This window comes from Marinomonas profundimaris, assembly GCF_000508165.1.
In the GTDB taxonomy this organism is placed as follows: domain Bacteria; phylum Pseudomonadota; class Gammaproteobacteria; order Pseudomonadales; family Marinomonadaceae; genus Marinomonas; species Marinomonas profundimaris.
This window is the reverse complement of record NZ_AYOZ01000008.1, coordinates 1-57,671: the sequence shown is the minus strand read 5'-3', so window position 1 is coordinate 57,671 and position 57,671 is coordinate 1. Positions and strand designations below refer to the sequence as shown.

General features: G+C 44.1%; 51 protein-coding genes, 2 tRNA genes and 1 other RNA gene (1 of these 54 running past the window's edge). 48 read left to right on the top strand and 6 right to left on the bottom strand.

Going from position 1 to position 57,671, the window contains the following annotated elements; all coding sequences use genetic code 11:
• The 15 genes from tsaE to D104_RS24905 form a co-directional block, all read left to right on the top strand.
• Nucleotides 1-255 carry the 3' portion of a tRNA (adenosine(37)-N6)-threonylcarbamoyltransferase complex ATPase subunit type 1 TsaE gene (tsaE, locus tag D104_RS24970; RefSeq protein ID WP_024023380.1) on the top strand. The gene continues 216 nt to the left of window position 1, outside the view, so 255 of the gene's 471 nt are visible here — the last part of the coding sequence; its start codon lies beyond the left edge, outside the window; it ends in the stop codon at nt 253-255.
• Between the two features lie 86 nt (nt 256-341).
• The gene (locus D104_RS24965; protein WP_024023379.1) at nt 342-1,670 is read left to right on the top strand and encodes an N-acetylmuramoyl-L-alanine amidase; all 1,329 of its coding nucleotides are present in this window, start codon (nt 342-344) and stop codon (nt 1,668-1,670) included.
• A gap of 52 nt (nt 1,671-1,722) precedes the next feature.
• Nucleotides 1,723-3,636, top strand: a complete 1,914-nt coding sequence (gene mutL / locus D104_RS24960; RefSeq protein WP_024023378.1) for a DNA mismatch repair endonuclease MutL — start codon at nt 1,723-1,725, stop codon at nt 3,634-3,636.
• 1 nt (nt 3,637) lies between these two features.
• Nucleotides 3,638-4,573, top strand: a complete 936-nt coding sequence (gene miaA, locus D104_RS24955; protein WP_024023377.1) for a tRNA (adenosine(37)-N6)-dimethylallyltransferase MiaA — start codon at nt 3,638-3,640, stop codon at nt 4,571-4,573.
• An 89-nt stretch (nt 4,574-4,662) separates the two neighbouring features.
• Nucleotides 4,663-4,908 (top strand): RNA chaperone Hfq, encoded by a 246-nt coding sequence (gene hfq, locus D104_RS24950; RefSeq protein WP_031214619.1) that lies wholly within the window; start codon nt 4,663-4,665, stop codon nt 4,906-4,908.
• Nucleotides 4,909-4,943: 35 nt separating this feature from the next.
• On the top strand, nt 4,944-6,233 hold the full coding sequence (gene hflX, locus D104_RS24945) for a ribosome rescue GTPase HflX (RefSeq protein ID WP_024023375.1): 1,290 nt from the start codon (nt 4,944-4,946) through the stop codon (nt 6,231-6,233).
• 40 nt (nt 6,234-6,273) lie between these two features.
• Nucleotides 6,274-7,518: an FtsH protease activity modulator HflK gene (hflK, locus tag D104_RS24940; RefSeq protein WP_024023374.1), complete on the top strand. Its 1,245-nt coding sequence runs from the start codon at nt 6,274-6,276 to the stop codon at nt 7,516-7,518.
• On the top strand, nt 7,518-8,399 hold the full coding sequence (hflC, locus tag D104_RS24935) for a protease modulator HflC (protein WP_024023373.1): 882 nt from the start codon (nt 7,518-7,520) through the stop codon (nt 8,397-8,399). Before hflK ends, hflC begins: the two co-directional genes overlap by 1 nt.
• Nucleotides 8,400-8,514: 115 nt before the next feature.
• Nucleotides 8,515-8,712, top strand: a complete 198-nt coding sequence (locus D104_RS24930; RefSeq protein WP_024023372.1) for a DUF2065 domain-containing protein — start codon at nt 8,515-8,517, stop codon at nt 8,710-8,712.
• Between the two features lie 12 nt (nt 8,713-8,724).
• A complete protein-coding gene (locus D104_RS24925; protein WP_024023371.1) occupies nt 8,725-9,894 on the top strand; it encodes an ATP phosphoribosyltransferase regulatory subunit in 1,170 nt (389 codons plus the stop codon).
• 44 nt (nt 9,895-9,938) lie between these two features.
• The gene (locus D104_RS24920) at nt 9,939-11,237 is read left to right on the top strand and encodes an adenylosuccinate synthase (protein WP_031214617.1); all 1,299 of its coding nucleotides are present in this window, start codon (nt 9,939-9,941) and stop codon (nt 11,235-11,237) included.
• Nucleotides 11,238-11,440: 203 nt separating this feature from the next.
• The gene (locus D104_RS24915) at nt 11,441-12,139 is read left to right on the top strand and encodes a response regulator transcription factor (protein ID WP_024023369.1); all 699 of its coding nucleotides are present in this window, start codon (nt 11,441-11,443) and stop codon (nt 12,137-12,139) included.
• 6 nt (nt 12,140-12,145) lie between these two features.
• On the top strand, nt 12,146-13,453 hold the full coding sequence (locus D104_RS24910) for a HAMP domain-containing sensor histidine kinase (protein ID WP_024023368.1): 1,308 nt from the start codon (nt 12,146-12,148) through the stop codon (nt 13,451-13,453).
• A gap of 76 nt (nt 13,454-13,529) precedes the next feature.
• Nucleotides 13,530-13,878, top strand: an RNA gene (rnpB, locus tag D104_RS36965) — RNase P RNA component class A.
• Nucleotides 13,879-13,933: 55 nt separating this feature from the next.
• Nucleotides 13,934-15,229 carry a tyrosine-type recombinase/integrase gene (locus tag D104_RS24905; protein ID WP_024023367.1) on the top strand — a complete coding sequence of 432 codons (1,296 nt, stop codon included), beginning with the start codon at nt 13,934-13,936 and terminating at the stop codon, nt 15,227-15,229.
• A 34-nt stretch (nt 15,230-15,263) separates the two neighbouring features.
• Here D104_RS24905 and D104_RS24900 read toward each other — a convergent pair whose 3' ends face one another.
• The 3 genes from D104_RS24900 to D104_RS24895 form a co-directional block, all read right to left on the bottom strand.
• The gene (locus D104_RS24900) at nt 15,264-16,598 is read right to left on the bottom strand and encodes a hypothetical protein (RefSeq protein ID WP_024023366.1); all 1,335 of its coding nucleotides are present in this window, start codon (nt 16,596-16,598) and stop codon (nt 15,264-15,266) included.
• Nucleotides 16,599-16,938: 340 nt separating this feature from the next.
• Nucleotides 16,939-17,418 (bottom strand): RNase H family protein, encoded by a 480-nt coding sequence (locus tag D104_RS36960; protein ID WP_024023365.1) that lies wholly within the window; start codon nt 17,416-17,418, stop codon nt 16,939-16,941.
• A gap of 1,030 nt (nt 17,419-18,448) precedes the next feature.
• Complete coding sequence (locus D104_RS24895) at nt 18,449-19,021, bottom strand: recombinase family protein (protein ID WP_024023364.1); 573 nt, start codon at nt 19,019-19,021, stop codon at nt 18,449-18,451.
• A 1,738-nt stretch (nt 19,022-20,759) separates the two neighbouring features.
• On the opposite strand from D104_RS24895, the gene D104_RS24890 reads away from it, so the two are divergent.
• From D104_RS24890 to mutT, 20 genes are all read left to right on the top strand, one after another.
• A complete protein-coding gene (locus D104_RS24890) occupies nt 20,760-21,497 on the top strand; it encodes a hypothetical protein (RefSeq protein ID WP_024023362.1) in 738 nt (245 codons plus the stop codon).
• Between the two features lie 1,003 nt (nt 21,498-22,500).
• Complete coding sequence (mraZ, locus tag D104_RS24885) at nt 22,501-22,956, top strand: division/cell wall cluster transcriptional repressor MraZ (RefSeq protein WP_031214612.1); 456 nt, start codon at nt 22,501-22,503, stop codon at nt 22,954-22,956.
• A complete protein-coding gene (gene rsmH / locus D104_RS24880; RefSeq protein ID WP_024023360.1) occupies nt 22,953-23,891 on the top strand; it encodes a 16S rRNA (cytosine(1402)-N(4))-methyltransferase RsmH in 939 nt (312 codons plus the stop codon). The genes mraZ and rsmH overlap by 4 nt, the downstream gene beginning before the upstream one ends.
• On the top strand, nt 23,884-24,162 hold the full coding sequence (gene ftsL, locus D104_RS24875; RefSeq protein WP_024023359.1) for a cell division protein FtsL: 279 nt from the start codon (nt 23,884-23,886) through the stop codon (nt 24,160-24,162). Before rsmH ends, ftsL begins: the two co-directional genes overlap by 8 nt.
• Nucleotides 24,159-25,922 carry a peptidoglycan D,D-transpeptidase FtsI family protein gene (locus D104_RS24870; RefSeq protein WP_024023358.1) on the top strand — a complete coding sequence of 588 codons (1,764 nt, stop codon included), beginning with the start codon at nt 24,159-24,161 and terminating at the stop codon, nt 25,920-25,922. Before ftsL ends, D104_RS24870 begins: the two co-directional genes overlap by 4 nt.
• The gene (locus D104_RS24865; RefSeq protein ID WP_024023357.1) at nt 25,923-27,389 is read left to right on the top strand and encodes a UDP-N-acetylmuramoyl-L-alanyl-D-glutamate--2,6-diaminopimelate ligase; all 1,467 of its coding nucleotides are present in this window, start codon (nt 25,923-25,925) and stop codon (nt 27,387-27,389) included.
• The gene (locus D104_RS24860; protein ID WP_024023356.1) at nt 27,379-28,725 is read left to right on the top strand and encodes a UDP-N-acetylmuramoyl-tripeptide--D-alanyl-D-alanine ligase; all 1,347 of its coding nucleotides are present in this window, start codon (nt 27,379-27,381) and stop codon (nt 28,723-28,725) included. Before D104_RS24865 ends, D104_RS24860 begins: the two co-directional genes overlap by 11 nt.
• A gap of 14 nt (nt 28,726-28,739) precedes the next feature.
• Nucleotides 28,740-29,822 (top strand): phospho-N-acetylmuramoyl-pentapeptide-transferase, encoded by a 1,083-nt coding sequence (gene mraY, locus D104_RS24855; protein WP_024023355.1) that lies wholly within the window; start codon nt 28,740-28,742, stop codon nt 29,820-29,822.
• A 9-nt stretch (nt 29,823-29,831) separates the two neighbouring features.
• A complete protein-coding gene (murD, locus tag D104_RS24850) occupies nt 29,832-31,181 on the top strand; it encodes a UDP-N-acetylmuramoyl-L-alanine--D-glutamate ligase (protein WP_024023354.1) in 1,350 nt (449 codons plus the stop codon).
• Nucleotides 31,178-32,371, top strand: a complete 1,194-nt coding sequence (ftsW, locus tag D104_RS24845) for a putative lipid II flippase FtsW (RefSeq protein WP_024023353.1) — start codon at nt 31,178-31,180, stop codon at nt 32,369-32,371. Before murD ends, ftsW begins: the two co-directional genes overlap by 4 nt.
• Nucleotides 32,368-33,441 carry an undecaprenyldiphospho-muramoylpentapeptide beta-N-acetylglucosaminyltransferase gene (murG, locus tag D104_RS24840; protein WP_024023352.1) on the top strand — a complete coding sequence of 358 codons (1,074 nt, stop codon included), beginning with the start codon at nt 32,368-32,370 and terminating at the stop codon, nt 33,439-33,441. Before ftsW ends, murG begins: the two co-directional genes overlap by 4 nt.
• Nucleotides 33,438-34,859, top strand: a complete 1,422-nt coding sequence (gene murC, locus D104_RS24835; RefSeq protein WP_024023351.1) for a UDP-N-acetylmuramate--L-alanine ligase — start codon at nt 33,438-33,440, stop codon at nt 34,857-34,859. Before murG ends, murC begins: the two co-directional genes overlap by 4 nt.
• Before the next feature lies 1 nt (nt 34,860).
• The gene (locus D104_RS24830; RefSeq protein ID WP_024023350.1) at nt 34,861-35,805 is read left to right on the top strand and encodes a D-alanine--D-alanine ligase; all 945 of its coding nucleotides are present in this window, start codon (nt 34,861-34,863) and stop codon (nt 35,803-35,805) included.
• 18 nt (nt 35,806-35,823) lie between these two features.
• A complete protein-coding gene (locus tag D104_RS24825) occupies nt 35,824-36,498 on the top strand; it encodes a cell division protein FtsQ/DivIB (RefSeq protein WP_235075904.1) in 675 nt (224 codons plus the stop codon).
• 76 nt (nt 36,499-36,574) lie between these two features.
• The gene (gene ftsA / locus D104_RS24820) at nt 36,575-37,846 is read left to right on the top strand and encodes a cell division protein FtsA (protein WP_024023348.1); all 1,272 of its coding nucleotides are present in this window, start codon (nt 36,575-36,577) and stop codon (nt 37,844-37,846) included.
• A gap of 39 nt (nt 37,847-37,885) precedes the next feature.
• Nucleotides 37,886-39,115 (top strand): cell division protein FtsZ, encoded by a 1,230-nt coding sequence (gene ftsZ, locus D104_RS24815; protein WP_024023347.1) that lies wholly within the window; start codon nt 37,886-37,888, stop codon nt 39,113-39,115.
• Nucleotides 39,116-39,221: 106 nt separating this feature from the next.
• On the top strand, nt 39,222-40,139 hold the full coding sequence (gene lpxC, locus D104_RS24810; protein WP_024023346.1) for a UDP-3-O-acyl-N-acetylglucosamine deacetylase: 918 nt from the start codon (nt 39,222-39,224) through the stop codon (nt 40,137-40,139).
• Nucleotides 40,140-40,282: 143 nt separating this feature from the next.
• A complete protein-coding gene (gene secA, locus D104_RS24805) occupies nt 40,283-42,991 on the top strand; it encodes a preprotein translocase subunit SecA (protein ID WP_024023345.1) in 2,709 nt (902 codons plus the stop codon).
• A 15-nt stretch (nt 42,992-43,006) separates the two neighbouring features.
• Nucleotides 43,007-44,227: a bifunctional glutamate N-acetyltransferase/amino-acid acetyltransferase ArgJ gene (gene argJ, locus D104_RS24800; RefSeq protein ID WP_024023344.1), complete on the top strand. Its 1,221-nt coding sequence runs from the start codon at nt 43,007-43,009 to the stop codon at nt 44,225-44,227.
• The gene (gene mutT / locus D104_RS24795; RefSeq protein ID WP_024023343.1) at nt 44,227-44,613 is read left to right on the top strand and encodes an 8-oxo-dGTP diphosphatase MutT; all 387 of its coding nucleotides are present in this window, start codon (nt 44,227-44,229) and stop codon (nt 44,611-44,613) included. The genes argJ and mutT overlap by 1 nt, the downstream gene beginning before the upstream one ends.
• 52 nt (nt 44,614-44,665) lie before the next feature.
• Here the strand turns inward: mutT and D104_RS24790 are convergent, their stop codons facing one another.
• Nucleotides 44,666-45,463 carry a response regulator gene (locus D104_RS24790; protein ID WP_024023342.1) on the bottom strand — a complete coding sequence of 266 codons (798 nt, stop codon included), beginning with the start codon at nt 45,461-45,463 and terminating at the stop codon, nt 44,666-44,668.
• A gap of 138 nt (nt 45,464-45,601) precedes the next feature.
• Here D104_RS24790 and ppiC point away from each other — a divergent pair, with 138 nt between their 5' ends.
• From ppiC to D104_RS24770, 4 genes are all read left to right on the top strand, one after another.
• The gene (gene ppiC, locus D104_RS24785) at nt 45,602-45,880 is read left to right on the top strand and encodes a peptidylprolyl isomerase PpiC (protein ID WP_024023341.1); all 279 of its coding nucleotides are present in this window, start codon (nt 45,602-45,604) and stop codon (nt 45,878-45,880) included.
• A gap of 22 nt (nt 45,881-45,902) precedes the next feature.
• Entirely contained in the window at nt 45,903-46,331 is a 429-nt protein-coding gene (locus tag D104_RS24780; RefSeq protein ID WP_024023340.1) for a TIGR01244 family sulfur transferase, read from the top strand.
• Between the two features lie 65 nt (nt 46,332-46,396).
• On the top strand, nt 46,397-47,008 hold the full coding sequence (locus D104_RS24775) for a helix-turn-helix domain-containing protein (RefSeq protein ID WP_024023339.1): 612 nt from the start codon (nt 46,397-46,399) through the stop codon (nt 47,006-47,008).
• A 41-nt stretch (nt 47,009-47,049) separates the two neighbouring features.
• Nucleotides 47,050-48,396 (top strand): class II 3-deoxy-7-phosphoheptulonate synthase, encoded by a 1,347-nt coding sequence (locus D104_RS24770; RefSeq protein WP_024023338.1) that lies wholly within the window; start codon nt 47,050-47,052, stop codon nt 48,394-48,396.
• A 69-nt stretch (nt 48,397-48,465) separates the two neighbouring features.
• On the opposite strand, the gene D104_RS24765 is transcribed toward D104_RS24770, so the two are convergent.
• Together D104_RS24765 and D104_RS24760 are read right to left on the bottom strand one after the other, a co-directional pair.
• On the bottom strand, nt 48,466-49,167 hold the full coding sequence (locus tag D104_RS24765) for a GIY-YIG nuclease family protein (RefSeq protein ID WP_024023337.1): 702 nt from the start codon (nt 49,165-49,167) through the stop codon (nt 48,466-48,468).
• Nucleotides 49,168-49,261: 94 nt separating this feature from the next.
• Nucleotides 49,262-49,888 (bottom strand): O-methyltransferase, encoded by a 627-nt coding sequence (locus tag D104_RS24760; protein ID WP_031214610.1) that lies wholly within the window; start codon nt 49,886-49,888, stop codon nt 49,262-49,264.
• Between the two features lie 237 nt (nt 49,889-50,125).
• Here D104_RS24760 and thrS point away from each other — a divergent pair, with 237 nt between their 5' ends.
• From thrS to D104_RS24715, 9 genes are all read left to right on the top strand, one after another.
• Nucleotides 50,126-52,063 (top strand): threonine--tRNA ligase, encoded by a 1,938-nt coding sequence (gene thrS / locus D104_RS24755; RefSeq protein WP_024023335.1) that lies wholly within the window; start codon nt 50,126-50,128, stop codon nt 52,061-52,063.
• 8 nt (nt 52,064-52,071) lie between these two features.
• On the top strand, nt 52,072-52,605 hold the full coding sequence (gene infC / locus D104_RS24750) for a translation initiation factor IF-3 (RefSeq protein WP_024023334.1): 534 nt from the start codon (nt 52,072-52,074) through the stop codon (nt 52,603-52,605).
• Between the two features lie 91 nt (nt 52,606-52,696).
• Nucleotides 52,697-52,891, top strand: a complete 195-nt coding sequence (gene rpmI, locus D104_RS24745; RefSeq protein ID WP_012070284.1) for a 50S ribosomal protein L35 — start codon at nt 52,697-52,699, stop codon at nt 52,889-52,891.
• Nucleotides 52,892-52,938: 47 nt separating this feature from the next.
• A complete protein-coding gene (gene rplT / locus D104_RS24740) occupies nt 52,939-53,295 on the top strand; it encodes a 50S ribosomal protein L20 (RefSeq protein ID WP_024023333.1) in 357 nt (118 codons plus the stop codon).
• Between the two features lie 129 nt (nt 53,296-53,424).
• Nucleotides 53,425-54,420: a phenylalanine--tRNA ligase subunit alpha gene (gene pheS, locus D104_RS24735; protein WP_024023332.1), complete on the top strand. Its 996-nt coding sequence runs from the start codon at nt 53,425-53,427 to the stop codon at nt 54,418-54,420.
• Between the two features lie 22 nt (nt 54,421-54,442).
• The gene (gene pheT, locus D104_RS24730) at nt 54,443-56,827 is read left to right on the top strand and encodes a phenylalanine--tRNA ligase subunit beta (protein WP_024023331.1); all 2,385 of its coding nucleotides are present in this window, start codon (nt 54,443-54,445) and stop codon (nt 56,825-56,827) included.
• A 4-nt stretch (nt 56,828-56,831) separates the two neighbouring features.
• On the top strand, nt 56,832-57,128 hold the full coding sequence (locus D104_RS24725; RefSeq protein ID WP_024023330.1) for an integration host factor subunit alpha: 297 nt from the start codon (nt 56,832-56,834) through the stop codon (nt 57,126-57,128).
• Between the two features lie 279 nt (nt 57,129-57,407).
• Nucleotides 57,408-57,484: transfer RNA gene (locus D104_RS24720), tRNA-Pro, on the top strand.
• Between the two features lie 14 nt (nt 57,485-57,498).
• Nucleotides 57,499-57,574: transfer RNA gene (locus D104_RS24715), tRNA-Thr, on the top strand.
• Nucleotides 57,575-57,671: the final 97 nt, after the last annotated feature.

The window sequence follows — 57,671 nt, the reverse complement described above, 5'->3', positions numbered from 1 at the left end:
TTGGATGCGTATCATTTCGACTTGTATCGAGTGGGTGATGCAGAGGAGTTGGAGTTCATGGGGATTCGGGATTACTTCACTGACGGCGCCTTGTGCTTGATTGAGTGGGCTGAAATGGGTCGTGGTGCTTTGCCTGCAGCGGATTTGGTTATCTCATTGGCTTTGATTCGGCAGGGTCGAAATGTCGTTTTAGAGGCGCAAACAGTAAAGGGTGAAGAGGCGTTAACTATTTTGCGAAAAGTCATAACTTCTTGATGTATAGAAGTCTTTACTATAAGTAAGATTGAGATCCATTTAATCAGCAGTTATAGTGTGTCAGATATACTAGCTAGCTGTCTGATATGCATACTAAATTCCGTACTTGTCTTTTTGTTTTTATTAATTTGATTTTTTTCGCTGTGGCTTTTAATGCTTTTGCTGCAGAGGTCCGAGATATTCGTGTTGCTCAACAGGAAGGAGTGACGCGTTTGGTATTTGAGTTGTCCGAAACATCTGAGCATCGAATTTTCCCTCTTTCAAACCCTGAACGCATCGTTTTGGATATTAGCGGTGTGGTGCTCGATACCGCCGTTGTGAACGGTTTATCGGCGCTGTCTTCTGATGTATTGATGCGTGTTCGATATGCGAAGCGAGACAAAGGTGTTCGTTTTGTGCTGGATTTGGCTCAGAAAGCGAGAGCGAAAAGTACGGTGTTGGCTGCCAACGGTACATACGGTCCTCGTATACTGGTTGAATTGGAATATGGGGTTCGTAAGCCGGCCACCATTGTTAAAAGTTTAGCAAACCTCTCAAAAGAAAAGCGTGACATTGTCATTGCGATAGATCCTGGGCATGGTGGTAAAGATCCGGGTGCTTTAGGGCAATATAAGGTCCGCGAAAAAGACGTTGTGCTCTCGATTGGTAAAGAGCTGGCTAATAGGATTAATGCCGTAGATGGCTTTAAAGCGGTCTTAACTCGCTCAACCGATACCTTTTTGCAACTTCGTGATCGTTCTCGGGTGGCGCGTGATGCAAATGCGGATTTGATGATTTCCATTCATGCGGATGCGTTTACGAAATCCAGTGCTCGGGGCGCTTCTGTCTGGGCGCTCTCACTAAGTGGTAAAAGTTCCGAAATGGGTCGTTGGTTGGCTCAGCAAGAAAACTCGGCGGATCTTGTGGGTGGGATCTCACTGGATGATAAAGATCAGTTGCTGGCGGAAGTGTTGCTGGATATGTCCATGAATTCTACTATTCAGATGAGTTTGAATATAGGGAAGAGCGTCTTAGGTGAGATGAGAGGTGTGGCTGTTTTACACAAAAATAGCGTTCAGCAAGCGGGTTTTGTTGTGCTGAAGTCGCCAGACATTCCCTCGATTCTGATCGAAACCGGGTTTGTCTCCAACAAGACGGAAGCAAAAAATCTGTCTAGCCGAACGTATAGGGTCAAATTGGCGGCGTCGATTTCCAAAGGGGTGATTGACTATTTTGTTAAGAATGCCCCCGATGGCACGCTGGTGTCCTGGAAGCAGGGGCGACATTCTGATTCTGTTTATGTCGTCGAAAAAGGCGATACCTTATCGGAAATCGCTCGCCGTAATCGAGTGTCGTTGTCGAATATACGAGAAGCAAACAAACTAAAAAATGATGTTATCTGGATTGGCCAGAAACTTGTCATTCCTGCCGGATAGAATTCCACTCACCCTCTAGCGGATTGTAGGGGGTATTTATTAAAGGTTGCTCATGCAAAGAATTAATCTTTTATCTCCACGTTTGGCTAACCAAATTGCGGCTGGTGAGGTGGTCGAGCGCCCTGCTTCCGTCGTAAAAGAGTTGCTAGAAAATAGCTTGGACGCGGGTGCGTCTCAATTGGATATTGATGTCGAGCAGGGTGGTGTAAGGCGCATAAAAATACGCGATAACGGCACGGGCATAATGAAAGACGATTTGTCTTTGGCTCTAAGCCGTCATGCCACCAGTAAAATTACGACACTGGATGATTTGGAGGCAGTTCGCACGCTAGGGTTTCGTGGCGAGGCATTGGCGAGTATTAGCTCGGTGTCTAGGATGCACTTAACGTCTATGGCGGAAGATGAGTCTGACGCTTGGCGAGTTGAAGCAGAAGGCAAAGATATGGCGACAGCCATTCGTCCAGCGTCTCACCCTCAAGGTACTACGATCGACGTCCGTGATTTATTCTTTAATACGCCAGCACGACGTAAGTTTCTGCGTACAGAAAAAACTGAATTTACGCATCTAGAAGAAGTGGTTAAGCGTCTTGCATTAAGTCGTTATGAAACGGGTTTTCGTTTAAGTCATAACGGAAAACAAGTTTATGACCTGCGGCCTGTTACCGATCAGTTGCATGCTGAGCATAGGCTAGCGACGCTGTTAGGTAAGAAGTTTATAGAAAATTCGTTGACACTGGATGTTGAGGCGGCTGGTTTACGGTTGTGGGGCTGGATTGGTTTACCGACATTTTCTCGATCTCAGGCAGACCTTCAGTACTTCTTCGTAAATGGGCGGGTGGTAAAAGATAAGTTGGTTGCTCATGCGGTTCGTCAAGCGTATCGAGACGTTTTGTATAATGGGCGTCATCCTACCTTCGTTTTATATCTTGAATTAGACCCTTCAACGGTCGATGTTAATGTCCATCCAACAAAGCATGAAGTGCGTTTTCGTGATGGTCGATTGGTGCACGATTTCTTATTTAGTCGAATACATAAAGCGATTGCGGATGTAAGGCCGGAATCGGATGCGGCACCAACAGGGATACAAGATACATCACAAAATGAGCCTGAGATTAAAGAACAGTCTGCTTTGCCTCTGTCTAACCGAGCGGCGGCTTCTGGTATGGACTGGATGCGATCAGCTTCAGCGAATACCGCCGAGGCGTCGGAGGTAAGAGGACAGCTTGATGGTCTGCGTCGCCTTTCTGATTATGCTCAAGGTTACGCTTCGCAAAATGAAACGGTAGACGCGGAAACGGGCGAAGTGCGAGAGGTATCGCCGCTTAATTCGCTTGGGCAAAGTGGTGTGGCATTGTCGAGGCCGGACGCTGATTATCAAGCTGTTCCGCCGCTTGGTTTTGCTGTTGCTCAGTTGCACGGTGTGTATATTTTGTCCGAGAGTGAGCAAGGGCTTATCTTAGTTGATATGCATGCCGCGCATGAGCGAATTGTGTATGAGCGAATGAAGGCGGCTTTTTATCAAAAAAATATTTCATCGCAGCCGTTATTGGTGCCCATTAATATTGCGGTTTCACAAAGTGAAGCGGACTTGGTTGAAGAAAATAGTGCCGTTTTTGAGGCGTTTGGTTTTCGTGTCGAAAGAACAGGATTGGAAAGTGCCATGGTTCGAGAGGTCCCCGTTATACTAATACGAGGGGATGTTGAAGGTCTTGTTCGAGATGTTATTAGTGATTTGTCGGCAAATGGTGTGTCGGACCTGCTGGAGTCTCGTGCGAATGAGTTAATGGCATCTATGGCGTGTCATGGTGCTGTGCGAGCAAATCGGAAGTTAACCATTGCTGAGATGAACGGTCTTCTTCGTGATATGGAGATAACAGAGCGTAGCGGGCAGTGTAATCATGGTAGGCCAACTTGGGCGTATTTGAGTATGTCTGACCTTGATAAACTCTTTTTGAGGGGGCGTTAATATGGTAAGAAAGCCGCATGTTGTTTGTTTAATGGGGCCAACGGCTTCGGGTAAAACTGGATTGGCTGTTGAGTTGGCGGAGCATCACGATTTTGAAATCATCAGTGTTGATTCCGCTTTGGTTTACAAGGGTATGGACATTGGTACGGCGAAGCCGGATGCGGCTTTGCTTGCAAGGGCGCCACATCGTTTGATTGATATTATTGATCCACTTGAATCTTATTCTGCGGCGGATTTTGTGATGGATGCGGTGGAGCAGGCGGAAGACATTATATCAAAAGGTAAGACGCCGCTTTTGGTTGGTGGAACCATGATGTATTTCAATGCGCTGCAAAAAGGCTTGGCGGAAATGCCAAAAGCGAACGCCGATGTTCGGGCGCAGATAGAAAATGAGGCGTTAGAGAAAGGTTGGGTTGCTCTGCATGAAGAATTGCAGAAAATAGACCCTGAAGCGGCGCTTCGCATCCACCCTAATGACCCTCAGCGTTTGCAGCGGGCACTAGAAGTATACCGGCTTACAGGTAAGTCGATGACGCAGTTTTGGGCGCAACAGGAAGCCGCTTCGTTACCATTTGATATGATTAATATGGCGGTGATGCCAAAAGAACGCAGTGTGTTGCATGAGCGAATAGAGCAGCGCTTTTATGACATGATGGATCAGGGTTTTCTTGCTGAGGTGGAGGGGTTTTATCGACGAGGTGATTTGTCTATCGATATGCCTTCTATGCGATGTGTTGGCTACCGTCAGCTATGGCAGTATTTAGAAGGTGACGATTTGCTAGATGATGCTATCTTTAAAGGAGTGGTTGCTTCTCGTCAATTGGCAAAAAGGCAGCTCACTTGGTTGAGGGGCTGGGAAGATTTGATGATTTTTGACAGTTTGTCAAAAGATCTTGCCTCCGAGGCCTTGAATTACATTGAAAGCAGGATTATATAGGGGAAATGGATAAAGATTTGGTGTAGTATCTACGGTATTGTTTTATCAATATTTAATTTAATATTTTACGCTTGCTTAAGGAGATTCCAATGTCAAAAGGGCAATCATTACAAGACCCTTATCTAAATGTACTTCGTAAAGAAAGAGTGCCTGTATCTATCTTTCTTGTAAATGGGATTAAGCTTCAAGGTCAAATCGAATCGTTCGATCAGTTTGTGATTTTGTTGAAAAATACCGTTAGCCAAATGGTTTATAAACACGCCATTTCTACGGTTGTTCCTTCCCGTACTATCCGCATCCCGTCTCCTGATCAGCCGGAAGATGTCGCTGAATAGTTTGTCTATAATACGGCAAACAGAGGAATATAAGATTGTTTTTTGAACGCCCAGATAGTGGTGATATAGCTGTATTGGTTCATATAGATTTTAATGATAAAAATGAATCTTATGGGCCTGAAGAGTTTGTAGAACTGGCTATTTCTGCCGGCGCAGATCCTGTAGCGGTTGTTACAGGGTCGCGTCAGCGTCCTGATGCTAGGTACTTTATTGGTACCGGTAAGTTAGCCGAAATTAAAGATATCGTAGATCGAGAAGAGGCGGAAGTCGTTCTTTTTGATCATGCATTATCTCCTTCCCAAGAGCGTAATCTAGAAAGTATTTTACAATGTCGAGTGCTTGATCGTACTGGCCTTATTTTGGATATTTTTGCGCAACGTGCACGTACCCATGAGGGTAAATTGCAGGTTGAGCTTGCTCAATTGCAACACATGTCAACTCGTCTTATTCGTGGTTGGACGCATTTGGAACGCCAAAAAGGCGGGATAGGTATGCGAGGGCCGGGTGAAACTCAGCTTGAAACCGACCGTCGTTTATTGAGAGAGCGAATTAAGGCGATTCAGAAAAGACTGGCTAAAGTAGGCTCTCAACGAGATCAGAATCGTCGTTCTCGTGATCGGTCTTCTGTTCCGACGGTTTCATTGGTTGGTTATACTAATGCGGGTAAATCAACCTTGTTTAATCGTGCTACCGGTGCGGAAGTCTATGCAGCGGATCAACTTTTTGCGACGCTGGATCCTACGTTAAGGCGTTTGGATATCGAGCAAATAGGCTCTATTGTTCTGGCTGATACTGTTGGTTTTATTAGGCAGCTGCCGCATCGATTGATTAAAGCCTTTCAAGCGACTCTAAGAGAATCGTCTGAGGCGGATTTATTGTTGCACGTTGTTGATGCTGCTGATGTTGATCGTGATGACAATATGGCTCATGTTGACTCAGTACTGGAAGAGATTGGTGCCAGTGAGGTACCGACTTTAAAAGTATTTAATAAAATCGATGCATTGCCAACAGCGGAGCCTCGAATTGATCGAGACGAAGACGGGAACCCTTTTCGAGTTTGGTTGTCTGCTCGTGATGGTCAAGGTATTGAATTACTTAAGCAAGCGATTGCTGAATTATTGGCAGTGGATGTTTTCAATGAAACGCTTTATTTGTCGAGTAAATATGGCCGTTTAAGGGCTATGTTATTTGAGCATGGAGCGGTGAGGTCTGAGCGCTTTGATGATGCAGGCCGATTTGTTCTTGATGTGAAGTTGCCTAAAAAAGACTATTTGCAGATTTTAGCTCGTGCTGGTATGTCTGAAGATCAGGTTGAAGCAGTGTAAGCTGTACAGGATTATCATTAAAATAAAGTGGAGATGTAGTATGGCCTGGAATGAACCGGGTAATAACGACAATGACCCATGGAATCCAGATAAAAACCGTAATAATGGTGCTGGGCGCCCAGATGGAGATCGTGAGAAAGAAGCCAACAATGACCCTTGGGGTCGTAAGCCAGGCGGGAATGATCAAAGCCCCCCTGACTTAGATGAGGCTTTCCGTAAGTTGATGGACATGTTGGGTGTGAGAAAATCCCGCAAGTCTGGCGGCTCTAATGGTGGTGATTCTGGTGTTTCTGGCAAATTTGGTGGTAGCTTGATTGTTATCATTTTGCTGGCATTGCTGGCTTTATGGGGTGCGACTGGTGTTTATCAGGTGGATCAGCAGGAGCGAGGTGTTGTGCTTCGTTTGGGTGAATATCACTCTACTGTGATGCCGGGTCTTCATTGGAATCCACCGATGATTGATACTGTCAGTAAGGTGAATGTGACTAAGGTTCGTTCTCATGATCATAAAGCGTTAATGCTGACAGTAGATGATGCCATTGTTGAAGTGGGTGTGTCTGTTCAATATTCTGTTCAGAATCCTAAGGATTTCTTGCTTAATGTACGTGATCCAGAAGAATCTCTTGCTCAGGTGACAGAAAGTGCGCTGCGTCATGTTGTGGGTAGTTCTGAAATGGACCAGATTTTAACGGAAGGTCGTGAGTTGTTAGCGACGGAAGTTAAGGCTCGTATTCAGGATTACAGTAATGCTTATGGTACAGGCTTGTTGATTTCGAAAGTAAACGTTGAGAATACTCAGGCGCCTAATCAGGTGCAGGAAGCATTTGATGATGTTATCAAGGCGAAAGAAGATGAGTTGCGTGTTCGTAACGAAGCTGAATCTTATGCGAATGGTATTATTCCTGAGGCTCGAGGCCGTGCACAACGAATTAGAGAGGAAGCTGAGGCTTATCGCTCTGAAATCGTAGCTCGTGCGAGTGGTCAGGCTGACCGTTTTGATCGTTTGTATCGTGAGTATACTAAGGCGCCAGACGTAACTCGTCGTCGTTTGTATATTGAAACGATGGAATCGGTTTATAAAGACGTGAACAAGGTTGTTGTTGACACTAAAGGTGGGAATAACATGATGTATTTGCCTTTGGATCAGTTGATGAAGCAGCGAGCCGCTGCGTCTAGTGGTGTGGGCTCGGTGAATTCAGGAAATATTGGAACGTTGACAGATCAGGTTCTTGATGAAATACGCAAGCGCCAAAGCGCGACGATTCGTAGAGAGGGCAGAAACTAATGAAAAGCTTATCTTTTTCGGTTTTATTTGTTGTTCTTCTCGGTGTGTTGATTGCTTCTCAGACTCTTTTTGTTGTCAATGAAAAAGAGCGTGCGGTGGTGCTTAAATTTGGTGAGATTGTTCAGGATGATGTTAAGCCTGGTCTTCACTTTAAGCTTCCGATCATGAATGAAGTTAAAGTATTTGATGCTCGCATTTTGACGATGGATTCCCGTCCTCAGCGCTATTTGACGCTAGAGAAAAAGGCGGTTGTTGTTGATTCTTATGTTAAGTGGAAAATCGACTCAGTTGCTAAGTTCTATCAAGCAACCTCTGGTGATGAAGTGGTTGCCAATCGCGTTTTGTCTTCTCGTGTTGATACGGGTCTTCGAAATAAGTTTGGTGAGCGGACTATGCACGAGGTTGTTTCTGGGGAGCGTGATCAGTTGATGACTGAGCTGCGTGATGACTTGAATAAAGTTACTCAGAATGAATTGGGTATTTCGATTGTGGATATCCGAGTTAAGCGAATTGATCTACCGCCAGATGTGAGTGAATCGGTTTATTCTCGTATGCGTACTGAGCGTGAGCGTGAAGCGCGCGAACATAGATCGAAAGGCTTGGAACTTGCTGAAGGTATTCGTGCCGATGCAGATCGTCAACAGGTTGTTTTGGAAGCTGAGGCACAACGCGATGCTGAAATGATTCGTGGTGATGGTGATGCTAACGCAGCGGCTATTTACTCTAAAGTGTATAAGCAGGATCCTGAGTTTTACGAGTTTTATCGTAGTCTTCAGGCATATCGTGAAAGCTTTAATGGTAGTAGTGATTTGTTTGTGCTTGAGCCAGACAGTGAATTCTTTAAGTATTTGAATAGCTCTGTTGGTGGTGCTGCTAAATAGGGTGGATATTCATCAATAATCGTATATGAAGCCTATTTGTTAAAATGGGAAACATGGTACTATTACACAAACCGGGCTAGCCCCGGTTTTTTAATGGTCAAAATAAAGAGAATCTATGCAGGAATTATTGCAGTCGCTGTTGGTTGGCGTCAGCCTTTTATTGATCGTCGAGGGTTTTTTGCCTTTTTTGGTTCCAAATGTTTGGAGGGAAATTATGGTGAAGGCAATCGCAAGCTCGGATTTGAATTTACGAATTCTTGGAGCGGTTAGTATGTTTCTTGGATTAATGCTTCTTTTGCTGACACGAAGCTAAGAGGGTAATTTAATGTCATTAGCAGATCGCTGGTTACTTCCTGAGGGCGTTGATGAAGCGTTGCCTGAGCAGGCCGCTAAAATCGAACATCTTAGAAGAACTCTGCTTAATCTCCATGAAAGTTGGGGATACCATCTAGTAATACCACCTCTTTTAGAGTACTTGGATTCCCTTCTTACAGGGGCCGGCTCAGACCTAGAAATTGAAACATTCAAAGTGATTGACCAGTTATCCGGTCGGCTTCTAGGGATTCGAGCTGATTTTACATCTCAAGTTGCACGTATTGATGCTCATTGTCTTAAAGATGAAGGTGTGCAGCGATTGAGTTATTGCGGTAGCGTTTTAAGAACAATGCCAGCAGGCTTGGATGGTACTCGTAGCCCTATTCAATTAGGTGCAGAAATTTATGGTCATGGCGGCGTAGAGAGTGATGTTGAAGTCTTGTCTTTGATGTTGCAGACATTGTCTACTGCTGGCTTGTCTAGTGTTGTCCTTGATCTTGGGCATGTTGATGTTGTTCGTGGTGTGCTTGCTGCGTGCGAGCTTGGTGCGGATCAAGAGGGTAAATTGGTTGAGCTGTATAAAGCGAAAGATTTACCTGAACTTGATCGATATGTTGAAGCGCTTGATTTGCAGGATGTTCAAAAGCTGTGGCTGGTGAGTTTGCCTCGTTTGTGTGGTGGTAAAGATGTGCTGCCTCGTGCGACCGCTTTACTTGGTGAGGTAAATGCATCTATTCGTGATGCCATTGTCTTGTTGCAGAAAGTAAGTGATGCTATTTGTCAGCGCTTTCCTAGTGTTGGGCTGCACTTTGATTTAAGTGATTTGGTTTCTTACAGCTACCACACGGGTGTTGTGTTTGCTGCTTATGTTCCAGGTCATGGTAATGCGATTGCTCGCGGCGGTCGTTATAACAATATTGGGCAGGTGTTTGGTCGTTCTCGACCTGCGACAGGTTTTAGTACGGATGTTAAGGCTTTGGTGGCGTTGACGGATGTCGTTGTTAATAAGCCAAAAACGGTATTGTCGCCAATTTGCTCTAGTGATGCGCTTTGGAAAAAAGCGAATGCTTTGAGGGCGGAAGGGTACCGAGTTGTTGAGGTCTTAGATGATCTTTATGCTGGGGATGCTGATTTCAAACTCGATTTTGTTGGTGAGAATTGGCAGTTGATGCCGGTTTAAAACGAGACTTTTCTTTAAGAACTATCTAAATGAGACCTGAAATTATGGGTAAAAATGTTGTTATTCTAGGCACTCAATGGGGTGATGAAGGTAAGGGTAAGGTTGTTGATCTACTTACTGAAGACGTTGCTGCTGTAGTGCGTTTTCAGGGTGGGCATAATGCAGGCCATACCTTGGTTATTGATGGTAAGAAGACGGTCTTGCATTTGATTCCTTCTGGTATTTTGCGTGAAGGTGTTCAGTGTATCATCGGTAATGGGGTGGTTTTATCCCCTGCCGCTTTAAAAACAGAAGTGCTTGAGCTTCTGGAGCAAGGTGTGCCAGCCGTTGAGCGTTTGAAAATCAGTGCCGCGTGTCCTTTGATTCTTCCTTATCACATTGCGATCGATCAGGCTCGTGAGCTTGCTAAAGGTGAGAAAAAAATCGGAACAACAGGTCGCGGTATTGGACCAGCTTATGAAGATAAAGTAGCTCGTCGCGCGATTCGTGTTGGTGACTTATTGGATTCAGAACGTTTTGCAGCAAAGTTGAAAGAAGTACTTGAGTATTACAACTTCGTGCTTACTCAATATCATAAAGTTGAGCCAATTTCCTTTGATGAAGTGTATTCTGCTGGTTTAGAGATGGCGGAATTTTTACGTCCAATGGTGGCAGATACCATTACTTTGTTGCATGACTTGCGTAAAGCAGGTGCGAACATAATGTTCGAAGGTGCTCAAGGCTCGTTGCTGGATGTTGATCACGGTACTTACCCATATGTTACATCCTCGAACACGACAGCTGGCGGCGCACCCGCAGGTACTGGTTTTGGCCCTCTGTACTTGGATTACGTTCTAGGTATTACTAAAGCTTACACGACGCGTGTTGGTTCTGGTCCTTTCCCAACAGAGTTGTTTGATGAAGATGGTGAGCGCTTAGGTGTTCGTGGTCATGAGTTTGGTGCGACAACTGGTCGTTCACGTCGTTGTGGGTGGTTTGATGCGGTGGCGTTGCGTCACGCGGTTCAAATCAACTCAGTGTCAGGCATTTGCTTGACGAAGCTTGATGTGTTGGATGGTTCGTCTGTCATTAAAGTTTGTGTGTCTTATGCGAATGAAGATGGTTCGCCGGTTGCTGGTTCTTTAGTGGACAGTGAAGGTTATGAGAAGGCTAAGCCGGTTTATGTTGAAATGCCTGGTTGGGCTGAATCTACTGTTGGTGCTCCAAACTTTGATGCTTTGCCGAAAAATGCGCAGGATTACATTCGTTTTCTAGAAGAGCAAGTCGGTGTTCCAGTTGATATTATTTCTACAGGTCCAGACCGTAACGAAACAATTGTTATTCGCGACCCATTTAAGCAATAGGTTTCGCGTTACAAATAAGTTTGAAAAGCCGCTTTTTGCGGCTTTTTTTGTTTTTCTAGGTAACTAAATTCACCATATCTGCATTCTTTGTAAATAGAGTGAAAAGAGGGGGCGGAGTTTGTCTGGCGCTAAGGTAATATTTACAATTGAATTTATGGCGGTGTGATTGCCAGCTAAACAATGGAATAAGAGAGGGAATATTTATGGTTAAGTTATTGCTTGCTGACGATGATGCTCGTTTATCGGATCTGATTAAGGAATATTTTGATGGCGAGGGTTATGAGGTTGCACATGCTTGGAATGGGCGTGAAGCGCTGGAACTTATGGCTGCAGATATGCCAGACATTATTATTCTTGATGTGATGATGCCTGAGCTGGATGGTTTTGAAACCCTAAAGCAGATTCGTAATAAAAGTGCGGTGCCTGTCATTATGTTGACGGCAAAAGGGGATGATATTGATCGCATACTTGGTCTAGAAATGGGAGCAGACGATTATTTATCCAAGCCTTTTAATCCGCGAGAGCTATTGGCTCGAATAAAAGCCATTTTGCGAAGAGCGAGCCAAGAGCGTGAAGACGATCCTACCGCTGATATAGAGCTGTCTGGTGTCTTGCTGCGCCGTAAAGATCGCACCGTCTATTTGGAGGGTGAGTTGGTTGAATTGACGACGTCAGAATATACCTTGTTAGAATGCATGTTGATGACGCCAGGTCAGGTGTTGACGAAGCAGGAACTTTCTGAAAAAGCGCTGGGTCGAAAGTTGACTATGTATGATCGTAGTCTGGATATGCATATTAGTAATTTGCGTAAAAAAATCGGTAATTTAGAAGGTGGTGATCCTCGTATCAAGACAGTGCGTGGTGTTGGTTATATTTTTGTCTCAAATGAGCAAGGTGCTTAGTTTTTTATGAAGAATACTTTTCTGCGGGTGTTTCTGGTTGTGCTGCTGTCCAATATCGTTGTGGTTAGCATCGGTTTGGGGATGGTTCAGTTTATTCAGAAGCGTAATCAGGTGTCGGCTGATGTGCTGGGTGATGTTGGCGTTCAGTTGGTGGCTGGGTATGAAAAGTTTGGTATTACTTCGTTGCAAGAAGAGACTAAGAAGGCAGAGAAAAGGCTGTCTGGCAGTATTTATTTATATCAGGAAAATGGTCGACCTCTTCTTAAGTCTTTGCCGCGTAATTTTCGTGAGCAAAACACGCCGAGCGAAACGGGGCGGCCGGCGGCGGATTTTTTACACAGTCAGTTTATCCAGGTCATAGGTGGTAATAATGTCCAGTATTTGCTGATTTTTAAACCTAACCCCGAAATTGATTCCTTGGCGCCAGGTGCTGTTGTTGGTTTTTCTTTGTTGGGTTTGCTGGTTTCTAGTGGTGTGTTGGCGTATTGGTTATTAGGGCCTTTGTTGAAGTTGCAGCGTGTTGCTCGATCCTTTGGTCAGGGTGATATGGCGGCAAGGGTTGAGAATAAGTTGGCTCGAAGAAGCGATGCTGTTGGTAAATTGGCGCGTGAATTTAACGAAATGGCGGTTAGGATCGAAACGCTTTTGTCTTCAAAAGAGCGTTTGATGCGAGATGTTTCGCATGAGCTTAGGACGCCGTTGGCAAGAATTGAAGTGGCGTTGACCATTGCTGAAGACAAATACGCAATCGAATCGCAAAAAGGTTATTTGTGCCGAATTCGTACGGAGCTTCATGAGCTTGACGAGTTGATTGGGCAGGTATTGACGTTAAGTCGGTTGGAGGCGGCATCCCTTATTAAGGAGGAAATGGATCTTCAGGAGTGGCTTGGTGATATTGTTGAAGATGTCAGTTTTGAAAGTCAGCTTAAGGGGATTTCTGTTGTTAAGACGGGGCGAGTGCCAAAGGTTCTTTTGGGTGATCCTCTTCAGTTACGGCATGCGATAGAAAATGTGTTGCGCAATGCGTGTTTCTACGCGGGTAATGGCGGTGTTATCGAGGTTGAAACTCAGGAGAGATCTGGTTTTGCCTTGATTTACGTAAGAGATAATGGGCCTGGTGTGTCAGATGATAAGCTGGAAAAAATATTTCATGCCTTCTATCGTTCCTCGGAAGCAAGGGAGGCAAATAGTGGTGGTTTTGGCGTTGGTCTTACGATTTCTCAGCGTATTATTCGTGCGCATAAAGGGCTGATTACGGCTCGAAATCGCGAAGAGGGTGGCTTAGAGGTGTGTTTTCAGTTGCCAATGGTTTAATGCTTTTATTTGTTATTTTTTCTGTACTCAAGAAAGCGCTTGTTATTGTCTCTTTAGATAAGTAATATGCGCCTCGCAAGTTGGCTAGGCAGTCGCCGCTCAATTTATTGGGGGGAGGAAAGTCCGGGCTTCGCAGGGTAAAGTGCCAGGTAACGCCTGGGGGGCGTGAGCCTACGGAAAGTGCAGCAGAAAATAAACCGCCTAAGCAGCTTGCTGCCGGTAAGGTTGAAATGGTGCGGTAAGAGCGCACCGCGCGACTGGTAACAGTTCGTGGCAAGGTAAACCCCACTTGAAGCAAGACCAAATCCGACCTCTTTGGCGTGACCCGAGCTGCGTACGGGTAGGTTGCTAAAGACGTGCAGGGATGTACGTATTAGATGACTGACTGTTCACGACAGAACCCGGCTTATCGGCCAACTTGCACACTATTTTTTGCTTGTTTATCAATGAGTTACGACCTTTTTAATAAGGTTCGAACTTATGGTACATAAACTGGTACAAACGCGCTACCCTCATGTATTTCTCAGAGGGAAAACTTACTACTTTCGCATTGTTATTCCTCCGCGTCTTAGGGCTTTATGTCCATCCTTACCTCGTGAAATTAAGCGTAGTCTCCGTACAGACTCGTTGTCTGACGCTATTGCCATGGTTGGCGATAAGTTCCGTCTAATCAAACTCCTTATGAACTGCCACACACAGCAACAGGCGCTATCAATTTGTCATAAGCTGTCTAACTTCGGTCGAGAGGTGGCTGCTTGGGTTGACTCAAAGTTCGCCTCAATTGCTTCTGTACCTACTCAGCCTTCAAAAAGCAGTCCTGCCAAAGGTGGTGGAATGAAGCTAGATAAGGCATGGGGTGACTTTGTCGCTTGGAAGCGTTGGACAGATAAGCAGGCGAAAGACTATGACAGAATGTATCAAAACCTTCGTTTGTTCTTGGGGAATGTCTCTATAACGTCTATTACGAAGCGTAGTCTCAGAGAGGCCTTAGGTGGCATTTCTGGCTTGCCTCAACGTAATAAGAAGGGCTACGGTAAGATGCCTTTAGAGGCGCTCAAAGAGCTTGTTATTCCTGATGAAGATAGAGTGTCTAGTAAGTATGTGAAAGAGCATCTAAAGCTATGTCAGGGCTTATTTAATCGTTACTTGAAGCAAGAGCGAGAGGTTATCGAGCTGTCACCTACAGAAGGTCTTAAGTGGGAATATGACAATAATCGATACGGCTGTTTGAGTGATTCTGAGGTAAGGGGTCTTGTTGGTAAGCTGACTCAAAAGCCTGAATGGTTTAAATGGTTCTTCATGATGGCTATATACACTGGGGCGCGACGTGGTGAGATTGCAGGACTGACAAAGGATGACTTTAAGTTCTGTAGCGACACGCAGCGTTTTTACTTTGTTATAAAGGAGGGCAAGACAAAGGCGGCTAGGCGTTCTGTTCCGATTCATGATGAGCTTATTAAGTTAGGTCTGCTTAAATGGGTTGATAGTGGAAGTCATACACTGTTTGAGACGGCTCATCGTGACCCTAATAGGGTAACAGGCCTCTTTAACACTATCATCGATACGAAGCTTAGTGACCACGGGGAGCGGTTGGTTTTCCATTCGTTAAGGCATACTTTTATTACCAAAGCGAGAGCGGCAGGGGTGACTAATGTGCTTGTGCAACAGGTAGTAGGGCATGAGAAACGAGGGGCTGGTCAAACAGACAGATACACCCATACTTTCCAATTGAAAGACGTGCTTAAAGTGGTCGATGTTGTCCAGTATGGTGTGTGATTGGCTGTACTTTATGCTACTTATTGTGCTGATATCAAAATGCTACAACGGGGTTGAACCCTGTGATTTTCTTGTATGTTGATATGATTATATCCATCATTTTGAAAGCGTGTTTGGTTTCGACAATGTAGCTGTCATGCACTGGTAAGACTGGAATATCCCTGATATGGCACTGTGCGAGGGCGCTGTCAGTTATTCGGCTCTCAACGTGCTGTAATTCAGTCCACGCTCTTTTGAAGAAGTTGTTGGCGATAGGTTTATGGCGACTTATAAAGGCTTCTATCGCTTCCTGTGCCTTCTGAGAAGATATTATCTGGTCTGACATTAAGGCCTTGCGAGCTTCATTGTGAGATGCACAATTTAATACAAACATGCTAATTCTTTTGTTCAGTCTGCGTTGTTCTATTGTGTCGGCAGCATAGCAGTCCTCAGGCGCTTCAAGGCCATTTAGATTATACAGTAGCCTTGGATGTAGGCTCTTTAGATCTATCTCTACTGTCGGCCTGTCGTCAATTGTTAGTGTGGCGCGCTCATGCTTACTTAGGTTTTGTGCTGAGCAGAAGAAGCGTCCCGCAGACTTAAAGTCTTCGCTAAAGATACGAACGCATTCAAGGTCTTCTCTATTAAGCTCTTTGAATGGGTTGAGACCTTCGACGTAATGACAATATTCTCTTTTTGCTTTGCGGGTATTGATAGAGGCATGCCAATAAGTTTTATCTAATGGAATGTAACGCCACCTGTGCTGTTGTCTGAGCTTGTTACCCTCTCTAATGCGTCGACGCATTGCTTCAATGAAGTCTGATTCAGAGTACTCTTTGAGCCGTTTATTGGTGTCCTTTAGTATGACTAGTTCTCTATATTCCATGAACTGAGTTGGTGAGAGTGCCGCTCTGTGCTCATGAATCCACTTGCAAAATAAATTGGTGGGGACAAAAAGTGTTGCTAGGCCTTTGCTGTGGCCTTTTCCGCGAAAGCCCATATGCTGTGTTACAAAGCCAGCCTCTCCCATCCTATCAAGTACACGAGTAAATATTTCAGCGTTGTAGTTGTTGGTTTTATAGCGCTCTGCAAGCTTGGTGCGCGTATTGGTTCGGCTGTGTGTAAAGCCTGTTGTTGGTGGACGCATATGCTCTATGGACTGACAAAGGCATAGTATGAGGGTCTGTAAGGCTTGTCTGGTTGCTTTGGCGTTTCTATTTGTTGTGTCTGGGAAAAGCTCCTTAAAGAGAGTTGTTACGGGGTTGCCATCTAGGCCGATTGTATGGTTTGGCGTGAAGGTGAATATATCTGATGAGCTTTCAGCTAGTGGATTAGCAAGGGCTGATGTCCATTGATGGTTTAGTTGAAGGTTGTTTGGGGTAGGGGTCATGTGGAAATCTCTAAGTGACTAGTTAATGAGTATGGGGGGCTATGAGTAAGGCGCTCAGCAAGACGCTTAGTTATGAATAAATATATGAATATACATAGACTAAGTCATCTCACTAGGCGTTACTGTTGGTAAAGTCGATGAACTTCGATAGGTAAGATTGGAAATCTCTAAGTGACTAGTTAATGAGTATAGGGGGGACTATAAGTAATACGCCATGTAATGCTCTAAGTAAGACGCTGTGTAATAAGCTTGGTTATGAATAAATATATATGAATATAAATAGACTAAGTCATCTCACTAAGTCCTACTGTTATCTAGTCTTAGGCTATAAAGTTAGGTGTCATTGCTTTTGAATAATGTTCTTTGCATGACCACTGTTTAAGGCTTCATCTGATATACATATCAAATTGTATTGAGCCTTGGTCTCTTCGTCTTTACTTAGCTTGCACCACTGTATGTTGAGCTTGTCTGATAGCTTCTTGAGTTCCTGCCATTTGTCTTTGTGGGTGACGGGCTTGTTACTCGCGTTACGCCATCCCTTTGATTGCCATTTTGTGAACCATTCAGTTACGCCATTGATTAGATAATCACTTGTGGTCACGATTGATATAGACCGCCCTGAATATTTTTCAAGACTCTGTAATACCTTTAGTGAAGCTACAAGCTCCATCTCTATATTTGTTGTTTGGCGGTGTCTATTTGCTATTTCTAAGTACTTTGTGTCGTCTTCAATGATGGCGCTCCATGTGCCAATCTGGGTTTGGTTGTTGCAGGTCCCACGAATGATTGCTTTGATAGGTGATTGGTTTGATTTTGTCATATTTGATGTACTCCTTAAGTTGGTTGGTTGTTCTAAGGTGTGGGTAATCAAAATATGAGGGATGATGAGTAAAACAGCAGGTAAGGCATATAGAAGACTTATCTTACGCCTTTCTTCCCTAGGGTGTGGGGTGTCAGATTTTCGGTTTTTCGTGTTGGGGATTCGTGCTATGACTCTGTTCTTCTTGGGTGCGCGGATTCTTTAGGTAAATTATCCGCGCACCCATCTGGTGTAAGGCTTTCTTTCTTGTCTCGTGGCGATAAAAGCAATCATAGAAATGCTGTTTTAGCTATTTGGTCAAAAGATAGTATCTTGGTTCTGAGTGCTGGGAAGGTGGGGGTGCAGAATAATTTGCTTTGACTGTTCCTCTGTTCCTTTTGTAAGTCCTTCTTCGAGTGTTCTTAGGGTCTTGCTTATGGCTTCGAATGGATTGACTGCTGTTACTTCTTTAAGGTCATTATCTTCTTCTACGATAGGAGTAGAATCAATGATTGACGCTGGGTGTTTCGATTCGCCAGCTGGCTAAAGGAAACACTCTTCGGTTTCTAGGTTTAAAAGACGTGACACCGTCTTGTGATGTAAGTCCATTTCGAGTGTTATGTCTCGTAGTGACATTTGCGTGCTTAGTTCTTTAGCTTTCTTAGCTGCGCGTATGTCTATATCTTCATGAGTTTTGGTTCTTCGTGTTCCTCGTCAAGCTCTATAGATTGAGCTGGAGTGAAGGGGGGTCCTATGTCTGATAGCTTCAATTGGCTTTGTCTATGCCCGAACTATGCCTACTTTGGAGGCTTGTTCAAGATACGGAAGTTGTTTCGTCAAGTAGTACACCATCTTCGATAGGAGCAGCCTCTATCGCCAGCGCTGGGTGGTCGGATAGTACAGGTGAACTATCCGACCACCCTTTACTTAGTGTAAATAAACCAGTAATGCTTACTTATCGCCTACACGAAAAGTGGAGAAGGGCGTGGCACTTTTACCCACTCGGATTCACATAGCAAGCCACCACCACTTACTAGTAAGTGACCAGCGTCTAGTGTTTGTTACTGTCTTTTATTATCCTGTCTATTGTTGGTCTACTTACGTCATACTTAGCGGCTAACGCTCTAACGCTTTCACCGTTCTTATGGCGCACTTTTATGTCGGCCTTAAGTTCGGCGCTGAGCTTATGTTTACGTCCGAACTGTACGCCCTTACGTAGTGCTGCTTCACGTCCTTCACTGGTTCTATTGACTATTAAATCACGCTCTAACTGAGCGAAAACACCTATTAACGCCTGCTGTGCCTTGGCGGTAGGGCTTTGATTGGAAGTGTCTATGGCACCGTCTAGAGAGCGAACAGCGGCCTTTTTGTCTTCAATGGAGTCAAGTGCTTCAAGTATCATGCGAAGACTACGTCCCAGCCTGTCGAGCTTTGTGACCAGTACAACGTCACCTTCACGAATGTAGTTAATCATTTCCTCTAGCCTGACCTTGTTTGCTTCTTTAGCGCCTGAGTTCTTGCCATGGAAAATCTTTGTGCAGCCTGCTGCTTTAAGTGCCTCTAGCTGTCCGTCAAGGTCTTGGCCTTGTGTTGATACTCTAGCGAAGCCTATTAGTTGCCCCATGAGTTCTCCCTATGCATGAAAGTTAAGATAAACGTGCAGGTATGATAATGGGTGAACGAAACATATGTAAAGTAATTTAATGCCATGCACGTTATGGAGATTAGATTTTAGTGCCAATTACCAAGTGTTTCTATGTCTTCTAATTCATATAGGCTTTGGGTGTTCGTCTGCCGTTTAAGTCATGCGTTGACGTACCCTATGGGGGGGATTTCAATTCAGCTTATTCAATTGAGTGGGTATAGATTTTTTTGAAATTATTTGATGCTTTATGTTTGCCTGAGGGGAGGGCAGTTGCAGATGCGACCTTAATTAGGGGGTTGTTATGGAGACTGTTTGCTTTAGGTTTATGGTGTTGGTGTTTCAGCCTTTGACAATTAATGGCACTTAAGTGCTTTATTTCTTAGGTTGTGTGGGGTGCTTGAAGGCGTCTATTAAGCAATTAAAACAGAGGTGTTTTGATTTTTGTGAATTAAAATAGCAATACTTGTGCCAAGTCTATTGACATTTACTATTCGCTATGATTTAATTGAAGCTAAGGTTCGTTTTTTTATTACGGGCATGATTGTAATATTTTATATCAAAGAAACAGTGGGGCGAATTATATATATAAATTAACATGTGTCAACAGTAATTTAATAGTGGGCTGAATCGTATTAGGTGTGGTGTGGCACCACTTAACAGACCGTTCTGTCACTTAGTATTTGAGTTTACGGCTCAATGCTTGTGAGCGGTCTTAATCTTAGACATAGGAGGGTAATCGTATGTCAAAACGTAAAACAGTGCGTGTCTGTAAATACAGACGTTACCGTTACGGACAGTGGGAAGATGTTTGTTCTCACTACCGTAGTTTGCCTAACTAATTTAATAGTGGGCTGAATCGTATTAGGTGCTTTATTAGCTTATTCGTAATATTACAAATTAACTTTAGGAGGACGCTTCACAGCGTGTAGATTGGAAATTTGATTTATTTATATATCTATAATGGCACTCCTAAATAAGTTTGTAAACTAAAATTACACGCTGATAGTGTAAAAAACGTACAAATAATGTTCTGTTTTGGTTGTTTTAGGGGGGGGTAAAGCAACCAAGTTATCTAGCATTAATGGCTTTGTGTGGGTTTATTGGTTAAGTGGTAAATGTCTCGTTGTTGTGAGTGTGTGGTGCTTACGCAGCTACGTGAAACCTGAGGGCTCGCGGTCGCTGGTCCTAATAGGCTTACTTTTCGCGTTGCGTTGCGTTGCCTTTCTTCTCTTATCGTCTTAAAAGTAGGTCTTTTTAGCGCATACTTTGTTGTTGGTCTTAGGTGAAGTGTTTTCTTCTAACGTTGGCTTTTGGCTTTTGGCTTTTGGCTTTTGGCTTTTGGCTTTTGGCTTTTGGGTTTTAGGTGTTCGTACTAGTTAAAAATCACGGAAAGGCTGACCTTATTCGTAACTTGTTGATACTAGCTTTTGTCAGGTAAAGATGAAGTTAAGCCACTGCGTAAATACGGCTGGCAACAGCTAGAGATAATACCTGAGAGCTATTCATTGCGTCTCATTAGGGTCAAGGTATTTAGATGATAGTGTCTTTTTTGAGACTAAGTTAACTCTTATGAGATATGTTCTCTCTGTGTCATATGAGCATGCCCTAATGAGGTGTTCACGGTGCTCAGTGCCAGATGCTTTAGAATTAACGTAGCTATGCGTGTTGGTGCTGGTGCGTTCATTGTCGTTTCCTATGTATTAAGGATATATGCAGAATGGAAGGAAGAAATATTTATCCGAAACTTGAAGTAGAGGAGCTAGAGGCGGCTGGGGTCTTCGGCATTCTAAATAACCCAGAGGAAGCCAGAGAGTACATAGGCGATACGTTGTGGCATCTCGAAGCTTTAGTTTATCACTTTGATAGGTTTCGCGCGTTTGCATGTAACAAGCGTCGAGAGCTGTGTTGGGGCAGCTCAGTGGCGATGGATGCAGAGGTAGTCAGTTTTATTTTTAGCCTGCATTCACTCATGGAGGGTGTGCCGTACGGCGTTGCGGTGTGTTTGGATTCCCGTGGATTTTCAATGAAGTCCAAAAATGGTGACCTTAGTTCTTATAGTTGGAAGGAGTATTACGCGGACTTCAGTGCGTTAGCTGACGGCCATGAGTTCAGTCGACTTAGGGCGTTAATTAAGAGGTTTCGTGGTAAAACATCTGACGCGCAATTCATTAACAAGGAGTATGAGTTACTGCATGAGTTAGCTAATGTTATTAAGCATCGCTCGCCAATACGCCTTACTCTGCCTTCGCATTTGCAAAACGATATGTCCTACAGGCGCTCCTCGAAGGAACTTGGAACGTGTGACTTAGTGTTTAGGAAAGCTGCAGCATGCCAGTCGGGATTGATTGAGGGGCAAAATGTCATGGATGCGCTTGTGCGTATGCACGATAACTTGACTTTCACCTACACTGATATTCGAGTCGAGCTGCTTAGACTGATGCATCTTGTAAAATGACCATGACTGGGTGGGGGGAAGTGGCTGTCTGCCAAATTCTAAAACGTCGACAGATTTTCACCATTTTTTGGCTTGCCCCTAGTGAGATGCATTGTTGCGATTGGTGTGGCAATGGCTACGTACAGTCTTTGTACGTCAAAAGCGCGAATGTTTTTACAGACATTCTTAATGCTTAGCACTTCAATCAGTACTTAACTTATCTAAATGCCTCCTTCGGTACGCTCCTATATAGTCATTAATACGCGTCGCTACGTGAAATCTGAGGGACTCGTTAGCCATAACCGCTTTACTTTTCGCGTAGCGTTGCCTGCTTTTTGTACAAATCTCCATAAAGTAGCGTTTCTGCCGACTCTAAGTGCTTACTTTTGTCTCTTTTCGTCGTAAAACTAGGCTTTTTTAGCGTAAATCTTAATGTGGCTGGTGGTCTTAGATGAAGTGTTTCCTTCTAGGGTCGGCTTTTGGGTTTTAGTTGTTCGAACTTGGTACAACTTTTGGTACAATCACTCAACGACTGCACTTAGTCGTAACTCGGTGATACTGGCTTTTTGTCAGGTCAAGATGAGGTCAAACCCTGAGATAAACCGCGCGACTGGTAACAGTTCGTGGCAAGGTAAACCCCACTTGAAGCAAGACCAAATAGGAACTCTTTGGCGTGACCCGCGCTGAGTTCGGGTAGGTTGCTAAAGACGTGCAGTGATGTACGTATTAGATGAATGACTGTTCACGACAGAACCCGGCTTATCGGCCAACTTGCATTTTTTTCTCCTCCTTGGCGCCTAATGTGCACCCTCATCGTTATTGTGCTTTTCTGAGTTTTTCTCTCCCTAATATTTTATCGCATTGTTCTTTTTGTTTTTTCTATGTTGTTTTTCTAATAGCCGCTTAACTTAGCGGTTTTTTTGTATCTGTTTTTTAAGATTTTCATCTTTCATTAATATTTTTTTACTATTTTAGGAAAAAAGTGTTAAATTGTGGGATAAAGTGTCGATAAGTGGGTATGGGCGTGTTTAGAGGGATTCATCAAGTCAGCGTAGATGTGAAGGGGCGAATGTCGCTCCCTGCACGCTTGCGCGATGATCTTGCTCAATACGATGAAGATGGGGTTGTTGTCACGATCGATCCTGTTTCGCGATGTTTGCTGTTGTACCCCTTATCTGAATGGGAATTGATTCAGCAAAAATTAGACAAATTACCCACCTTCCAGCCGCAGGCTAGACGTCTTCAGCGTTTGTTGGTCGGTCACGCGACTGATTTAGAAGTAGATAAAGCGGGTCGAATCTTATTGCCTGCTCCGCTTCGAGAATTTGCTCGGCTAGATAAAAAATTGACCATCCTCGGCCAGGGTAAAAAATTAGAAATTTGGAGCCAAGAGGAGTGGGAAGCACAACGCGAAGATTATTTGTCCCAAGATGCGCTTGAGGACTTACAAACTGAAACCATGATGGATATTTCCTTATGACAAAGACGATGGCAGAACACATAAGCGTCATGCTCGATGAGTCCGTCGATATGCTAGTGACCAATAAAGATGGTCTTTATGTAGACGGTACTTTTGGTCGCGGTGGGCATACCCGTTTGGTTTTAAATCGATTGGAAAATGGTCGATTACTCGGTTTTGATAAAGACCCTGTTGCGATACGTCACGGCGAGCTATTGCAAAAAGAAGATACACGATTTTCGATTGTTCAAGACAGCTTTGCGAACATGGCTGAGCATATTTTAGACGTGTTTGGCGTGGGTAAAGTTGATGGCGTAATGATGGATTTGGGTGTGTCGTCGCCTCAGATTGATGATGCTGAACGAGGTTTTAGCTTCATGAACGATGGCCCTCTGGATATGAGAATGAATCCGGATAAAGGCATTAGCGCCGCTCAGTGGGTTGCTACAGTGAGTGAAAAGGATATGGCGGATGTGATGTATCAATATGGTGAAGAGCGATTCTCTCGTCGTATTGCAAAAGCCATTTGTGAGTACCGTTCACACACGCCAATTTTAACGACGCTTCAGCTTTCAAAAATTGTTGCAGAGGCAAACCCTGCTTGGGAAAAAGGAAAAAACCCTGCGACGCGGGCTTTTCAAGGGATTCGGATTCATATCAACAACGAGTTGGGCGATTTGGAAGTGGGTCTTGATGCGGCGGCAGATGCTTTGAAAGTTGGTGGTCGACTGGCGGTTATCAGTTTTCACTCTTTAGAAGATCGAATTGTTAAGCGCTTCATGAAGTTAAAAGCAAAAGGGCCAGAGTTGCCAAGACATTTGCCAATTCGTAATGCGCATCTTGATATTAAATTTAAGACTATCGGAAAAGCGATCAAACCATCTCAATTAGAAGTGAGTGAGAATGTTCGGTCTCGTAGTGCTGTATTGCGCGTTCTGGAGCGAGTAAGTGATTAAGGTGAACTTTTCACCATTGAAATTTACTGCCGGTGTTTTAGTGCTGGCGGCGGTGTCGATTGCGGTCGTTATTCAGGTCTACGATTTTAGAAATGACTTCTCTTACCTTCAAACGTTGAAGCAAGACGAAGTGGCTTATGAGGTGAAGTGGGGGCAGTTGCTTTTAGAGCAAAGCGCACTCACTCAGCCTGGTCGCTTAGAGCAAGCGGCAATTAGGGATTTAAAAATGCACTCACCTTCTCAGGATGAATTAATAATAGTGAAGCCATGAATATTGAAAATAGTGTCCACACCCCAGGAAAATGGCGCTTTAGATTTGTGTACGGCATTGCTTTGCTGTTATTTCTTGTCGCGGCTGGCCGACTGTTTTATTTAACGGTCGTAGATAAGGCATTTTTACAGAATCAGGGTGAAATCCGGGCGGTAAGGACGGAAGCTATTCCTGCCACACGAGGAATGATTCTAGATCGCCGTGGTGAACCATTAGCGGTTAGTACGCCAACGTGGACCATTATCGCTAATCCCAAAGCATTATGGAAAATGCAAAGTGACCCATCTTTAAAAGTTGGCCCAGAACAAGAAATCAAGCGCCTCGCGGAAGTGATGGGTGTGGGTCGAGCTTGGCTTCAAGAAAAATTTGAGACCAATAAAACTCGCTCTTTCATGTATTTAAGGCGCCAAATTCCTCCTCATGAAGCGGATGCCATTATGGCGGCGAATGTTGTTGGTGTGAGTAAAACCAAAGAGTATAAACGTTTCTACCCCGCGGCCGAAGTGGCGTCGCATGTTGTCGGCTTTACCAATATTGACGACAAGGGGCAGGAAGGGATTGAACTGGCGTATGATAAAGCGTTAGAAGGTCAGCCAGGTCGCCGCAGCTATGTAAAGGATCTTACCGGTAATATTATTCGTGGTGTTGGTGTCGAAGAGGCTGAGCACCCAGGTGAAAATATTGAACTGAGTATTGATCTTAGATTGCAGTATTTGGCCTACCGTGAGTTGAAAGCGGCGGTTACTGAGCATCGTGCGACTTCTGCGTCTGCGGTTATCTTAGATGTGAAGACCGGTGAAATTTTGGCCATGGTTAACCAGCCGTCTTATAACCCAAATGATCGGTCGAAATTGGAATACGAAGAGCTACGTAATCGTGCAGTCATTGACTTGTTTGAGCCGGGCTCGACGATGAAGCCTTTTACTATTTCTGCCGCGCTCATGTCTGGGCAATACACAACAGAAACGACGATCAATACATCGCCTGGTTATTTGCGTTTTGGTCGCTTCACTATACGGGATGCGGCAAATTATGGCGTTATTGATTTCGAAAAACTATTGATCAAATCCAGCAACGTCGGCGCGTCGAAAATTGCGTTGTCACTTCCACAGGACGCTATTTGGAATATGGATTATGAGCTTGGTATTGGTTCGCCAGTGGGGATCGGTTTCCCTGGTGAAGCCTCTGGTGTTTTACCCTCTCACCCAAAGTGGCACCCATCTGAAATTGCAACGCTATCGTATGGCTATGGTTTGTCTGTGTCGACATTGCAGTTGGCGCAGGCTTATATGACATTGGCTAATGGCGGGTATCGAGTTCCTGTTACCATCTTTAAGCAAGATGTGCCTGCTGACGGTAAGCAAGTCATTCCTCAAAAAGTGGCGAAAGACGTTGTGAAGATGATGGAGAGTGTTGTTCTGCGTGGTTCTGGTAAGGCGGCGCAAATTCCTGGTTATCGAGTGGCTGGAAAAACCGGAACGGTTCACAAGGTTGGTTCGAAAGGTTATGAATACGATCAATACATTGCCTTGTTTGCGGGTGTTGCTCCCGCGTCTAATCCCAGATTGGCTATGGTCGTGATGATTAACGACCCAAAAGGGCGTGAATATTATGGCGGCGAAGTAGCTGCCCCGGTTTTTTCTCGTGTGATGGAAGGTGCGTTGACAACATTGAATATTTACCCTGATTTACCGGAAGGGCTTAGAGAGGTTCGATTAGAAACCAAGAAAGTGCCTTATCAAGTGGTGCAGGGTGGCTAAATGGCTCAATTGACACATCAACAATTACTTAATTTAGCGGGTTATTCTTTAGAGGGTAATCCGCATTCTGCTATTTATACCCATGTGGAAACAGACAGTAGAAAGGCTGACGGAAGTTGTGTTTTCTTTGCGTTGCCTGGTGTCGCAACAAATGGTTGGGATTACCTCGATGGTGTTGTTTCACTGGGTTGTAAGGTCGCTGTTGTGCCCGCTGGATTGGGTTTGAAGCGTGATGATATAACGCTTATTTCTGTTGCTAACCCATCGGCACTGCTAGTGGCATGTTTGCATGGCTATTTTGGCCGCATGCCAAAACACATTGTTGCTGTGACAGGTACGAATGGTAAATCGTCCATCTGTTATTACATTGCGCAATTGGCTGAAGCGATTGGGTTGCGTAGTGGTTTGGTTGGGACGTTTGGGATAGGGCCTTTGAATGACTTGGCAGAGGCAAAACAAACGACGCCTGATGTACTGTCTTTGCATCGAACGCTGATGAAGATGGCAGGTGAGGGGGTCGAGCTTGTTGCTTTTGAGGCTTCTTCACATGCATTGGATCAAGGTCGTATTGATGGGGTTCCTTTTCAGACGGCGGTGTTTTCAAATCTTTCTCGCGACCACCTTGATTACCATGGTGATATGGAATCGTATGCGCTTGCAAAGCAGCAATTATTTGCGTTTGAAAGTGTTTCTAATGCGGTATTTTGTTTGGATGATCAATACGCACGTTTTATGGCGAAAGTAGCAAAGCATGCGAACTGTGTTTATTACAGTGAGGGGGATTCTCTCGCTGATTTCCACGTTAAAAGTTTGACGCTGGAGCCAGCAGGCTGTCGATTTATTGTCTGTCATCCTGAAGGGGAGGAGGCTGTATTTTTGCCTTTGCTTGGGCGCTTTAATATTCAAAATGCCCTCGCTGCCTTGGCGAGTCTTTGGCATATTTCTTCGGATAAAGCTGCTTTAATAAAGGGGTTATCTTTTTTGCAAGGTGCGCCTGGGCGAATGGATAAAGTGCAAGAGCCTAATGCGCCGCTTGTTGTTGTGGATTATGCGCATACTTCAGAAGCTCTTCATGTGGCTTTGCAGGCATTGAAAGAGCATTCGGCAGGTCGGTTGATTTGTGTGTTTGGATGCGGTGGTGATAGAGATCGCGGAAAGCGCCCATTAATGATGGCGGCGGCGATGCAAAATGCAGATTATGTTTGGTTGACATCCGACAACCCGCGAACGGAGTCTATCGAGCAGATTTTTAAAGATGCTCTCTCTGAAACGAATGATGAAGCGTCTTTTAGTTTTGAGCCAGATCGCCGCGTTGCTATTCAGCAGGCCGTGTTGTCGGCTGGTGTGAATGATGTCATTTTGATTGCGGGTAAAGGGCATGAATCCTACCAAGATATACAAGGTGTAAAGCATCATTTTGATGATAAAGAAGAAGCACTAAAGGCAGTCAAAGCTTATGTTAATTAATCTTACCCTTTCTGATATTGCACAGGCTTGCGGTGGTGAATTAATTGGTGTTGATCAAGTGGTTAGCTCGGTCGTGACGGATACACGAAAAATATCTGAAGGCTGTGTCTTTGTCGCGCTCAAAGGCGAGCGCTTTGATGGTCATGACTATGCACTGAATGCGATAAAAGCTGGTGCAGTGGCGGTTGTGACTGATAGAGATCTTGATCTGCCGTCTTATGTGAAAGTGGTCGATACGAGGTTGGCTTATGGGGCGATTGCGAACTTGGTTCGGGCGGCTTTTCATGGTCCTGTTGTATGTATTACCGGCAGTAATGGTAAAACAACCGTAAAGGATTGGTTGGCTCAGTCTTTAGTGGATAAAAATGTGTTAAAAACACACGCTAATTTGAATAATCAAATAGGATTACCGCAAACGCTTCTTGAGTTGAATGGACATCACGATGTCGCAGTGATTGAAGCGGGAACCAGTTTTTCTGGTGAAATAGCGTTGCTTGCTAAGATCGCAGTACCTGATGTTGTTATTTTGACTAACGCCAGTGGAAGTCATTTCGAGGGGTTGGGCAGTCTTGAAGGTATTGCAAAAGAAAAGGGCGAGCTCATTTCTGGTGCAGCGTTAGATGCGACACTGATTCTTAATTCGGACGACGCTTATTTTGATTATTGGTGTTCGTTGGCGAAAGGTAGGCAAATGTATTCGTTTGGTTTTTCTTCGCAGGCGGATCTTCGTGCTTCAAATGTTGAGTTGGAAGCGGAAAGCAGTAAGGCCATTTTTCATTTTTGTGACGAGGCTTTACCTGTGCTGATTGCGGGGGCGGGCAAGCATCAAATAGCCAATGGTATGGCGGTTGTGTTGGCTATGTTGGCCTTAGGAGTGGAGTTTCGGGTTGCGGTGAGTAAGTTGGCGACGCCAGTGCATGTTTCTGGGCGATTGGAGCGTCTTCGGACAAAAAATGGAGCTCTATTAATTAATGATTGTTACAATGCCAGCCCAACGTCTGTTGAGGCGGCAATTGATGTTTTAGCAATACAGTCTGCCGAAGAAACCTGGTTGGTTTTGGGGGCGTTGGGTGAGCTCGGAGATCAACGTGATGAGATTCATCGAGGATTAGGGTTATATGCGAAGAATAAAGGCATATCCTGTTTGATTTGTGTTGGGCCTATTGCGGCTATGGCTGGTTTTGCCTTCAGGGCTGAAGGTGGTAACGCGATAATATGTGATACCCATGAAGAAGCGGCGACCGTCGTTCGTCCACTTGATAAAAAGCATGCCATTTTAGTGAAGGGTTCTCGATCCGCTAAAATGGAAAATGTCATTGAAGCATTAAATAATTAGGATACACCTTACCAATGTTACTTCTGTTAACGGCTTATTTAAGCAAATACCATACATTTTTCACTGTATTCAATTACCTGTCACTTCGTGCCATTTTGGGGGTTCTTACCGCGTTGGCAATATCGCTTTTGATTGGTAATAAAGTGATTCGTTTGTTGCAGCGTCTACAGATTGGCCAAGCGGTGCGTAGTGATGGGCCGCAAACACATTTAGCAAAAGCCGGAACGCCAACAATGGGTGGTGCGCTGATTATATTTTCAATTTCTGTCAGTACCCTTTTGTGGGGGGATTTACGAAATCAATATGTCTGGGTGGTTTTGTTGGTGATGTTGGCGTTCGGTATTGTGGGTTGGGTGGATGATTATAGAAAAGTCGTCGAAAAGAACCCACGCGGTCTGCCCGCACGATGGAAATATTTCTGGCAAAGTATCTTTGGCTTAGCCGCCGCATTTTATTTGTATTATACCGCAAGCACGCCTGCAGAAACGGCATTGCTTATCCCGCTGTTTAAAGATCTAGCCATTCCGTTGGGCGCTTTCTTTATCGTACTGACGTATTTCGTGATTGTTGGTACCAGTAATGCGGTTAATTTAACGGACGGTCTAGATGGCTTGGCCATTTTGCCGACGGTATTGGTGGGTGGCGCGTTAGGTGTGTTTGCGTATTTGACAGGAAATATTCGCTTTGCGGATTATTTGTTGATTCCTTATGTGCATGGGTCTGGTGAACTGCTTGTTTTCTGTGCAGCATTGGCCGGCGCGGGCTTGGGTTTTTTGTGGTTCAACACATACCCAGCACAAATTTTTATGGGTGATGTTGGTTCTTTGGCGCTCGGTGCGGCATTAGGAACGATCGCTGTTATTGTTCGTCAAGAATTGGTGCTTTTCATTATGGGCGGTGTTTTTGTGATGGAAACCGTGTCTGTTATTTTGCAGGTTGCTTCTTACAAGCTGACCAAGCGAAGAATATTTAGAATGGCACCGATTCATCATCACTTTGAATTAAAGGGCTGGGCTGAGCCAAAGGTGATTGTTCGTTTTTGGATTATTACTGTTTGTCTTGTTTTAGTAGGCTTCGCCACCTTAAAAGTACGTTAGGAGTTTTGCATGTCGTTGATCGGGTCAGATCGGGTTAGAGCCGTTGTGGGCTTGGGGGCGACAGGCTTGTCTTGTGTACGCTTTTTAGCCAGTAAAAATATTGATTTTTATGTGGTGGATTCTCGTGAAAACCCACCGGGTTTGGAGCAGGCAAAGCAATATTGCCCTGAAAATCGTATATTCACGGGTGATTTGGCCGCGCTAGAAACGCTTGGTGTGACTGAGTTGTACGTTAGTCCAGGTATTGCGTTGCGCACGCCCGTGTTGGTTGGATTGGCGGCGCGTGGCGTGTTAATGCGAGGGGATATTGACTTATTTCGCGATTATGTTGATGCCCCTTTTGTTGCTATTACTGGCTCCAATGCAAAAAGCACCGTCACGACGCTGGTTGCTTTACTGATCGAAGCATGTGGTAAAAATGCGAAAGCGGGTGGTAATCTTGGCTTGCCTGCATTGGATCTCCTTTCTCCCGGAACAGATTATTATGTGCTTGAGCTGTCCAGCTTTCAGCTCGAAACCACTCATGCATTGCAAGCGGATCTCGCTTGTCTTCTGAATGTTTCTGAAGATCATATGGATCGATATGAAGATCTTTATGAATATCAACGTGTTAAGCAAAAAGTCTATCGTGGTTGTAAGGCCGCTGTTTGTAATAAACAGGATATTCTGACGGCGCCGCTATTAGCGGAATCAACCCCCGTTCGTGCATTTACAACCAAAAGCCCAGACTTAAAAGAATTTGGCATACTCAAAGACGTGGATGGTTCATGGCTGTGTCGTGGTGTTGAGCGGCTTTACCATACGTCTCAGATTGCACTTAAAGGATCACATAATCACGCCAACGTTTTGGCGTCCTTGGCGATGCTTGAGTTACTCGGCTTAGACATTAAGTCTGATGCGGTGGCTGGTGTGCTAAAGGACTTTGGTGGGTTGCCACATCGTTGCGAGACGGTTCGATCGCTACATGATGTCACGTACATTAACGACTCAAAAGGGACCAATGTGGGAGCCACTCTGGCTGCATTACAGGGTCTTGGTTCCGTCGTCAAAAAGAATATTCTTTTGATCGCGGGCGGCGAAGGGAAAGGTGCCGATTTTAGTGGGTTGACCAAGCCGGTATTGGACTTCGTAAAAGTGGTTTATTTGTTTGGTAAAGACGCTGATCGTATTGCTGAAGTGCTGCCGTCGAATGTGAGTGTGAAGCGGTTTGATACTTTGGATCAGATTGTATCGAATGCAGAGCAAGAGGCGAAAGATGGGGATATCGTTTTGTTTTCTCCCGCTTGTGCCAGTTTAGATATGTACAAAAACTATGAAGAGCGTGGCGCGCATTTTGCTCGTTTGGTAAATGCGTTATGACTTGGCTAAAACTGTTTGATCGAGTCTCTCTGCGTGAAATGTCTCAGATTGATCATGTTTTTGTAGCCTCTGTTGTTTCTATTTTGGCGCTTGGGTTGGTGATGGTGTCGAGCGCGTCAATTTCTATTTCAGAAAGTATTCATGGGCATCCATATTTTTTCATGGGGCGTCAGGGTTTTTATCTTGTACTAGGTCTTAGTTTTGGTTTTTTGTTGCTGTCTCTGCCGACGAGTCAGCTACAAAAATGGGGCATTCTGATGATGGGGTTGTCGTTAATTTTACTCATACTTGTGTTGGTTCCAGGTATTGGTAAAAGCGTCAATGGCAGCCGTCGCTGGATCAATTTGGTGGTGTTTAATCTGCAGGCGTCGGAAGTCGCCAAAGTCTGTATGGTTGTGTATGTTTCTGGTTATTTGGTACGCAGGGCGGATCGAGTTAGGGAGGGCTGGGTAGGCTTTGTATTGCCTCTTTGTCTTTGTAGTATTTTTCTTTTGTTTTTGTTGTTTGAACCAGATTTTGGTGCGTCTGTGGTATTGCTTGGCACTGTAATGGTGTTGTTGTTTTTGGGCGGTGCGCCTTTGTATCAGTTTCTGCTTCTGATGGTTGCTGCTGTTTCTATGTTGGGCGTTGTGGCTGTTTCAGAAAGTTATCGACTGAAGCGATTGATGAACTTTATTGACCCCTGGGCAGACCCTTTTAATGAGGGGTATCAGTTGAGTCAGGCTCTTATCGCTTATGGTCGAGGTGAGTGGTTTGGCTTGGGGCTGGGTAATAGTGTTCAGAAGTTGTCGTATTTGCCTGAAGCTCATACGGACTTTGTTTTTTCTATCTGGGTTGAAGAGACGGGCATGCTCGGTGGTTTGTTTCTGATTATTTTGTTTGCATTGATGGTAGGGCGAGCTTTTAAAATTGGTCATAACGCCATGGCGTTGTCGCGTCCATTTGCAGCCTATATGTGTTTTGGCTTTTCCATTCTTATTTTGGCGCAAGTTATCATCAATATAGGCGTGAATACCGGTTTTTTGCCAACTAAAGGTTTGACGCTTCCTTTAATCAGTTATGGTGGCAGTAGTTTGATTATTACATTGGGCAGCTTATTTATTATTGCGCGTGTTGACGTTGAAAATAGGCGAATCGTAAATGGCCATGGTGAGAGCGGATCGGGTGAATTCAAAGAGAGTAAAGCATGAGTGATGTAAGGAAAGTCATCATAATGGCTGGAGGAACGGGTGGGCATATTTATCCCGCGTTGGCTTGTGCTCAAAGCTTTAAAGATAAAGGCGTGGATGTTCAATGGTTGGGCTCGAAGGGCGGGATGGAAGAGCGGCTTGTGCCTGATCATGATATTTCGTTGCATTCCCTTTCCATTAAAGGTGTCAGAGGGAAGGGGGGGCTTGGTTTGCTCTTGGCGCCTTTTAGAATTTTACACGCGATTGGTCAAGCTGTGGCGACGTTGCAAAAAGTGAAACCGGATGTTGTTTTGGGTATGGGGGGCTTCGTTGCAGGGCCGGGTGGTGTGGCCGCAAGATTGTTGGGTATTCCCTTGGTGATTCATGAGCAAAATGCCATCGCTGGTACAACGAATAAATTGCTTTCAAAAGTGGCGAATTTAAAGTTGCAGGCTTTTGACGGGGCGTTGGTCAATGGCATTACTGTAGGGAATCCGATTCGAAGTGATATTCTTGAGCAGCAGGTTCGACCCCCTAGAAATAGTTCGGTTCGACCTTTCCGCTTGCTGGTTGTGGGTGGAAGCTTAGGGGCGAAGGCCATAAATGATGTTATCCCTGAAGTTCTCGCTAATTGGCCTTCTACGCAACGGTTGGATGTTTGGCATCAGACTGGATTACGTAATATTGAATCGGTGTCCGAACAATATAAAGCGGTAAGCGTAGAGGCTCGTGTCGAGGCGTATCTTGATAATATGGATCAGGCTTACTATTGGGCTGATGTTGTTTTGTGTCGTGCTGGAGCCATGACGGTAAGTGAACTGGCGGTTGCTGGTTTACCGTCAATTTTAGTGCCTTATCCGCATGCTATTGATGATCATCAAACAGAAAATGCCCGTTATTTAGAAAAAGTTGGGGCCGCGTATTTGTTGCCTCAAACGCAATTAACATATGAAAAAATTATTTCTTTGTTGTCTGAGTTTGTGGAAAACAAAGAGAAACTATTGAAAATGGGAGAGCAGGCGAAGCTTGTTGCTCATCCTAATGCAACGCAGGATGTGGTTGCACGTTGTTTAAGGTTAATAAAATCATGATAGATAATAAAGTTCAGTATGACATTCCTACCATGCGTCGCATTCAAAATATCCACTTTATAGGTATTGGTGGTGTAGGAATGTGCGGTATCGCAGAGGTGCTGCATAACCAAGGTTATCAAGTGTCTGGCTCCGATCTTAATTCTTCTTCCACGGTAGAGCGTTTGGAGGGGCTGGGAATTAAGATTTATTTGGGGCATTTGGAAGAAAATGTGTATGACGCACATGTGATTGTGGTTTCGACTGCCATTAACGAAGAAAATCCAGAAATTATTTGGGGTAAAGAGCATCGTATCCCGATTGTACGCAGAGCAGAAATGCTTGCTGAGCTTATGCGTTACCGACATGGTATTGCTGTCGCTGGAACGCATGGTAAAACAACGACGACAAGTTTGATGGCATCGATATTGGCGGCTACTGGTGAGGCGCCAACTTTTGTTATTGGAGGTCGTTTAACCAGTGCTGGCGCGAATGCTCAATTGGGTAGCAGTGCTTACTTAGTTGCTGAGGCCGATGAAAGCGATGCGTCATTTCTGCATTTGCAGCCGCAAACTGTCATTGTGACGAATATCGATGAAGATCATATGGATACATATGGTGGTGATTTTGAAAAGGTGAAACATACCTTTGTTGAGTTTGTTCACAATTTGCCTTTTTATGGTTTGGCTGTGATGTGTGTTGATGATGCTAATGTTCGTGAAATTTTGCCGTCGTTAAGTCGTCCTGTTTTAACCTATGGTATTGAGCATGAGGCGGACTTTTACGCAACGGATATAGTGCAAACAGGTCGCCACTGTGAGTTTCTGGCACATCGACCAGAGGGCGAACCATTGAAAATTCGGTTACCAATGCCGGGTCTTCATAACGTGCTTAATGCGCTTTCTACTATTGCTGTAGCGACGGATTTGGGGGTTGCGGCGACAGCGATTCAGGCAGGTCTTATGGGGTTTGAAGGGGTTGGGCGTCGTTTCCAGGAGCAAAAACCGCTTGCATTGCCTTCTGGTTCAGAGGTTATGTTTATTGATGATTATGGTCACCACCCAAGTGAAGTGTTAGCTACGATAAAGGCCATTCGCGCTGGCTGGCCAGAGAAGAGATTGGTGATGGTGTATCAGCCACATCGTTATACCAGAACTCGTGATTTGTATGAAGACTTTGTGAGAGTGTTGTCTCAAGTAGATGTCTTATTGTTATTGGATGTCTATGCGGCAGGCGAAACCGTTATTAATGGCGCAGACAGCCGTTCTTTGTGTGGCAGTATTCGTCAGCGCGGTAATGTTGATCCAATTCATGTTGGGAGCGAAGCGGACTTGCGTTCTATTTTGAGTAATGTTTTGCGCGAAGGTGATTTATTGATTACACAAGGCGCGGGTGATATCGGCATGGTGTCTAAAAATCTATCTGCGAGTGGGATTTGATATGTCTAAAGCATTAAAAGAATCTGTAATAGCGGTGATTTTCGGCGGTCGTTCTGCTGAGCGTGACGTATCTATGCAAAGTGGTCCGTTAGTCGCTGAAGGTCTACGCTCGAAAGGTTATCAAGTTGTAGAGCTTGACCTGTATGGCGTTGGTGCTGTGTTAGATCCTATTGTTCAGCTGCAGTCAATTGAGTTCGACCTTGCTTTTATAGCGCTACATGGCGGTGAAGGGGAAGATGGTAGTGTCCAAGCGCTGCTTGAAATGATGGGCAAGCCTTATACAGGTAGCTCCCCTTTGGCTTGTGGTTTCGCAATGGATAAAGTATTGACGAAGCGCTTTTGGAAAGGGATCGGCATACCGACGCCAGCGTATTTGTCTTTCGTTGGTCATGTGGATGCGGATGTTATTGAGGAGCAAATGCTTTATCCGATGATTGTGAAACCTTCGCGAGAGGGTTCCACAATTGGAATCAATAAAGTCACTAACCGATCTGAGCTTGAAGCGGCGCTTTTAAGTGCGCTTGAGTACGATTCTGACATTTTGGTTGAAGAGTTTGTTAATGGCCCTGAATTTACGATCACGATTATTGATGGCGTGGCGTTTCCTGCGATTGGTTTGAAACCAGCGCCAGATCATAAGCTTTATGATTATGAGGCAAAGTATATCGCGGATGATACGGAATACCTTCTTCCTTGTGGTTTGAATGAAGATGACGAGAATGAACTGTTGATGCTTTCGTTGGACGCCTATAGATCATTAGGCTGCTCAGGCTGGGGGCGGGTTGATGTGATGCGTGATCAGAATGATGTGTTTTGGGTGTTGGAAGTGAATACGGCACCTGGAATGACGACGCACAGCTTGGTTCCTATGGCGGCGAAGTATGTTGGGATTGATTATGCCTCACTTGTCGAAAAAATCGCTCAAAATGCTTGGAATAAAAAATAGCGTGATTGATTTATGAGAATGGCTGCACTGATTGGGGCAATTTTATTGATATTAGTTGCTACCTTTCAAGGGAATGATTCGCCTGATACTTGGTTTGCAATTCAAAAAATCGAAATTGAAGGTGATTTACAGTATGCAACGGAAGAAGAGTTGAGGTCGGATTTTTCTGTATTGCTTGGTCAGAGCCTTTTGAGTGTTTCTTTGTCTGATGCACTGGCTGTGGTTTTGTCATCGGAATGGGTAGCTAGTGCAGAAATTCGTAAAGTATGGCCAAATACGTTGCAGGTACTTGTTCATGAATATTCCCCTCTTGCATACTGGGGAGATCGGCAAATAATATCCACTTCGGCGGAAGTTATTGCGCCGCGAAAGCTTCCTAAATTGCCGCTTACAAGACTGTACGGTCCTGATGATTCAAGCGATGTTGTTCTTGAGCAATTTGGACTGGTGAGTCAGGTGCTTGCTTCTACTTCCTTGCGTGTTTCTACCCTTACATTAGAGCCCCGAGGTGCTTGGAGTATTATTTTTACCAACGGCGTTAAGGTTAAGCTTGGTAGAGAGGAAATTTTAGAACGATTACAACGCTTTATAGCGGTGTATAAAAGTGATTTATCGGGTAGAATAGATCAAATAACATCAGTCGATGCGCGCTACCCACATGGGGTGGCGGTTGGTTGGAAAAAAAATAATTGATATTGGCCTGTTTGTTGCTTTTTTAAACAGAAGTTTGAGGTTATGTCATAACAACACGTAATGCCGGGAAGGTAAAATGATAGTCGGTTTGGATGTAGGCACATCGAAAGTTATCTGTTTGGTTGGCGAAGTGCTGGCCGACGGTAGTTTGGAAATTGTCGGTATAGGCTCTCATAGCTCAAAAGGGATGAAGCGTGGTGTTGTAATAAATATTGAATCAACGGTTCAGTCGATTCAGCGCGCTGTAGAAGAAGCTGAATTAATGGCGGGCTGTAATATACATTCTGTCTATGTCAGTGTTGCTGGTAGTCACATTCGAAGCTTGAATTCTCACGGAATTGTCGCTGTAAAAAATGGTGAAGTTCAGCGAGAAGATATTGATCGAGTTATTGATGCTGCGCAAGCCGTTCCAATTTCCTCAGATCAGCGTGTACTTCACATATTGCCTCAGGAGTATCACATAGACTCACAGGAAGGTATTAAAGATCCTCTTGGTATGTCAGGTGTTCGCCTTGAGGCCAATGTTCATTTGATTTCTGGCGCAGTGAATGCCGTGATGAATGTTGAGAAATGTATTAAACGCTGTGGTTTGGGTGTAGATGGCGTCATTTTATCTCAATTGGCTTCTAGTGAGTCATCGTTGAGTGATGATGAGAAGGATTTAGGTGTTTGCTTGGTTGATATTGGTGCGGGAACATCTGATATTGCGGTATGGATTGACGGTGCGTTACATCATACTGCAGTGGTTCCTGTTGCTGGAGATCAAGTTACCAATGATATTTCAATGGCTTTGCGAACACCGACTCAGCATGCTGAAGAAATTAAAGTGAAATACGCTTGTGCTATGTCTTCAATGGCATCTGCCGATCAGGTTTTACAGGTTCCAAGTGTGGGTGATCGTCAACCAAGATCGATTACTCGTCATGCTTTGACAGAGGTTGTTGAGGCAAGGTATGAGGAAATTTACAACTTAATTCTGGATGAGTTAAGGCGTAGTGGATATGCGGAGCGTATCCCTGCAGGTATCGTGATTACTGGGGGGACGTCACTTATGGAAGGTGCGGCGGAGTTGGCTGAGAAGGTTTTTCAGATGCCAATTCGATTATCTTTACCAGATTGTACTAAAGGAATGTCAGACATTGTCGATAACCCTATATATTCAACAAGTGTTGGATTATTGGTTTATGGTAGTAAAGAGGCTGAAGTAACCGAAATCTCGAAACGGATGATGTCTAAGACGCAAACTAAACGAGAAACATCAGTTCTGGCTCCTAAAGAAATCGGGCCATCCTTCAGTGCAACGAAGGCGTGGCAGAAGTTAAAGCACTGGTTTCAAAGTTATATCTAGTCAGAATTGATTGTGAATTTATTGAGGAGCGATAAGCCCATGAATGTCTTTGATCTAGCCGAAGATAATTTATCAGATAATGCTGTAATTAAAGTTATCGGTGTTGGCGGAGGTGGCGGTAACGCTGTCCGTCATATGCTTGAGAACCGTTTGGAAGGTGTTGAGTTTATTTGTGCCAACACGGACTCTAAAGCCCTTATAGGGTTTGAAACGGGGGTATCTTTACAGCTTGGTTCAACTATAACCAAAGGTTTAGGTGCAGGGGCGAACCCAGAAGTTGGGCGTGATTCTGCTTTAGAAGATCAAGAAAAAATCACGCAGTTACTCACTGGTGCTGACATGGTATTTATCACCGCAGGTATGGGTGGTGGAACGGGGACAGGAGCTGCACCAGTCATCGCTAAAGTGGCGCGTGAATTGGGTATTTTGACGGTAGCGGTTGTTACTAAACCTTTTCCATTTGAAGGGCGTCGTCGAGCTAGAGTAGCTGAAGAAGGTGTTAGGGAGTTGCGTGAAAACGTTGATTCATTAATTACCGTTCCTAATGAGCGCTTGTTACCTGTACTAGGTAAAAATATTTCATTATTAAAGGCATTTGGCGAAGCAAATAACGTTTTGTTTAATGCGGTTCAAGGTATTACAGACCTTATTATGCGCCCTGGTCTAATTAACGTCGATTTTGCAGATGTAAGAACGGTTATGTCTGAAATGGGTATGGCGATGATGGGTACGGGGTCTGCATCTGGTGAAGATAGAGCGAGGGTGGCTGCAGAAGCGGCCATTCATAATCCTTTACTAGAAGACATCAACCTTAAGGGTGCGCGTGGCGTACTTGTGAATATTACGGCCAATGAAGAAGTTGGTTTGTCTGAATTTACTGAGGTTGGTGGCATTATTGAAGAATATGCATCGGAAGATGCTACCGTCGTGATTGGTTGTGCAATTGACCCTAGTGTAGGGGATGAAATGCGAGTTACGGTGGTTGCAACTGGTTTAGAGGGTCGATCTGCAGTTGAAATGAAGTCTGCTGTAGGTGAGTCTGTTGTCTCTCAACCGGTTATGGCAAAGGTAGAGCAAGTTATTGAAAGTAATGAGTCTAGCATGACTGTTGCTCCGTCTATGTCGAAGCCTTCGCAAAGCGTAAAGGCTGAAGTGGTTGAGAAAAACTTGGAAGAGAAAAATGAATCTGCGGATTCTGCATCAATTTCAAGTGGCGATAAATTATCGTATTTGGACATTCCGGCTTTTTTGCGTCGTCAAGCTGATTAATTTGAGCAAAAACCATGCAACATCAGTATGTTGGATTGTATAAAAAATGTGTAATTGATACTATTTTGTAAAGATTAGTATCCAGTCATAAAATTGTAGGAATAAAATGGTACGCCAACACACACTAAAAAACATTATTCGAGCAACTGGAGTGGGTTTACACTCTGGCGAGAAAGTGTATTTGACACTAAAACCTGCACCTGTAAACACAGGTATTGTATTTGTTCGTACGGACTTGAATCCAGCTGTAGAGATTCATGGTGATGCGCGAGCAGTAGGGTCAACAAATTTTGCAACGGCTTTATGTCAGGGTGATGTGAAGGTTAGTACTGTAGAACATTTGTTGTCAGCAATGGCTGGTTTGGGTGTGGATAATGCTTATGTAGAAGTAAGTGCTAGTGAGATTCCATTGATGGATGGAAGTGCTAGTCCTTTTGTTTTTCTTCTTCAGTCCGCTGGTTTGGAAGCTCAAAATGCGCCGAAAAAATTCATTCGTGTTAAAAAGCCAATTCGCGTGGATGAGGGTGATAAATTTGCTTCCCTTGAGCCGCATTCAGGCTTTCGTTTGTCTTTCACTATAGACTTTCAGCATCCAGCGATTGGTGAAGATGTTCAAAGTACTTCGTTTGATTTTTCTACGACAACATTCGTAAAAGAAATCAGTCGCGCAAGAACATTTGGTTTTATGAAGGATCTTGAATACTTTAAGAATAACAACCTTGCTCGTGGTGCGAACATGGAAAATGCCATCGTTTTAGATGACTATCGTGTTCTTAATGACGAAGGTCTGCGCTACCGAGATGAGTTGGTGCGTCATAAAGTATTGGATGCTATTGGTGATCTTTATCTTCTTGGACATAGTCTGATTGGCGAATATAAAGCCTTTAAGTCAGGCCATGCGCTGAATAATAAGCTTCTATTGGCTTTGCTTGAGCATCAAGATGCTTGGGAATATGTTGTTTACGAAGATGAAGCGCAAACTACTCCGATATCCTATGTTGAACCGGCTTTTGTTGGTGCATAGCGAGTGATTAATTCTTGATCGCATTTTAAAAAACCAGACTATATGTCTGGTTTTTTTGTATTTAGGTCCTTGATATATCATGTTTTGTCACACATTACCGTGGTAGACTCTATTTATTACTAATTGGCTATGTTGAGTTCAAGATGTTAGGAACTGTACTTAAAAAAATTGTCGGCACAAAGAATGACCGAGAAGTAAAACGATATAAGAAAGTCGTTGCGCAGATAAACCAACTTGAAGAATCTTTCCAGAAGCTCTCGGATGATGATTTATCTGCGAAGACCAGTGAATTTAGAGATCGCATAAGCAAAGGTGCTTCGCTTGATTCTATTTTACCTGAGGCGTTTGCAGTTGTTCGTGAAGGTAGCCAGCGTGTGATGGGAATGCGTCATTTTGACGTTCAGCTCATTGGCGGCATGGTGCTAAATGAAGGTAAAATTGCAGAAATGCGCACGGGTGAAGGTAAGACATTAGTCGCAACACTTGCGGTATATTTGAATGCCTTGTCATCAAAAGGTGTACACGTTGTTACGGTGAATGATTATCTTGCTAAGCGTGATGCTAACTGGATGCGGCCTCTCTATGAATTCCTAGATATGAGTGTTGGTGTTGTTTTTTCAGGCCAAGAGCGAGATGAAAAGAAAGCGTCCTATTTGTGTGATATCACTTATGGAACCAACAACGAATTTGGTTTTGATTATCTTCGTGACAATATGGTCTTTCGCTTAGAAGATCGTGTTCAGCGTGACCTGAATTTTTCAGTGGTGGATGAGGTTGACTCTATCCTGATCGATGAAGCCAGAACGCCTCTTATTATATCTGGTGCTGTTGAAGACAGTTCTGAGCAGTATCGAAAAATTAATTTGCTGGCGCCGCTTTTAGTTAAGCAAGTGAGTTCAGAAGGTGAAGAGTCTGAAGGACATTACACTTTTGATGAATCTCAGCGCAGTATTGAGTTGACCGAAGATGGACACTCTTTTGTTGAAAATTGGCTGGTAGAGCAGGACTTGTTGGGTGAAGGTGAGAGTCTTTATGCAGCGGGTAATCTTTCTTTGCTGCACCACGTTCATGCTTGCTTAAAAGCGCACGTGATTTTCAAAAAAGACATTGATTACGTTATTCAGGGCGATCAGATTGTTATTGTGGACGAGCATACTGGTCGAACTATGGCTGGGCGTCGTTGGTCAGAAGGTATCCATCAAGCGGTAGAAGCAAAAGAAGGTGTGACAATACAGGCTGAAAGTCAGACTTTGGCCTCTACTACCTTCCAGAACTACTTCCGTCTTTATGATAAATTATCTGGTATGACTGGGACGGCGGATACAGAAGCTTTTGAGTTTCAACAGATTTATGGTCTTACGGTTATTGTTATTCCGACTAACCGTCAAGTGCAGCGTAAAGACTTCAATGACTTAATCTACATGTCTACAGAAGACAAATTTGAAGCCATCGTGTTGGACATCGAAGACATTGTAAAGCAGGGGCGTCCGGTTTTGGTTGGCACGGCATCTATTGAGTATTCTGAGCTGCTATCAAACTACCTTATCAAAAAAGACGTTAAGCATAATGTCCTTAATGCGAAGCAGCATGAGCGCGAGGCTCAAATTGTTGCGGATGCGGGTCGACCTGGCGCAGTAACCATTGCGACCAATATGGCAGGTCGTGGTACAGATATTGTTTTGGGTGGTAACTTGCAAGTTGAGTTGGCTCAGCTTGGTGAGGGGGCTAGTCAGGAAAGTATTGATGCATTAAAAGTCGATTGGGCTTTGCGTAATGAATCCGTTTTGGCGGCGGGTGGATTGCATATTATTGGCACTGAGCGCCATGAATCGCGCCGTATTGATAACCAATTACGCGGTCGAGCAGGTCGTCAGGGTGATGTTGGTTCATCTCGTTTTTACCTGTCACTAGAAGATAACTTAATGCGCATCTTTATGTCTGATCGCATTAAAAAAATGATGATGGCGCTTGGAATGGAGAAGGGAGAAGCTATCGAGCATAAGATGGTTTCAAATGCGATTGAGAAAGCACAGCGTAAAGTTGAAGGTCGCAACTTTGATATTCGCAAACAGTTACTTGAGTACGATGATGTAGCAAACGATCAGCGTCAGGTTATTTATCGTCAGCGCTTTGAAATGATGGTCTCTGATGATTTGTCGGAAGCGATTTCGGCGATGAGAGAGGAAGTCGTTTCGGGTCTTGTGGACGAGTTTATACCTCCGCAAAGTATTTTTGATATGTGGGATCTGGAGGGTTTGGAAGAGAAAGCTCTTAATGAGTTTGGTCTTGCGATTCCTGTGTCTCAATGGATTGAAGAAGATAAAAAACTGTATGAAGAGCCGTTGCGTCAAAAAATACTAGACAGTTTTGTTGATGACTATAAAGCGAAGGAAGAGGTCGCTGGTCCGCAATCTTTTAGGGCGTTTGAAAAGCAGGTTCTGTTGCAGGTATTGGATACACTTTGGAAAGAGCATCTCCAAACAATGGACATGCTTAGACAGGGAATTCATCTGCGAGGTTATGCTCAAAAGAACCCTAAACAAGAGTATAAGCGTGAAGCGTTTGAGTTATTTCAGGGGCTATTAGAGCAAATTAAATTTGAAGTGGTTCAGATTGTTACTCGTGTGAAGGTTCAATCTGCTGAAGAAGCGGAAAAAATTGAAGAAGCGCGTAGAAAACAAGAAGAGAAAACGAAGGTTAGTATGGTGCACGACTCTTTGAATTCGTTGGCCGACTCTTCTTCAGAGCCTGATTCTTCTCAAGACCAAGAGTTCCCTAAGGTAGGTCGCAACGAACCTTGCCCATGTGGCTCTGGTAAAAAATATAAGCAGTGTCACGGTAGTCTGATTTAATTGGAGCGTTTTTAAATGGCTGTAGGATTGCATGATTTTCCTCTTATCCCTGAAATAAAAGGGGTTCGGATAGGTGTTGCGGAAGCTGGTATTAAAAAACCGAATAAAAAAGATGTTGTTATCTTTGAGTTTTGTGAGGGTGCTTCTGTCACTGGTGTCTTCACACAAAATGCATTTTGTGCGGCGCCTGTCCGTATTTGTCAAAAGCATTTAGGTCAGGCTGGTAGTCGTTATTTGTTAATTAATACCGGTAATGCGAATGCTGGCACTGGCAGGTCTGGTCTGGAAACAGCGATGAAGACTTGTGATGAATTGGCGGCTAAGACGGGGGTTAAAGTAGAATCTATTTTGCCTTTCTCGACGGGGGTTATTGGTGAGCCCTTACCGGTAGATAAAATTATTGCGGCTATTCCTAACGCTCTTGCCAATTTGTCAGGCGATAATTGGCAGGCTGCAGGTGTTGGTATTATGACAACGGACACTTTGCCTAAAGGGTCTGTTCGAACCTTTGAGTTTGAAGGTCGGAGTTATACTGTCGCTGGTATTTCAAAGGGTGCTGGTATGATTCGCCCAAATATGGCGACCATGTTGGGTTATGTTTGCAGTGACATTGCCATGGAGGTTGGTGTTCTTCAGGCAATTTTAAAAGATGTCGTGAATAGAAGTTTTAACCGTATTACTGTTGATAGTGATACATCTACAAATGATTCTTGTATTGCCGTGGCGACTGGTGTGGCTGGGAATTCGGTGGTTACCTCTGTCGATGAGCCATTGGCTAAAGCCTTTATTGCGGCTTTTACGGAAGTTATGCAGGAATTGGCTCATGCGATTGTTCGTGATGGCGAAGGCGCGACCAAGTTTGTGACAGTTGAGGTTGTAGGTGCGGCTGAAGTAGCTGATGCTACAAAGACGGCCTTTGAGATTGCGCATTCACCATTGGTAAAAACCGCATTGTTTGCATCTGATCCAAACTGGGGGCGAATTTTGGCGGTGGTTGGTCGAGCTGGTGTTGTTGGTTTGGATGTGGATAAGGTTCAGCTACATATTAATGGCTTTGAAATTGCTCGTAATGGAGGGCGCTCTCCTGATTACCTTGAAGAGCATGGTAAGCAGGCTATGGCACCTCAAGAGATTCATATCGTTCTTGATTTAGGTATGGGGGATGCGTCTGATATTGTTTGGACGACAGATTTTTCTCATGAATATGTCACTATTAACGCAGAGTATCGTACTTAATGTTGGTTAGAGTTGCTGCGGGGATTATTCTTCGAGATGGCGCTGTTTTTATTGCTCTCCGTAAATCCAGCCAGCATCAAGGTGGGTTGTGGGAATTTCCGGGTGGCAAGTGTGAGCTTTCTGAGGAGCCAGAAGTGGCCCTATTAAGAGAGTTGGAAGAAGAGTGTGCTATTCAAGTCACAGAGAATCATTACTTTAAAACAGTTTCTCATGATTATGGTGACAAAGTAGTTGAGTTGCTTTTTTATAAAGTCACTGGTTTTACGGGTGAGCCAATAGGTAAAGAAGGGCAGGAGGTGCGTTGGGTGTCTGTTGTAGATTTGCCTGATTATGCGTTTCCTGAGGCTAATGTGCCGATTGTTGATGCGCTTATTTCTGCTTTATAGTATTTGTGCTTATCTGAAAAAAGAGCTTCTCATGAAGCTCTTTTTTTTATTTTTAATTCAATATTTGGGCCAGTAGTTGTCTAACGACACTGGGTTCAAATGGCTTGCCGCAAATAGCATCGACGCCTTCTTGTGCAATGTTAGATAGCTGGCTATCTTCAGCATTTGAGCTAACCATCAATATAGGAATGTGAGCCAAGGCTGGGTCTAACCGTACTGCTTCGGCGAGTTCTCTTCCGTCCATTTCAGGCATGTTGTAGTCGGTAACAATCAGGTCGAACTCGTGTTCGTTGAGTAATTCAATGGCTTCTTTTCCATTTTCTGCGAATTGAATGTCTTCTATTCCCATTGTATTCAAGGTTTTACTGACATGTTTTCTGGCCATTTTGCTGTCGTCAGTGACAAGAACTCGAAGCGTTCTAGGGTCAAACATTTCTAAGTCAATTTCATCTTCAACAATTAGGTCTAGGGTGGCGTGAATGGCGCGCCTAAGATCTTTTTGATCGAAGGGTTTTGGCAGTATGGCAAGTACGCCCGATTGTCTTAGGTGTTCAAGTTGTTCGCGGTTTCGCTCGCTAGAAATAAGCATAAAACACTGGTTTTCAGTTTCTGTGTTTGAGCGAATTCGATCAATTAAGTCGTTGGCGGATCCGTCGGGAAGATACATTGAAGAAATAACAAGATCGGGTGGAAAGGATGACAAAGAGACAATGGTTTCTTCAATGTTATTGGCGTATTCGATTTGTTTGATTCCTGCGTCCTCAAGCGCTTTAGAGATGATTTTTTTCTGTGTGTCTGAAGGTTCAACTAGGAGAAAAGAAAGATCGCCAATTGCTGCGTAAGTGCTCATGTTAAGGTCGCCTATTGTTAGTGTTGATACTGCTTTGCGCCAATATTATTTTAAGTTTAATAATTGCTTTTAGTTAATTCTATAATACTAAATAGGTTAACATGTTTTATCTAGTGTATTTATGTGATGGGAGTTGAAATGGCGACGGTAAGTGCGTGTCATATTTTGGTAAAAACAAAGGCGGAAGCAGAATCTTTAAAAGTGAAGCTGGATAAAGGGGCGGATTTTCATAAGTTAGCGAAACAATTTTCTACATGCCCATCCGGAAAGAAAGGTGGAGATCTTGGGGAATTTCGTAAGGGCGATATGGTGCCTGCTTTTGATAAGGTTGTTTTTAATTGTCCTTTATATAAAGTTCAGGGGCCGATAAAAACGCAATTTGGTTTTCACCTTATTAAAGTGCTATATCGTTCTTAATGTTTTAAAAGGGTAAATTTAAATGATTAATCCAGTTCAACTTGATGATTGTTATTTTGTCGCTTCGCAGATTGCGAAAGAGGATCTTGCTGCGCTTAAGGTGCAGGGGGTCGAAAGGGTTATCAATAATCGACCTGAGGGTGAGTCTGAGGATCAGCCTGCGGGTGAAGATGTTCGTTTAGCCGCTGAAGCGTTGGGGATAGAGTATGTGAGTAACCCGATTGATTTGGCAGTATTGTCCCAAGGTCATGTGGATCTACAATTGGCGGCGTTGACCGACAATAAAAAAACATTGGCTTTTTGTCGTACTGGAACGCGCTCTTCTGTTTTGTGGGTTTTGTTGCGCGGCGAAAATGGCAAAGAGTACAGCCGTTTGTTTTCGCAGGTTGCAGAGAAGGGCTTTGATTTGTCTCGCTGTGCTGTGGCGATGGCGCCATTGCTAAAGGTTTGATGTTTTTTGGCTCTCTTGTTGTTTGTTTTAGGGTTATTCTTTCATAGAAGATGTGTTGAGGAAGTATGGTTAGTCGTCCGTCATTAGAAACAGCCACAGCGTCAGATCCTGACCGTTTTGTTGAGCCGTTGGAGCTTGGTAAACGAGTAAAAGAGATTCGCCTTGCTAAAGGTTGGACGCTTGAGGAGGTTGGGAAAAGAACAGGGATTGCGCGCTCGACGCTATCAAAAATTGAAAATGATCAAGTCTCGCCCAGCTTTACCATTGTTCAGAAACTGATTAATGGGCTTGAAATGGATTTGCCTCAGTTGTTTGTAGAGGCGAGCGAGCATTCCATTGCTGGTCGCAGGGATATTACTCGTAAAGGGAAGGGGGAGCCACACCCAACCGCGACTTACGAGCACGAGCTGTTAAATTATTCTATTAGTCGTAAAAAAATGGTGCCCTTTAAAACGAAAGTTAGGGCGCGGTCTTTTGGTGAATTTAAAGAGTGGGTTCGCCATGACGGTGAGGAGTTTTTGTTGGTTTTACAAGGTAAGGTTAGCTTTTTCACAGAGCTTTATGAGCCGGTTGAGTTAAAAGAGGGTGATAGTGTGTATTATGATGCCACTATGGGGCACGCGGTGGTTTCTTTGTCTGTAAAAGATGCAGAGATACTCTGGGTTGTTGCTCGTTAATTAATAGTTAAAAACGATGAGTTTAAAAGGTTGTAAAAGATATGAAGCAGTGGGAACCGACAAGCTGGAGAGAAAAAACGGCGCTACAGCAGCCGATTTATCCTGATGCGAGGCATCTGGCTCAAGTAGAGAGTACATTAGGAAAAATGCCTCCTCTGGTTTTTGCTGGAGAGGCTCGTCAGCTTAAGGGGGCATTGGCTCAAGTGGCGAATGGGCAGTCATTTTTGCTTCAGGGTGGTGATTGCGCTGAAAGTTTTGCGGAATTCCATGCGAATAATATCCGAGATACATTTAAGGTTATGTTGCAAATGGCCGTGGTGCTTACCTATGCGGGTAAGTGTCCTGTAGTGAAAGTCGGTCGTATGGCGGGGCAGTTTGCCAAGCCTAGATCTGCTGGTTCGGAAATTATAAATGGTATTGAGTTGCCGAGTTATCGCGGCGATATTATTAATGGCATTGAGTTTACTGAAAAAGCTAGGGTGCCTGATCCTGATCGTTTAGTGCAGGTGTATAATCAAAGTGCTTCTACCATGAATTTACTAAGGGCATTTGCTCAGGGTGGCTTTGCGGACTTGCATCAAGTCCACCAATGGAATTTGGATTTTTTAAACTCCAGTCCAGCGGGTGATCGTTTTCAGGGTGTTGCTGGAAAAATTGATGATGCTTTGCAGTTTATGGAAGCGTGCGGTATTGGTCCTGGCTTGGAGCAATTGAAGGAAACAGATTTTTATACTTCTCATGAAGCTTTGTTATTGCCATATGAGCAAGCTTTAACGCGTCAAGATAGTTTGACAGGGGATTGGTACGATTGTTCGGCGCACATGCTTTGGATTGGTGACCGCACTCGCCAGCTTGATGGGGCGCATGTTGAATTTTTGCGTGGTGTTAAGAACCCTATTGGCGTTAAGGCTGGCCCGTCAATGGATCCAGAGGATCTTGTGCGCTTGTGTGATGTGCTAAACCCAGATAATGAACCTGGTCGTTTAAATGTTATTGTGCGTATGGGCGCGGATAAGGTTGAGGATGGTATGCCTAAGCTTATTCAGGCGATTCAGAAAGAAGGTAAGCATGTCGTTTGGAGTAGTGATCCAATGCACGGAAATACTGTTAAGGCGTCAACGGGCTATAAAACTCGCCGTGTCGACGATGTGCTTAAAGAGGTCCAACAATTTTTCCAAGTTCATAATGCAGAAGGGACTTATGCTGGCGGTGTGCATTTTGAAATGACGGGTCAAAATGTAACGGAGTGTGTGGGTGGTGCCTTTGAGGTGACAGAGGCGGATCTAGCAGACCGCTACCATACGCATTGTGATCCTCGTTTAAATGCGGATCAATCTTTAGAGTTGGCGTTCATGATTTCAGAAACGCTTAAAAAGGCAAGGATGTAGATTTCCTTTTTATAGGCATTAAAAAAGCCCAGTTAATTTTTATTAACTGGGCTTTTTTGTGTTTTTAGATTAGGCTTTTTTACGGCGAAACGCTGAAGTTGCAGATTTTGAGGTCACATCAATTTTTGCCATGATAAGGGCCATTTCTTCGGCCTCGGCTTGTTGTTGGGACTTCAATTTGTCTTCACGTTCTTTTTTTGAAACTCTTTCGGCTTCATTTAGCATTTTTTGAATGCTGGCTTTACTTTTTGTGCGTGCAGGCGCTTTTTTTGTCTCAGTTTGTATTGCGGTTGCTGGGACATCTAATCGCTCTTCACCGATGAGCTCGCCGAAGAAGGATTGAGCGGTTGGTGCTGGCTCAAGTGTTTTTTTTGGGAGCTCAACGGTTTTTTTTACTGCTGCTTTTCTTGTTTTTTTAGGCTGTTCTGCTGTCGATACGCCGTTGGCGTCAAAAAGTGCTTTTTTGCCTAAATTCAAGTTTGTTGCTTTTTCAGCTGTTTGTGCAATTTTATAGCCGCGTAAGCTTTCACCGTTGTAGATCGAGATGTAATCTGTTTCTAGCTCATACAGCTCTTGTTTGTCGCTCGTTTCAAATAGCTCTTCAACTGCAAATGCTTCAATGCCATTCTCCCTAATGTCATTGTATAAAGGGAAGTCTAGGCCTTCATTAGCGGCTTCAACGTATTGCTCGAATCGTTGAAAGCCGCTATTAAAAGAAGTACCAATGTAGTGCTTCCCAGAGATGTTGTTTGTGATTTTAAAAACGACCAAAATCGTTGCCTCTTGCGTAATATCTTTTTAATAGCACATAAGCCCCATTCGCCTGAGGTTACCCAAAGGCGAATGGGGTTTATAAGAAATGGGATTAGTGTTTTACGACGATATTGAGACCGTCACGAACATTCAAATGAACGTTCTCAACTCGCTTGTCTTTCGCAATTAAGCGATTGACTTCGTTGACAGCGATGTCGCTGTTTTCTTTTGGGTCAAGAACTCGCCCTTGCCATAGAGAGTTATCAATAATGATAAGGCCACCGGATCTAACAAGCGGTAATACTGCTTCATAATAGTTCAGATAGTTGCGTTTATCAGCATCGATAAAGACAAAGTCGAATTCCCCTTCAAGGGATTGTATTGTATCGAGAGCGGGGCCGAAAATCGGTTTGATTTTCTTGCCGTGTTCGCTGCGATCAAAAAAAGACTGCGCAAATTCAATCGCTCTAGGATTGGTTTCACAGCAAATGAGCTCGCCCTCAGTTTGCATGCCTTCCGCTATCGATAAAGCTGAGTAGCCGGTAAACATGCCAATTTCGAGGGCTCGTTTAGGTTGAGCTATTTTTGCTAGAAGTTTCAAGGTGCGACCAATGGTTTTTCCTGATAACTTGTTTGGGTAGCCCATATCCGAATAGGTTTTTTCCACCAACTCGATTAACAGGTCTGGTTCTGATTGAGTTGTCTCAATGCAGTAGTCGTCAAGATTATTAAAATCCATAGGTTTTTTATTCAATGAAGTCTTTGTGAAACGGATGCTAATTTTACTCTGCATGCAGAGAATGTCTATGGCTGAACGTGAGAAATATGGCTTGATTTTTGTGGATGACCATTCTGCGGACTTAAAGTCGTTATTTAAATTTGATTCGCATGAATTATCGAAAAATGATATTTTATGCGCTGAAATTTACATGTGCTCTTTAGTATGGAGCACCACTGACTCCGATAGGGGAATAAAATGCCTGTAATTACTTTGCCTGATGGCAGCCAACGTTCTTTTTCAAACTCTGTTACTGTTATGCAAGTGGCCGAAGATATCGGGCCAGGTCTTGCTAAGGCGACTGTGGCAGGTCGTATCAATGGTCGACTGGTAGATGCCTGTGAATTGATTTCTGATGATGCTGAATTAAGTATCGTTACAGGAAAAGACGCGGATGGTGTCGAGATTATTCGCCACTCTTTTGCTCACCTTGTTGGTCATGCTGTTAAACAACTTTATCCAACAGCACAGATGGCCATCGGTCCTGTGATAGATGAAGGTTTTTATTACGATATCGCTTATGAGCGTCCTTTTACGCCAGATGATTTAGCGGCTATTGAAAAACGCATTGGTGAGTTGGTTAAAACGGATTATGACGTAGTTAAAAAAATGACGCCTATTGCCGACGCTCGCCAGCAGTTTGTTGATCGAGGAGAAACGTATAAAGTTTCCCTAATCGATGACATGGATGAATCGGTAAAAGAAGTGGGTTTGTATGTTCACGAAGAATACACAGATATGTGTCGTGGCCCACACGTTCCTAATACAAGAGTGTTGCGCCACTTTAAGCTAACAAAATTGGCGGGTGCTTATTGGCGTGGTGACTCAAATAATGAAATGCTGCAGCGCATTTACGGCACGGCTTGGAATGATAAAAAAGAACTGAAAGGTTATTTGACACGTATAGAAGAGGCTGAAAAGCGCGATCATCGTAAGCTGGGTAAAAAGTTAGATCTATTCCATGTGCAAGAAGAAGCGCCAGGTATGGTGTTTTGGCATCCTAAAGGATGGCGTTTGTATCAGGCTGTAGAGCAATATATGCGACAAAAGCAGCTTGATAATAATTATCAAGAAGTTAAGACGCCGCAAATTGTCGATCGTGTGCTTTGGGAGAAATCTGGGCACTGGGGTAAATATCACGAGAATATGTTTACAACGCATTCTGAAAATCGTGATTACGCAGTTAAGCCGATGAACTGCCCTTGCCATATCCAGGTGTACAATCAAGGCTTAAAAAGTTACCGCGATTTGCCGTTTCGTATGGCTGAATTCGGTTCTTGTCACCGAAATGAACCATCAGGTGCGTTGCATGGTATTATGCGCGTACGTAATTTCGTACAGGATGATGGTCATATCTTTGTAACAGAAGGTCAGATTCAGCAAGAAGTGTCTGAATTTATCGACCTGTTGCATGAGGTTTATGCTGACTTCGGTTTTGATAATATTATTTATCGCTTATCTACTCGCCCTGAACAGCGTGTAGGTTCCGATGAGGTTTGGGATAAGTCTGAGAAGGCTTTGGCTGATGCATTAAATTCGGCTGGGCTTGACTGGGAAGAGTTACCAGGAGAGGGGGCTTTCTACGGGCCTAAAATAGAGTTTTCTTTGAAAGATGCAATCGGTCGTGTTTGGCAGTGTGGCACTATTCAAGTTGATTTTTCTATGCCGACTCGCTTGGGTGCTCAATATGTGTCTGAAGATGGCTCTCGTCAAACGCCTGTTATGCTGCATAGAGCGATAGTGGGTTCACTTGAGCGTTTTATTGGTATTTTGATCGAAGATACAGAAGGTGCATTTCCGGTCTGGCTTGCGCCTGAACAAGTTGTTATCATGAACATTACAGATCGTCAGGCAGATTATTGTTCTGATTTGGCAAAAAGATTAAATTCAAATGGCTTTAGAGCAAAACTTGACTTGAGAAACGAGAAGATCGGGTTTAAAATTCGCGAGCATACTCTTCAACGAGTACCATATATGATCGTTGTTGGCGATAAAGAGGTCGAGCAGGAACAGGTTGCTGTTCGAACTCGTGCTGGTGAAGATCTTGGAGTGATGAGTATTTCTGATTTTGAAGATTTGCTTCGAAGTGAAGTTGCTCGCCGTAGCCGTAAACAAGAAATGGAGATAATACTATAAAAGGTAATATGAATCGTGGGCGTACAGCTAGTAAGCAGCGCCCTCTAATCAACGAGAACATTCGAGCAACCGAAGTGCGCTTAATTGCTGTAGACGGTGAACAAGTTGGCGTTGTCTCGCTTGAAGAGGCACTTAAAGCAGCACAGGATGCGACGCTTGACCTTGTGCAAATTGCTGATTCTGATCCGATTGTTTGCAAAATCATGGACTACGGTAAGCACATTTTTGAGCTTAAGAAAGCGAAAGCGGCTCAGAAGAAAAATGCGAAGCAGATCCAGGTTAAAGAAATGAAATTCCGTCCAGGGACGGAGGAAGGGGATTATCAGGTAAAACTCCGCAACCTGATACGTTTCCTTGAAGGCGGGGATAAGGCCAAGGTGTCATTGCGATACCGTGGTCGTGAAATGGCCCATCAGGAGCTTGGCATGCAGCTTATGAATCGAGTCGCTTTAGACTTAGAGGAATATGGTGCAGTAGAGCAAGCCGCGAAAATGGAAGGTCGTCAATTGACGATGGTGCTAGGCCCCAAAAAGAAGAAGTAATTTTAAATAGGGTGGCTTTAAAGGCGCTGTCTTAAAAGTCACTTCATTAAGAAATTACACTAACATTAACGAATGCGAGAGTGGTTTTATCATGTCCAAAATTAAGTCACACAGTGGCGCAGCTAAGCGCTTCAAACGTACCGCGAATGGTTTTAAGCATAAGCAGTCTCATACTAGTCATATTTTGACTAAGAAATCGACTAAGCGTAAGCGTCATCTTCGTTCTATGAACCAGATTGCGCAAAGCGACAAAGCGTTAATTGTACGCATGTTGCCATACATCTAAGTCTCGATTTTTTTAGTTCATTAATTTATTAGTATAAGGTTTATATTATGCCTCGCGTAAAACGTGGTGTTCAGGCTCGTCGCCGTCACAAGAAGATTTTAAAGCAAGCTAAAGGTTACTACGGTGCACGTAGCCGTGTATTTCGTGTAGCTAAACAAGCTGTTATCAAAGCTGGTCAGTATCAGTACCGTGACCGTCGCCAGCGTAAACGTCAATTCCGCGCTTTGTGGATTGCTCGTATTAACGCTGCTGCACGTATCAATGGTCTTTCTTACAGCCGTTTCATTGCTGGCTTGAAAAAAGCAGCAATTGAAATTGACCGTAAGGTTTTGGCTGACCTAGCTGTGTACGAGAAAGAAGTTTTTGCTGCTATCGTTGAAAAAGCGAAAGCAAGCTTGGCTTAATTTCTGACGTAGCCTTAGGGTGATTCGATCTTGAAAGATTTGATCTTAATAGAGCGAAGCACTCAATGCAGTCTTTGATAGGGGAAGAGCCAATGGTTCTTCCCCTATTTTATTTTTTGGAGTGTGTAAATGGAGAACCTAAAGCAGATTCTTGCTGATGCGCTAAGCGCAGTGGCTGCGTCTGAGAGTGAGTCCGCACTGGATGATGTACGTGTGCATTATTTGGGTAAAAAGGGCGCACTGACTGCTTTGTTGAAACAGCTTGGTAATGTTTCTGCAGAGGATCGACCGAAATTCGGTCAAATGGTTAATGAGGCAAAAGATCAGGTTCAGGAAAAAATTACTGAACGTAAGGCGATGCTTACGAGCGCGGCTTTGAATGCTAAGTTAGCGACCGAAACAATTGATATTTCTCTTTCTGGTAAGGGGCAAGAAGTGGGTGGTTTGCACCCAGTGACTCGTACCATGGAGCGAATTGAAACCTTTTTTCGTGGTATTGGCTTTGATGTGGCTGCAGGGCCAGAAATTGAAGATGACTACCACAATTTTGAAGCCTTAAATATTCCTGCACACCATCCCGCTCGTGCAATGCAGGATACGTTCTACTTCAATCCAACAACCGTACTGAGAACGCATACATCACCTGTTCAAGTACGGACAATGGAGCAAACACAACCGCCGATTCGTATTATTTGTCCGGGTCGTGTTTATCGCTGTGATTCGGATCAAACGCATACACCTATGTTTCATCAGGTAGAGGGTTTGTTGATCGATGAAAATATATCTTTTGCCGATCTAAAGGGTATTTTGCAGCAATTTTTAAATGTCTTTTTTGAAGATGATTTAAAAGTGCGCTTTCGCCCAAGTTACTTTCCGTTCACTGAGCCTTCTATCGAAGTTGATATTATGCGTACGAATAGTAAAGGTGAAGAGTCTTGGTTAGAGGTGTTGGGTTGTGGCATGGTGCATCCAAAAGTGCTTGAGATGTCTGGTATCGACTCTGAGAAGTACACTGGATTTGCATTTGGTATGGGCGTTGAGCGTTTTGCTATGTTGCGTTACAAAGTAGACGATCTTCGTATGTTTTTCGAAAACGATTTGCGTTTCCTTAAGCAATTCAAGTAACCAGTCGACCTAGGGTGTTTTTATGAAAATTAGTGAGAATTGGCTAAGAGAATGGGTCAATCCAGATATTAGTAGTGACGACTTGGTTGCTCAAATAACGATGGCTGGCCTTGAAGTTGATGAGGTTTTGCCGGTTGCGTCTGAATTTTCCGGTGTGGTGGTTGGTGAGATTGTAAGTGCTGAGCCTCATCCAAATGCGGATAAGCTTCAAGTTTGTCAGGTGTCTGATGGTTCAGATGTCTTTCAGGTAGTTTGTGGTGCACCGAATGCGCGTCCAGGCATTAAGATTCCATTTGCAAAAATAGGGGCCCTGCTAGGCGCGGATTTCAAAATCAAAAAGGCTAAGTTACGCCAGGTTGAATCTTTTGGAATGCTTTGTTCAGCGTCTGAATTAGGTTTAAGTGATGACCATGATGGCATCATGGAATTGCCTTCTATCGCGAAGGTCGGTGAAAATTTTCGTGCCTTTTTGGATCTTGATGACAGCATTATTGATGTCGATCTAACGCCAAACCGTAGTGATTGTTTGAGTTTGGCGGGTTTGGCGCGTGAAGTGGGCGTGTTGAATAAGACAGATGTTACGCCAGTAGATATTGTGGCTTCGATTGCTTCGATTGATGATGTTTTTCCGGTCCGTGTCGATGCGGGGGAGGCTTGTTCTCGCTATCTTGGTCGTGTGATTCGCGGTGTAAATGTCAAGGCGCAATCTCCATTGTGGATGGTTGAAAAGCTTCGTCGCAGTGGTATACGTTCTATCGATCCAATTGTAGATATCACCAATTATGTGATGATCGAATTGGGTCAACCAATGCACGCGTTTGATTTGGCGAATTTGTCTGGCTCTATTGTTGTGCGCATGGCGACTGAGGGCGAAAAAATTGTCTTGTTGGATGGGCAGAAGATTGCACTTCGTGAAGACACGCTGCTTATCGCTGACGATAAGGCGCCATTGGCCATTGCGGGTGTAATGGGTGGTGAAGGGTCAGGGGTAAATGCTGAAACTCAAGATATCTTCCTAGAAAGTGCTTTTTTTGCGCCACTTGCATTGGCGGGTAAGGCTCGTTCATATGGTTTGCACACGGATGCGTCTCATCGTTATGAGCGTGGTGTGGATGCTACGCTTCAAGAGAAAGCCATTGAGCGCGCAACAGCGCTTCTGCTAAGTATTGCTGGCGGCCAGGCTGGCCCAGTTACGCACGCTGTGCATGACGCCTTTTTGCCTGAAGCTGCTGTAGTAACGCTGCGCCGCAAAAAGCTAGATCAATACTTGGCTTTGTCTATCGATAAAGACCTAGTAACCGATATTTTGACACGTCTTGGTTTAGAGATGCTCGACGTCACTGATGAGGTTTGGGTGGCGAAATCACCCTCTCATCGTTTTGATATTGCGATAGAGGCAGATTTAATTGAGGAAGTAGCTCGCATCTACGGTTATGACAACCTGCCTTCCTCTATGCCTCAGGCTGCGGTGAATTTTACGCCATTATCTGAGGGTAAGGTGGCCATTCAGGCTTTGCGTTCAACCTTGGTGTCACAGGGTTACCAAGAGGCGGTTACTTATAGCTTCATTGACCCTAATTTGAGTAAGCAGTTTTTACCGAATATTGAGCCTGTGCCATTAGCAAATCCTATTTCTGCTGATATGGGTGTGATGCGTCCAAGTCTATTGCCAGGACTTGTTAAGGCTTATTTGTACAACCAGAATCGTCAGCAATCACGCGTTCGTTTGTTTGAAACGGGTCGTCGCTTTATTGGTTCTGTTGAAGCTTTAGCAGACTTGGATCAGCAAGAGCAGATTTCAGGTTTGATTGCGGGGAGTCGTGATTCAGAAGCTTGGTACCATAACGCAGAAAAAGTCGATTTTTATGACTTAAAGGCTCATGTGGAGGCATTGTTTGCGCTAAATGATGGTGGGCAGCCAACTTATGAGCGATCTCGTTGTGAGTTCCTTCATCCTGGGCGTTCCGCAGATATTTACCTGGATGGCGTGTTTGTTGGTCTGATGGGTGAGCTTCATCCGCAGTTGTCTAAAGTGTTGGGCGCTAATCAACCTATCTATGTTTTTGATATCGCATTGAATGCGGTGTTAAATGCGACGCTTCCGGAGTATAAGGCGGTTTCTCGTTTTCCTGAGGTTCGTCGTGATTTGGCGTTGTTGGTTGATCGCTCTGTACCGGTTAGTTCGCTGGAAAAAGTGATTTCTGAAGTTGCAGGTGATGCGTTCAAAGGTGTCTTGGTTTTTGATGTGTATCAAGGGCAAGGTATTGATGATACGAAAAAAAGTGTCGCTTTGGGCTTGACGTGGCAGCATCCTTCACACACTCTTAGTGATGAAGAAGTGAACAACTCTGTCGAGCAAACTGTTACGGCGTTGTCTGAGCAGTTAGGAGCCGTTGTAAGGGGGTAGATTTATGGGATCGTTGACAAAAGCAGACTTGGCTGAAAATTTAGTGGATTCAATCGGTCTGAGTAAAAAAGACTCAAAAGATTTAGTTGAAGGTTTTTTTGATGTCGTGCGCAATTCATTGATAGAGCGGCAGCAGGTGAAGTTGTCAGGCTTTGGTAATTTTGAAGTGCGTGAAAAGAGTCAGCGCCCAGGTCGAAATCCTAAGACAGGTGAAGAGATACCAATTACTGCGCGTACCGTCGTTACTTTTCGACCAGGGCAAAAGCTCAAGTCAAAAGTAGAAGATTATATGCAAGAGTAGTGTTTTTGTTTTTGAAAAAGCCATCCGTTTTAGGGTGGCTTTTTTGTTGCTGCCTGTTTTGGATAGGGTTTAAATTGTGTTTGCCAGTATGTGTGCAAGTATCAATGTTACGTGCGCGGTGAACAAACTAGAATGATATTTAGATCAATGCTTAAGCGGTTTATCTAATAAATCCTAGATGCATGATTAAATTGAAAAAAAGTTTATAAAACTCTTCCCTTTTTAATTCGTTATAGTAATATACGCCCCCGCTGACAGCGACAGTGTTGCTGTTTGCATCGGGGCGTAGCGCAGCCTGGTAGCGCACTAGCATGGGGTGTTAGTGGTCGCAGGTTCAAATCCTGCCGTCCCGACCAAAAATTTGAGAAATGCCGCTATAGCTCAGTTGGTAGAGCATCTGACTTGTAATCAGAGGGTCCCGAGTTCGACTCTTGGTGGCGGCACCATTTTTTGGTCAAAGTTTCTTATCTTTAGATATAAAGATTAGAAATAAAAAAAGATTTTGTTTTTATTTTGCCGCTATAGCTCAGTTGGTAGAGCATC

Coding starts and splice junctions, on each gene's coding strand:
- D104_RS24965 (WP_024023379.1), top strand. CDS start 342: ATGCATACTAAATTCCGTACTTGTCTTTTTGTTTTTATTAATTTGATT.
- mutL (WP_024023378.1), top strand. CDS start 1,723: ATGCAAAGAATTAATCTTTTATCTCCACGTTTGGCTAACCAAATTGCG.
- miaA (WP_024023377.1), top strand. CDS start 3,638: ATGGTAAGAAAGCCGCATGTTGTTTGTTTAATGGGGCCAACGGCTTCG.
- hfq (WP_031214619.1), top strand. CDS start 4,663: ATGTCAAAAGGGCAATCATTACAAGACCCTTATCTAAATGTACTTCGT.
- hflK (WP_024023374.1), top strand. CDS start 6,274: ATGGCCTGGAATGAACCGGGTAATAACGACAATGACCCATGGAATCCA.
- hflC (WP_024023373.1), top strand. CDS start 7,518: ATGAAAAGCTTATCTTTTTCGGTTTTATTTGTTGTTCTTCTCGGTGTG.
- D104_RS24930 (WP_024023372.1), top strand. CDS start 8,515: ATGCAGGAATTATTGCAGTCGCTGTTGGTTGGCGTCAGCCTTTTATTG.
- D104_RS24925 (WP_024023371.1), top strand. CDS start 8,725: ATGTCATTAGCAGATCGCTGGTTACTTCCTGAGGGCGTTGATGAAGCG.
- D104_RS24920 (WP_031214617.1), top strand. CDS start 9,939: ATGGGTAAAAATGTTGTTATTCTAGGCACTCAATGGGGTGATGAAGGT.
- D104_RS24915 (WP_024023369.1), top strand. CDS start 11,441: ATGGTTAAGTTATTGCTTGCTGACGATGATGCTCGTTTATCGGATCTG.
- D104_RS24910 (WP_024023368.1), top strand. CDS start 12,146: ATGAAGAATACTTTTCTGCGGGTGTTTCTGGTTGTGCTGCTGTCCAAT.
- D104_RS24905 (WP_024023367.1), top strand. CDS start 13,934: ATGGTACATAAACTGGTACAAACGCGCTACCCTCATGTATTTCTCAGA.
- D104_RS24900 (WP_024023366.1), bottom strand. CDS start 16,598: ATGACCCCTACCCCAAACAACCTTCAACTAAACCATCAATGGACATCA.
- D104_RS36960 (WP_024023365.1), bottom strand. CDS start 17,418: ATGACAAAATCAAACCAATCACCTATCAAAGCAATCATTCGTGGGACC.
- D104_RS24895 (WP_024023364.1), bottom strand. CDS start 19,021: ATGGGGCAACTAATAGGCTTCGCTAGAGTATCAACACAAGGCCAAGAC.
- D104_RS24890 (WP_024023362.1), top strand. CDS start 20,760: ATGGAAGGAAGAAATATTTATCCGAAACTTGAAGTAGAGGAGCTAGAG.
- rsmH (WP_024023360.1), top strand. CDS start 22,953: ATGACAAAGACGATGGCAGAACACATAAGCGTCATGCTCGATGAGTCC.
- D104_RS24870 (WP_024023358.1), top strand. CDS start 24,159: ATGAATATTGAAAATAGTGTCCACACCCCAGGAAAATGGCGCTTTAGA.
- D104_RS24865 (WP_024023357.1), top strand. CDS start 25,923: ATGGCTCAATTGACACATCAACAATTACTTAATTTAGCGGGTTATTCT.
- D104_RS24860 (WP_024023356.1), top strand. CDS start 27,379: ATGTTAATTAATCTTACCCTTTCTGATATTGCACAGGCTTGCGGTGGT.
- mraY (WP_024023355.1), top strand. CDS start 28,740: ATGTTACTTCTGTTAACGGCTTATTTAAGCAAATACCATACATTTTTC.
- murD (WP_024023354.1), top strand. CDS start 29,832: ATGTCGTTGATCGGGTCAGATCGGGTTAGAGCCGTTGTGGGCTTGGGG.
- ftsW (WP_024023353.1), top strand. CDS start 31,178: ATGACTTGGCTAAAACTGTTTGATCGAGTCTCTCTGCGTGAAATGTCT.
- murG (WP_024023352.1), top strand. CDS start 32,368: ATGAGTGATGTAAGGAAAGTCATCATAATGGCTGGAGGAACGGGTGGG.
- murC (WP_024023351.1), top strand. CDS start 33,438: ATGATAGATAATAAAGTTCAGTATGACATTCCTACCATGCGTCGCATT.
- D104_RS24830 (WP_024023350.1), top strand. CDS start 34,861: ATGTCTAAAGCATTAAAAGAATCTGTAATAGCGGTGATTTTCGGCGGT.
- D104_RS24825 (WP_235075904.1), top strand. CDS start 35,824: ATGGCTGCACTGATTGGGGCAATTTTATTGATATTAGTTGCTACCTTT.
- ftsA (WP_024023348.1), top strand. CDS start 36,575: ATGATAGTCGGTTTGGATGTAGGCACATCGAAAGTTATCTGTTTGGTT.
- ftsZ (WP_024023347.1), top strand. CDS start 37,886: ATGAATGTCTTTGATCTAGCCGAAGATAATTTATCAGATAATGCTGTA.
- lpxC (WP_024023346.1), top strand. CDS start 39,222: ATGGTACGCCAACACACACTAAAAAACATTATTCGAGCAACTGGAGTG.
- secA (WP_024023345.1), top strand. CDS start 40,283: ATGTTAGGAACTGTACTTAAAAAAATTGTCGGCACAAAGAATGACCGA.
- argJ (WP_024023344.1), top strand. CDS start 43,007: ATGGCTGTAGGATTGCATGATTTTCCTCTTATCCCTGAAATAAAAGGG.
- mutT (WP_024023343.1), top strand. CDS start 44,227: ATGTTGGTTAGAGTTGCTGCGGGGATTATTCTTCGAGATGGCGCTGTT.
- D104_RS24790 (WP_024023342.1), bottom strand. CDS start 45,463: ATGAGCACTTACGCAGCAATTGGCGATCTTTCTTTTCTCCTAGTTGAA.
- ppiC (WP_024023341.1), top strand. CDS start 45,602: ATGGCGACGGTAAGTGCGTGTCATATTTTGGTAAAAACAAAGGCGGAA.
- D104_RS24780 (WP_024023340.1), top strand. CDS start 45,903: ATGATTAATCCAGTTCAACTTGATGATTGTTATTTTGTCGCTTCGCAG.
- D104_RS24775 (WP_024023339.1), top strand. CDS start 46,397: ATGGTTAGTCGTCCGTCATTAGAAACAGCCACAGCGTCAGATCCTGAC.
- D104_RS24770 (WP_024023338.1), top strand. CDS start 47,050: ATGAAGCAGTGGGAACCGACAAGCTGGAGAGAAAAAACGGCGCTACAG.
- D104_RS24760 (WP_031214610.1), bottom strand. CDS start 49,888: ATGGATTTTAATAATCTTGACGACTACTGCATTGAGACAACTCAATCA.
- thrS (WP_024023335.1), top strand. CDS start 50,126: ATGCCTGTAATTACTTTGCCTGATGGCAGCCAACGTTCTTTTTCAAAC.
- infC (WP_024023334.1), top strand. CDS start 52,072: ATGAATCGTGGGCGTACAGCTAGTAAGCAGCGCCCTCTAATCAACGAG.
- rpmI (WP_012070284.1), top strand. CDS start 52,697: ATGTCCAAAATTAAGTCACACAGTGGCGCAGCTAAGCGCTTCAAACGT.
- rplT (WP_024023333.1), top strand. CDS start 52,939: ATGCCTCGCGTAAAACGTGGTGTTCAGGCTCGTCGCCGTCACAAGAAG.
- pheS (WP_024023332.1), top strand. CDS start 53,425: ATGGAGAACCTAAAGCAGATTCTTGCTGATGCGCTAAGCGCAGTGGCT.
- pheT (WP_024023331.1), top strand. CDS start 54,443: ATGAAAATTAGTGAGAATTGGCTAAGAGAATGGGTCAATCCAGATATT.
- D104_RS24725 (WP_024023330.1), top strand. CDS start 56,832: ATGGGATCGTTGACAAAAGCAGACTTGGCTGAAAATTTAGTGGATTCA.